Origin of the sequence: Bacteroides sp. 14(A), from assembly GCF_000526555.1 — a bacterium.
Taxonomy (GTDB): Bacteria; Bacteroidota; Bacteroidia; order Bacteroidales; family Bacteroidaceae; genus Bacteroides; species Bacteroides cellulosilyticus.
Map to the genome: position 1 here is coordinate 2,018,503 of NZ_JAGH01000001.1, position 52,361 is coordinate 2,070,863.

General features: G+C 38.0%; 81 protein-coding genes, 2 tRNA genes and 2 pseudogenes (2 of these 85 only partly in view). 65 read left to right on the plus strand and 20 right to left on the minus strand.

The genetic code is table 11. From position 1 onward, the window contains the following. The 3 genes from infC to rplT form a co-directional block, all read left to right on the plus strand. Positions 1-120: the end of a translation initiation factor IF-3 gene (gene infC / locus K429_RS0107530; RefSeq protein ID WP_025726527.1), read on the plus strand. Its footprint begins 477 nt before the window's first position; only the last 120 of its 597 coding nucleotides appear in the window; its start codon lies beyond the left edge, outside the window; it ends in the stop codon at positions 118-120. Between the two features lie 69 nt (positions 121-189). Beyond that, a complete protein-coding gene (gene rpmI, locus K429_RS0107535; protein WP_007214084.1) occupies positions 190-387 on the plus strand; it encodes a 50S ribosomal protein L35 in 198 nt (65 codons plus the stop codon). Positions 388-483: 96 nt separating this feature from the next. Further along, the gene (rplT, locus tag K429_RS0107540; RefSeq protein ID WP_007214085.1) at positions 484-834 is read left to right on the plus strand and encodes a 50S ribosomal protein L20; all 351 of its coding nucleotides are present in this window, start codon (positions 484-486) and stop codon (positions 832-834) included. A 497-nt stretch (positions 835-1,331) separates the two neighbouring features. On the opposite strand, the gene K429_RS0107545 is transcribed toward rplT, so the two are convergent. From K429_RS0107545 to K429_RS0107585, 10 genes and pseudogenes are all read right to left on the minus strand, one after another. After that, complete coding sequence (locus K429_RS0107545) at positions 1,332-2,639, minus strand: phenylacetate--CoA ligase family protein (protein ID WP_007217791.1); 1,308 nt, start codon at positions 2,637-2,639, stop codon at positions 1,332-1,334. Positions 2,640-2,661: 22 nt separating this feature from the next. Continuing rightward, positions 2,662-3,243, minus strand: coding sequence for an indolepyruvate oxidoreductase subunit beta (locus tag K429_RS0107550; RefSeq protein WP_007217792.1), 582 nt, complete (start codon positions 3,241-3,243; stop codon positions 2,662-2,664). Positions 3,244-3,247: 4 nt separating this feature from the next. Next, complete coding sequence (locus K429_RS0107555; protein WP_007217793.1) at positions 3,248-4,840, minus strand: thiamine pyrophosphate-dependent enzyme; 1,593 nt, start codon at positions 4,838-4,840, stop codon at positions 3,248-3,250. A 98-nt stretch (positions 4,841-4,938) separates the two neighbouring features. Further along, positions 4,939-5,976 carry an endolytic transglycosylase MltG gene (gene mltG, locus K429_RS0107560; protein WP_007214277.1) on the minus strand — a complete coding sequence of 346 codons (1,038 nt, stop codon included), beginning with the start codon at positions 5,974-5,976 and terminating at the stop codon, positions 4,939-4,941. 258 nt (positions 5,977-6,234) lie between these two features. Beyond that, on the minus strand, positions 6,235-6,396 hold the full coding sequence (locus tag K429_RS30625; RefSeq protein WP_197031229.1) for a hypothetical protein: 162 nt from the start codon (positions 6,394-6,396) through the stop codon (positions 6,235-6,237). A 42-nt stretch (positions 6,397-6,438) separates the two neighbouring features. Continuing rightward, a complete protein-coding gene (locus K429_RS0107570) occupies positions 6,439-7,155 on the minus strand; it encodes a hypothetical protein (RefSeq protein WP_025726529.1) in 717 nt (238 codons plus the stop codon). 504 nt (positions 7,156-7,659) lie between these two features. After that, a pseudogene (locus K429_RS30235) lies at positions 7,660-7,905 on the minus strand (DNA translocase FtsK); the annotation flags it as partial. A 387-nt stretch (positions 7,906-8,292) separates the two neighbouring features. Continuing rightward, a pseudogene (locus K429_RS31150) lies at positions 8,293-8,448 on the minus strand (DUF4236 domain-containing protein); the annotation flags it as partial. Positions 8,449-8,464: 16 nt separating this feature from the next. Next, positions 8,465-9,208, minus strand: a complete 744-nt coding sequence (locus K429_RS0107580) for a hypothetical protein (RefSeq protein ID WP_155923378.1) — start codon at positions 9,206-9,208, stop codon at positions 8,465-8,467. Positions 9,209-9,485: 277 nt separating this feature from the next. Beyond that, positions 9,486-10,025: a hypothetical protein gene (locus K429_RS0107585; protein ID WP_025726532.1), complete on the minus strand. Its 540-nt coding sequence runs from the start codon at positions 10,023-10,025 to the stop codon at positions 9,486-9,488. 181 nt (positions 10,026-10,206) lie between these two features. On the opposite strand from K429_RS0107585, the gene K429_RS0107590 reads away from it, so the two are divergent. From K429_RS0107590 to K429_RS0107705, 22 genes are all read left to right on the plus strand, one after another. Next, a complete protein-coding gene (locus K429_RS0107590; protein ID WP_025726533.1) occupies positions 10,207-10,539 on the plus strand; it encodes an SH3 beta-barrel fold-containing protein in 333 nt (110 codons plus the stop codon). A gap of 1 nt (position 10,540) precedes the next feature. Then, entirely contained in the window at positions 10,541-10,750 is a 210-nt protein-coding gene (locus tag K429_RS0107595; RefSeq protein ID WP_025726534.1) for a hypothetical protein, read from the plus strand. Between the two features lie 499 nt (positions 10,751-11,249). Then, a complete protein-coding gene (locus K429_RS0107605; RefSeq protein ID WP_025726535.1) occupies positions 11,250-11,447 on the plus strand; it encodes a hypothetical protein in 198 nt (65 codons plus the stop codon). Between the two features lie 259 nt (positions 11,448-11,706). After that, positions 11,707-11,788 (plus strand) — tRNA-OTHER (locus K429_RS0107610). A 27-nt stretch (positions 11,789-11,815) separates the two neighbouring features. Next, entirely contained in the window at positions 11,816-12,040 is a 225-nt protein-coding gene (locus K429_RS0107615) for a hypothetical protein (protein ID WP_025726536.1), read from the plus strand. An 18-nt stretch (positions 12,041-12,058) separates the two neighbouring features. Then, positions 12,059-12,421, plus strand: a complete 363-nt coding sequence (locus K429_RS0107620) for a response regulator transcription factor (RefSeq protein WP_025726537.1) — start codon at positions 12,059-12,061, stop codon at positions 12,419-12,421. After that, complete coding sequence (locus K429_RS0107625; protein ID WP_025726538.1) at positions 12,418-12,645, plus strand: hypothetical protein; 228 nt, start codon at positions 12,418-12,420, stop codon at positions 12,643-12,645. Before K429_RS0107620 ends, K429_RS0107625 begins: the two co-directional genes overlap by 4 nt. Positions 12,646-12,667: 22 nt before the next feature. Continuing rightward, a complete protein-coding gene (locus K429_RS0107630) occupies positions 12,668-13,600 on the plus strand; it encodes an ATP-binding protein (protein WP_025726539.1) in 933 nt (310 codons plus the stop codon). After that, the gene (locus K429_RS0107635; RefSeq protein WP_025726540.1) at positions 13,590-14,414 is read left to right on the plus strand and encodes a hypothetical protein; all 825 of its coding nucleotides are present in this window, start codon (positions 13,590-13,592) and stop codon (positions 14,412-14,414) included. Before K429_RS0107630 ends, K429_RS0107635 begins: the two co-directional genes overlap by 11 nt. After that, on the plus strand, positions 14,414-14,863 hold the full coding sequence (locus K429_RS0107640) for a DUF3127 domain-containing protein (RefSeq protein ID WP_025726541.1): 450 nt from the start codon (positions 14,414-14,416) through the stop codon (positions 14,861-14,863). The genes K429_RS0107635 and K429_RS0107640 overlap by 1 nt, the downstream gene beginning before the upstream one ends. 3 nt (positions 14,864-14,866) lie before the next feature. Then, complete coding sequence (locus K429_RS0107645) at positions 14,867-15,304, plus strand: hypothetical protein (protein WP_025726542.1); 438 nt, start codon at positions 14,867-14,869, stop codon at positions 15,302-15,304. Positions 15,305-15,306: 2 nt separating this feature from the next. Then, complete coding sequence (locus K429_RS0107650; protein ID WP_025726543.1) at positions 15,307-16,179, plus strand: hypothetical protein; 873 nt, start codon at positions 15,307-15,309, stop codon at positions 16,177-16,179. Positions 16,180-16,713: 534 nt separating this feature from the next. After that, entirely contained in the window at positions 16,714-16,959 is a 246-nt protein-coding gene (locus tag K429_RS0107655; RefSeq protein WP_025726544.1) for a hypothetical protein, read from the plus strand. Between the two features lies 1 nt (position 16,960). Continuing rightward, a complete protein-coding gene (locus tag K429_RS0107660) occupies positions 16,961-17,440 on the plus strand; it encodes a recombination protein NinG (protein ID WP_025726545.1) in 480 nt (159 codons plus the stop codon). Continuing rightward, positions 17,437-18,609 carry a DEAD/DEAH box helicase gene (locus K429_RS0107665; protein WP_025726546.1) on the plus strand — a complete coding sequence of 391 codons (1,173 nt, stop codon included), beginning with the start codon at positions 17,437-17,439 and terminating at the stop codon, positions 18,607-18,609. Before K429_RS0107660 ends, K429_RS0107665 begins: the two co-directional genes overlap by 4 nt. A 115-nt stretch (positions 18,610-18,724) precedes the next feature. Further along, positions 18,725-19,546: a DUF6291 domain-containing protein gene (locus K429_RS30850; protein WP_025726547.1), complete on the plus strand. Its 822-nt coding sequence runs from the start codon at positions 18,725-18,727 to the stop codon at positions 19,544-19,546. After that, a complete protein-coding gene (locus tag K429_RS0107675; RefSeq protein WP_025726548.1) occupies positions 19,534-20,115 on the plus strand; it encodes a hypothetical protein in 582 nt (193 codons plus the stop codon). Before K429_RS30850 ends, K429_RS0107675 begins: the two co-directional genes overlap by 13 nt. Further along, entirely contained in the window at positions 20,112-20,312 is a 201-nt protein-coding gene (locus tag K429_RS0107680) for a hypothetical protein (RefSeq protein ID WP_025726549.1), read from the plus strand. The genes K429_RS0107675 and K429_RS0107680 overlap by 4 nt, the downstream gene beginning before the upstream one ends. Before the next feature lie 16 nt (positions 20,313-20,328). Beyond that, positions 20,329-20,517, plus strand: a complete 189-nt coding sequence (locus K429_RS0107685) for a hypothetical protein (RefSeq protein ID WP_025726550.1) — start codon at positions 20,329-20,331, stop codon at positions 20,515-20,517. A 16-nt stretch (positions 20,518-20,533) separates the two neighbouring features. Continuing rightward, entirely contained in the window at positions 20,534-20,935 is a 402-nt protein-coding gene (locus K429_RS0107690) for a hypothetical protein (protein ID WP_025726551.1), read from the plus strand. 2 nt (positions 20,936-20,937) lie between these two features. Next, positions 20,938-21,471 (plus strand): ASCH domain-containing protein, encoded by a 534-nt coding sequence (locus K429_RS0107695; RefSeq protein WP_025726552.1) that lies wholly within the window; start codon positions 20,938-20,940, stop codon positions 21,469-21,471. A 729-nt stretch (positions 21,472-22,200) separates the two neighbouring features. Next, entirely contained in the window at positions 22,201-22,638 is a 438-nt protein-coding gene (locus K429_RS0107705; RefSeq protein WP_025726554.1) for a hypothetical protein, read from the plus strand. A 318-nt stretch (positions 22,639-22,956) separates the two neighbouring features. On the opposite strand, the gene K429_RS0107715 is transcribed toward K429_RS0107705, so the two are convergent. From K429_RS0107715 to K429_RS0107725, 3 genes are read right to left on the minus strand one after another with little or no spacing between them, the layout of a single operon-like run. Beyond that, entirely contained in the window at positions 22,957-23,259 is a 303-nt protein-coding gene (locus tag K429_RS0107715) for a helix-turn-helix domain-containing protein (RefSeq protein ID WP_025726556.1), read from the minus strand. Further along, the gene (locus tag K429_RS0107720; RefSeq protein ID WP_025726557.1) at positions 23,243-23,578 is read right to left on the minus strand and encodes a type II toxin-antitoxin system RelE/ParE family toxin; all 336 of its coding nucleotides are present in this window, start codon (positions 23,576-23,578) and stop codon (positions 23,243-23,245) included. The genes K429_RS0107715 and K429_RS0107720 overlap by 17 nt, the downstream gene beginning before the upstream one ends. Positions 23,579-23,615: 37 nt before the next feature. Beyond that, complete coding sequence (locus K429_RS0107725; protein ID WP_025726558.1) at positions 23,616-23,915, minus strand: helix-turn-helix domain-containing protein; 300 nt, start codon at positions 23,913-23,915, stop codon at positions 23,616-23,618. 165 nt (positions 23,916-24,080) lie between these two features. Between K429_RS0107725 and K429_RS0107730 the strand changes: the two genes are divergently transcribed. From K429_RS0107730 to K429_RS30630, 29 genes are all read left to right on the plus strand, one after another. Further along, complete coding sequence (locus K429_RS0107730) at positions 24,081-24,263, plus strand: hypothetical protein (RefSeq protein WP_025726559.1); 183 nt, start codon at positions 24,081-24,083, stop codon at positions 24,261-24,263. A gap of 10 nt (positions 24,264-24,273) precedes the next feature. Next, on the plus strand, positions 24,274-24,522 hold the full coding sequence (locus K429_RS0107735) for a hypothetical protein (protein ID WP_025726560.1): 249 nt from the start codon (positions 24,274-24,276) through the stop codon (positions 24,520-24,522). 45 nt (positions 24,523-24,567) lie between these two features. Beyond that, a complete protein-coding gene (locus K429_RS30250; protein ID WP_155923379.1) occupies positions 24,568-24,738 on the plus strand; it encodes a hypothetical protein in 171 nt (56 codons plus the stop codon). Positions 24,739-25,024: 286 nt separating this feature from the next. Beyond that, positions 25,025-25,222: a hypothetical protein gene (locus tag K429_RS0107745; RefSeq protein ID WP_025726561.1), complete on the plus strand. Its 198-nt coding sequence runs from the start codon at positions 25,025-25,027 to the stop codon at positions 25,220-25,222. A gap of 12 nt (positions 25,223-25,234) precedes the next feature. Continuing rightward, on the plus strand, positions 25,235-25,423 hold the full coding sequence (locus K429_RS30255) for a hypothetical protein (RefSeq protein ID WP_155923380.1): 189 nt from the start codon (positions 25,235-25,237) through the stop codon (positions 25,421-25,423). A gap of 23 nt (positions 25,424-25,446) precedes the next feature. Then, positions 25,447-25,653, plus strand: a complete 207-nt coding sequence (locus K429_RS29795) for a DUF3873 family protein (RefSeq protein ID WP_081750843.1) — start codon at positions 25,447-25,449, stop codon at positions 25,651-25,653. A 77-nt stretch (positions 25,654-25,730) separates the two neighbouring features. After that, positions 25,731-25,804 (plus strand) — tRNA-Val (locus K429_RS0107750). A gap of 33 nt (positions 25,805-25,837) precedes the next feature. Then, entirely contained in the window at positions 25,838-26,227 is a 390-nt protein-coding gene (locus K429_RS0107755; RefSeq protein WP_025726562.1) for an ASCH domain-containing protein, read from the plus strand. 199 nt (positions 26,228-26,426) lie between these two features. Then, positions 26,427-27,101 carry a phosphoadenosine phosphosulfate reductase family protein gene (locus tag K429_RS0107760; protein ID WP_025726563.1) on the plus strand — a complete coding sequence of 225 codons (675 nt, stop codon included), beginning with the start codon at positions 26,427-26,429 and terminating at the stop codon, positions 27,099-27,101. A 39-nt stretch (positions 27,102-27,140) separates the two neighbouring features. After that, on the plus strand, positions 27,141-27,350 hold the full coding sequence (locus K429_RS0107765; RefSeq protein ID WP_025726564.1) for a hypothetical protein: 210 nt from the start codon (positions 27,141-27,143) through the stop codon (positions 27,348-27,350). Between the two features lies 1 nt (position 27,351). Next, on the plus strand, positions 27,352-28,092 hold the full coding sequence (locus K429_RS0107770; protein ID WP_025726565.1) for a ParB N-terminal domain-containing protein: 741 nt from the start codon (positions 27,352-27,354) through the stop codon (positions 28,090-28,092). A 1-nt stretch (position 28,093) separates the two neighbouring features. Further along, positions 28,094-28,609, plus strand: a complete 516-nt coding sequence (locus K429_RS0107775; protein ID WP_025726566.1) for a hypothetical protein — start codon at positions 28,094-28,096, stop codon at positions 28,607-28,609. After that, positions 28,606-29,883 carry a PBSX family phage terminase large subunit gene (locus K429_RS0107780; RefSeq protein WP_025726567.1) on the plus strand — a complete coding sequence of 426 codons (1,278 nt, stop codon included), beginning with the start codon at positions 28,606-28,608 and terminating at the stop codon, positions 29,881-29,883. Before K429_RS0107775 ends, K429_RS0107780 begins: the two co-directional genes overlap by 4 nt. An 11-nt stretch (positions 29,884-29,894) precedes the next feature. Beyond that, positions 29,895-31,280 carry a phage portal protein gene (locus tag K429_RS0107785; RefSeq protein ID WP_025726568.1) on the plus strand — a complete coding sequence of 462 codons (1,386 nt, stop codon included), beginning with the start codon at positions 29,895-29,897 and terminating at the stop codon, positions 31,278-31,280. A gap of 182 nt (positions 31,281-31,462) precedes the next feature. Further along, on the plus strand, positions 31,463-31,723 hold the full coding sequence (locus tag K429_RS0107790; protein ID WP_025726569.1) for a type II toxin-antitoxin system HicA family toxin: 261 nt from the start codon (positions 31,463-31,465) through the stop codon (positions 31,721-31,723). Positions 31,724-31,734: 11 nt separating this feature from the next. After that, positions 31,735-32,076: a type II toxin-antitoxin system HicB family antitoxin gene (locus K429_RS0107795; RefSeq protein WP_025726570.1), complete on the plus strand. Its 342-nt coding sequence runs from the start codon at positions 31,735-31,737 to the stop codon at positions 32,074-32,076. Beyond that, positions 32,076-32,486 carry a hypothetical protein gene (locus K429_RS0107800; RefSeq protein WP_025726571.1) on the plus strand — a complete coding sequence of 137 codons (411 nt, stop codon included), beginning with the start codon at positions 32,076-32,078 and terminating at the stop codon, positions 32,484-32,486. The genes K429_RS0107795 and K429_RS0107800 overlap by 1 nt, the downstream gene beginning before the upstream one ends. 299 nt (positions 32,487-32,785) lie before the next feature. After that, positions 32,786-33,481: a hypothetical protein gene (locus K429_RS0107805; RefSeq protein ID WP_155923381.1), complete on the plus strand. Its 696-nt coding sequence runs from the start codon at positions 32,786-32,788 to the stop codon at positions 33,479-33,481. Positions 33,482-33,495: 14 nt separating this feature from the next. Beyond that, positions 33,496-33,897, plus strand: a complete 402-nt coding sequence (locus K429_RS0107810; RefSeq protein ID WP_025726573.1) for a hypothetical protein — start codon at positions 33,496-33,498, stop codon at positions 33,895-33,897. A 3-nt stretch (positions 33,898-33,900) separates the two neighbouring features. Next, positions 33,901-34,989 carry a major capsid protein gene (locus K429_RS0107815; RefSeq protein WP_081750844.1) on the plus strand — a complete coding sequence of 363 codons (1,089 nt, stop codon included), beginning with the start codon at positions 33,901-33,903 and terminating at the stop codon, positions 34,987-34,989. Next, positions 34,986-35,324, plus strand: a complete 339-nt coding sequence (locus K429_RS0107820) for a hypothetical protein (RefSeq protein WP_025726575.1) — start codon at positions 34,986-34,988, stop codon at positions 35,322-35,324. The genes K429_RS0107815 and K429_RS0107820 overlap by 4 nt, the downstream gene beginning before the upstream one ends. Before the next feature lie 57 nt (positions 35,325-35,381). Then, positions 35,382-35,741 (plus strand): hypothetical protein, encoded by a 360-nt coding sequence (locus K429_RS0107825; protein WP_025726576.1) that lies wholly within the window; start codon positions 35,382-35,384, stop codon positions 35,739-35,741. Between the two features lies 1 nt (position 35,742). After that, positions 35,743-36,081, plus strand: a complete 339-nt coding sequence (locus K429_RS0107830) for a DUF6706 family protein (RefSeq protein WP_025726577.1) — start codon at positions 35,743-35,745, stop codon at positions 36,079-36,081. 2 nt (positions 36,082-36,083) lie between these two features. Next, a complete protein-coding gene (locus K429_RS0107835) occupies positions 36,084-36,407 on the plus strand; it encodes a hypothetical protein (protein ID WP_025726578.1) in 324 nt (107 codons plus the stop codon). Beyond that, positions 36,398-36,694, plus strand: a complete 297-nt coding sequence (locus K429_RS0107840; protein WP_025726579.1) for a hypothetical protein — start codon at positions 36,398-36,400, stop codon at positions 36,692-36,694. The genes K429_RS0107835 and K429_RS0107840 overlap by 10 nt, the downstream gene beginning before the upstream one ends. Beyond that, positions 36,691-37,083 carry a hypothetical protein gene (locus tag K429_RS0107845; protein ID WP_025726580.1) on the plus strand — a complete coding sequence of 131 codons (393 nt, stop codon included), beginning with the start codon at positions 36,691-36,693 and terminating at the stop codon, positions 37,081-37,083. Before K429_RS0107840 ends, K429_RS0107845 begins: the two co-directional genes overlap by 4 nt. A 7-nt stretch (positions 37,084-37,090) precedes the next feature. Then, positions 37,091-37,633, plus strand: a complete 543-nt coding sequence (locus K429_RS0107850; protein ID WP_025726581.1) for a hypothetical protein — start codon at positions 37,091-37,093, stop codon at positions 37,631-37,633. A 71-nt stretch (positions 37,634-37,704) separates the two neighbouring features. Next, positions 37,705-38,085 carry a hypothetical protein gene (locus K429_RS0107855; protein ID WP_025726582.1) on the plus strand — a complete coding sequence of 127 codons (381 nt, stop codon included), beginning with the start codon at positions 37,705-37,707 and terminating at the stop codon, positions 38,083-38,085. Positions 38,086-38,123: 38 nt separating this feature from the next. Further along, the gene (locus K429_RS30630; protein ID WP_197031230.1) at positions 38,124-38,273 is read left to right on the plus strand and encodes a hypothetical protein; all 150 of its coding nucleotides are present in this window, start codon (positions 38,124-38,126) and stop codon (positions 38,271-38,273) included. Between the two features lie 279 nt (positions 38,274-38,552). Here the strand turns inward: K429_RS30630 and K429_RS0107865 are convergent, their stop codons facing one another. From K429_RS0107865 to K429_RS0107895, 6 genes are all read right to left on the minus strand, one after another. Continuing rightward, positions 38,553-39,416 carry a DUF4238 domain-containing protein gene (locus K429_RS0107865; protein ID WP_025726583.1) on the minus strand — a complete coding sequence of 288 codons (864 nt, stop codon included), beginning with the start codon at positions 39,414-39,416 and terminating at the stop codon, positions 38,553-38,555. Positions 39,417-39,486: 70 nt separating this feature from the next. Further along, positions 39,487-40,860, minus strand: coding sequence for a P-loop NTPase fold protein (locus tag K429_RS28530; RefSeq protein ID WP_025726584.1), 1,374 nt, complete (start codon positions 40,858-40,860; stop codon positions 39,487-39,489). 48 nt (positions 40,861-40,908) lie between these two features. Then, positions 40,909-41,157 carry a hypothetical protein gene (locus tag K429_RS0107875; protein ID WP_155923382.1) on the minus strand — a complete coding sequence of 83 codons (249 nt, stop codon included), beginning with the start codon at positions 41,155-41,157 and terminating at the stop codon, positions 40,909-40,911. Positions 41,158-41,167: 10 nt separating this feature from the next. Further along, entirely contained in the window at positions 41,168-41,440 is a 273-nt protein-coding gene (locus K429_RS0107880) for a helix-turn-helix domain-containing protein (RefSeq protein WP_025726586.1), read from the minus strand. Positions 41,441-42,006: 566 nt separating this feature from the next. Continuing rightward, positions 42,007-42,666 (minus strand): DUF4145 domain-containing protein, encoded by a 660-nt coding sequence (locus tag K429_RS0107890; RefSeq protein ID WP_025726588.1) that lies wholly within the window; start codon positions 42,664-42,666, stop codon positions 42,007-42,009. 19 nt (positions 42,667-42,685) lie between these two features. Next, on the minus strand, positions 42,686-42,964 hold the full coding sequence (locus K429_RS0107895; protein WP_025726589.1) for a helix-turn-helix domain-containing protein: 279 nt from the start codon (positions 42,962-42,964) through the stop codon (positions 42,686-42,688). A 189-nt stretch (positions 42,965-43,153) separates the two neighbouring features. Here K429_RS0107895 and K429_RS0107900 point away from each other — a divergent pair, with 189 nt between their 5' ends. The 4 genes from K429_RS0107900 to K429_RS0107915 all read left to right on the plus strand — a co-directional run bounded on the left by K429_RS0107900 (position 43,154) and on the right by K429_RS0107915 (position 44,877). Beyond that, a complete protein-coding gene (locus K429_RS0107900; protein WP_025726590.1) occupies positions 43,154-43,480 on the plus strand; it encodes an SH3 beta-barrel fold-containing protein in 327 nt (108 codons plus the stop codon). A gap of 57 nt (positions 43,481-43,537) precedes the next feature. Then, entirely contained in the window at positions 43,538-44,323 is a 786-nt protein-coding gene (locus K429_RS0107905) for a phage antirepressor KilAC domain-containing protein (RefSeq protein WP_025726591.1), read from the plus strand. Between the two features lie 107 nt (positions 44,324-44,430). Beyond that, the gene (locus tag K429_RS0107910) at positions 44,431-44,622 is read left to right on the plus strand and encodes a hypothetical protein (protein WP_025726592.1); all 192 of its coding nucleotides are present in this window, start codon (positions 44,431-44,433) and stop codon (positions 44,620-44,622) included. Between the two features lie 6 nt (positions 44,623-44,628). After that, positions 44,629-44,877, plus strand: coding sequence for a hypothetical protein (locus tag K429_RS0107915; protein ID WP_025726593.1), 249 nt, complete (start codon positions 44,629-44,631; stop codon positions 44,875-44,877). A gap of 90 nt (positions 44,878-44,967) precedes the next feature. Here the strand turns inward: K429_RS0107915 and K429_RS0107920 are convergent, their stop codons facing one another. Beyond that, positions 44,968-45,357: a hypothetical protein gene (locus tag K429_RS0107920; RefSeq protein ID WP_033160766.1), complete on the minus strand. Its 390-nt coding sequence runs from the start codon at positions 45,355-45,357 to the stop codon at positions 44,968-44,970. 405 nt (positions 45,358-45,762) lie between these two features. Here K429_RS0107920 and K429_RS0107925 point away from each other — a divergent pair, with 405 nt between their 5' ends. The 7 genes from K429_RS0107925 to K429_RS30645 all read left to right on the plus strand — a co-directional run. After that, complete coding sequence (locus K429_RS0107925; RefSeq protein ID WP_025726595.1) at positions 45,763-46,236, plus strand: hypothetical protein; 474 nt, start codon at positions 45,763-45,765, stop codon at positions 46,234-46,236. 3 nt (positions 46,237-46,239) lie between these two features. Further along, complete coding sequence (locus tag K429_RS30855; protein WP_025726596.1) at positions 46,240-48,486, plus strand: hypothetical protein; 2,247 nt, start codon at positions 46,240-46,242, stop codon at positions 48,484-48,486. Continuing rightward, positions 48,458-48,685, plus strand: a complete 228-nt coding sequence (locus K429_RS30860) for a hypothetical protein (protein WP_231501824.1) — start codon at positions 48,458-48,460, stop codon at positions 48,683-48,685. The genes K429_RS30855 and K429_RS30860 overlap by 29 nt, the downstream gene beginning before the upstream one ends. A gap of 128 nt (positions 48,686-48,813) precedes the next feature. Then, positions 48,814-49,221, plus strand: coding sequence for a hypothetical protein (locus K429_RS0107940; protein WP_025726598.1), 408 nt, complete (start codon positions 48,814-48,816; stop codon positions 49,219-49,221). A 52-nt stretch (positions 49,222-49,273) separates the two neighbouring features. Then, on the plus strand, positions 49,274-49,555 hold the full coding sequence (locus tag K429_RS30635; protein ID WP_197031231.1) for a hypothetical protein: 282 nt from the start codon (positions 49,274-49,276) through the stop codon (positions 49,553-49,555). Positions 49,556-49,713: 158 nt separating this feature from the next. Next, entirely contained in the window at positions 49,714-50,028 is a 315-nt protein-coding gene (locus tag K429_RS30640; protein ID WP_197031232.1) for a hypothetical protein, read from the plus strand. Between the two features lie 1,850 nt (positions 50,029-51,878). After that, a protein-coding gene (locus K429_RS30645) for a hypothetical protein (RefSeq protein WP_197031233.1) crosses the window boundary here: on the plus strand, positions 51,879-52,361 show its 5' portion. The gene runs 60 nt beyond the window's last position; only the first 483 of its 543 coding nucleotides appear in the window; its start codon is at positions 51,879-51,881; its stop codon lies beyond the right edge, outside the window.

Here is a 52,361-nt window from a genome sequence, read left to right on the forward strand (position 1 = left end):
TTGGAAGGGAAAAGAATGACCATTCAGCTTTCTCCAAAAAAGAAAGAGGCACCAAAGAAGCCTGCAGCACCGAAATCCGCAGAAGGATCGAAAACGGCTCCGGCTGAAATAGAAGAATAAAAAAGAAATGAGTAACGCCACAGGTATAGTGCGTTGCCATATAATTTAAATAATTTAAAAATAAGTAAGATGCCAAAGATGAAGACTAACTCCGGTTCTAAAAAGAGATTTACTCTTACCGGAACAGGTAAAATCAAAAGAAAGCACGCTTTTCACAGTCATATCTTGACTAAGAAAACTAAGAAGCAAAAAAGAAACTTGTGCCATTCAACTACAGTTGACGTGACAAACGTAAGCCAAGTTAAGGAACTCTTAGCAATGAAGTAAAAAGCGTACAAAGTATTTTAAAGTATTAACCGAATGCATTAGCTTTAAGTCCGTTGCGTGAAGTAATGGCGCTAACATTCAAAAATTAGTAAAACTATGCCAAGATCAGTAAATCACGTTGCTTCAAGAGCAAGAAGAAAGAAAATTTTGAAATTAACCAGAGGCTACTTTGGTGCAAGAAAGAACGTATGGACCGTTGCCAAGAATACTTGGGAGAAAGGTCTGACTTATGCGTTCCGTGACCGTAAGAACAAGAAAAGAAACTTCCGCGCTTTGTGGATTCAGCGTATTAATGCTGCAGCTCGTTTGGAAGGTATGTCTTATTCTAAGCTGATGGGTGCTTTGCACAAAGCAGGAATCGAAATCAACCGTAAAGTTTTGGCTGATTTAGCGATGAACCATCCGGAAGCTTTCAAGGCTATCGTAGCTAAAGCAAAAGCTGCTTAAGTTTATTTAGCAAATAATTGACAAAGTGCTGATTACGAATGAGTAATCGGCACTTTTTGCTTATAGTGGGGGAGATATTATATAAAATGTCTTGTTTGAAGGAAACAAAATCATGTTTTTCCTTGTTTCTTTGACGGAAACTTACTACATTTGTTGTAGAAAATATAGCCGCATTGATTGGATCGGGAAACTCATCAAACTATTATGAAATACCGAGACAAGCTTCGCTTCTCAATGGCGGGCCACGCCCTTCGGGGTAACCTTTGAGTCAGTGGATTACAAAGAGGACGAGCGCTCAAACCATGTCATTCGGAGTTTCATCACATCATCGGTGCGGCTTTTTTATAAAGGGGAACGGTAATCTTGGTTGATTACCGTTCCTTTTTTCTTTTAATGCCACTTCGTCATCTTTGGAGTTATTACATAAAAACATCCCATGAATTTATTTCGCTTCATGGGATGTTTTTTTATGTAGAGAGAGTGATCTCTTGAAAGAATTAGTGATTTTGACGTAGGTCTTTTACTCTGACTGCTTTTCCTTCGCTTTGTGGCAAGGAGCCTTTTTTCACTAGTTTCAGTTTGGGAGTCACTAATATCTCGTCTTTCAATTGACGTGTGATCTCTTTGCGTATCTTTTCCAATTCAATGTAATTATCAGTAGAGAGATCGCTGAGTTCTACTTCCACAATCATTTCATCCTGGTTGTTTACTGTTTCCAGTGTGATTAGATAATTGCTGCCTAATTGTGGGAATTGTACCAATATCTTTTCTACTTGCATTGGGAAGATGTTAACTCCCTTAATGATGAACATATCATCGCTACGTCCTTTAATACGGTCAATACGTAGGTGGGTGCGTCCACATGGACATTCTCCGGGAAGAATACGGGTGAGATCTCGGGTGCGATACCGTAGAAGCGGCATCATCTCGCGGTCGAGAGTGGTCAATACTAACTCACCAATTTCTCCATCTGGAACAGGTTCTCCTGTTTCAGGATCAATAATTTCAACCAGATAGCAATCCTCCCAGAAGTGCATGCCGTTTTGTTCCTGACATTCAAAAGCAACTCCAGGGCCGTTCATTTCCGTCATACCAAAGCTGTTATAAGCTTTAACACCTAACATACGTTCGATCTTTTTCCGTTGTTCATCTGTATGAGGCTCAGCACCAATGACAAGTGTTTTTAAGCTGGTGCTTGTCGGATCTATACCTTCTTCTTGAATGACTTCTGCCAGGCGAATAGCATAGCTGGGAATAGCATGAAGCGCAGTTGTTTTGAAATCAGTAATGAATTTAATCTGTCGCTTACTGTTTCCGGCAGCAGCAGGAACTGTCAGTGCTCCCAAACGTTCTGCTCCATATTGGAAACCTAATCCTCCGGTGAACATACCATATCCGGAACTATTCTGGAAAACATCCGTTTTGCGTATGCCTACCATATAGAGACAGCGTGCTACCAGGTTTGCCCAAGAGTCCAGATCGTGTTGAGAATGAACAATCAGAGTCGGAGTACCGGTTGTTCCACTTGAAGAATGAATACGTACCCCATCTTCCTGCATATTACCTGAAACTAGACCAAAAGGGTAGGTGGCACGCATATCGGCTTTAGTAGTAAATGGGATTTTTCGAATATCTTCAAGGTTTTGAATGCTATCAGCTGTGATATTATGTTCTTGGAACACTTTTTTGTAATACGGTGAATTAGCTGCAATATTTATCGTCTTTTTAAGCCGCTGAAGTTGCAATTCCTGCAACTTCTCACGGCTCATGGTCTCTATGTCTTCTTCCCAGTATTTGTTATTCATGGTAGTTTGTTTTGGAGGGTCTTTACATTAATTTTTCGGCAATTTCTTTTCCGGCAGCCAGTGCTTTGAGGTTCATCTCTACAATAGCCTCGCCTTTGCGTTCGAAGATTTCGCGGATGCTGGTTTGTATTTTCTCATAGTCAATTCCTAGAAAGGGAATGGTAGCCCCAAGCAAAACAATATTTGCTACGCGAATAGAACCAATTTCTTTAGCTACCTTATCCACATTCAGAACGATTTTATGGGGCAATTTATCCAACTCTGCCCGCACATCAGCTTCTGCCGGATAGTTGGGGATATTAACGAACGGAGTTTCGTTAGTTACCAGCCAGCCTTCAGAACTTAAATAGGGGAGATAGCGTAATCCTTCCATGGGCTCAAGTGAGATGATCAAATCGCATTTGCCTGAAGGAATAAGATCAGAGGCAATAGGTTGATCACTGATACGTAAATTGGATTGTACGTCACCGCCACGTTGGCTCATGCCATGTACTTCCGCTTGTTTCATATATAATCCGTCTTTAAGGGCGGCTTTACCAATTACTGTGGCGATAGAGAGGATGCCTTGTCCACCAACGCCGGAAAGTATGATATCTTTTTTCATGGTTTTACTTGTTTCGTTTTTTACGTGCTAAAGTTTGAATGCATTCTCTGCGTGGTATAATAACAGATACACCACGATATTCGATTTCTTCACGGATAATCTGTTTCATTTCTTCATAATTCTTTTTAAGGGGAACTACTACGCGAATGTGTTCAGGAGCTACGCCGATACCAGCGCAGATTGCTTCGATACGTCCTGTGCCGGCGGAATCCTGACCGCCTGTCATAGCGGTAGTTTCATTGTCTGAGATGACAATGGTAACATTAGCATTTTCATTGACACAGTCTAGAAGTCCTGTCATGCCGGAATGGGTAAAAGTTGAGTCTCCGATGACTGCCACTGCGGGGTGAAGACCGCCATCAGAGGCGCCTTTTGCCATTGTAATGGATGCCCCCATGTCTACACATGAATTGATGGCATTGAATGGCGCATTGGCTCCTAAAGTATAACAACCGATATCACTGAATACCTTATGAGTTGGATATTCTTCTTTTAGTACTTGCGTCAGTACAGTATACATATCACGATGTCCACAACCTTCGCAAAGTGCAGGTGGACGCATTTCTACAAGAGAAGGCACTCCAAACTCTGATTTGTTTTCTTTTCCTACGGTGCGCGCTACCTTGTCCGGATTTAATTCACCGTCCTGTGGCAATGTGCCATCCAGACGTCCTTTTACTTTAACGCCAATGCCGAGATAACCTTTCAACTGTTTCTCAACGAAAGGTTGTCCATCTTCCAATACCAGAATCTCATCGCAGGCTTCTACCAGCTGTAGAAGTTGTTTCTTGGGCAATGGATATTGCCCAATCTTTAATACAGGATATTCACAGCCGTCAGGATAGTTTTCCATCAGATAGTTGTAGCCGATACCGCAAGCTATGATACCCATTTTTTTGTTAGGACCATCTATATACTTATTATATGGAGAACTTTCAGAGGCTTCTATGAATTCAGCCTGACGTTCCAACAAAACTTTGTAACGTTTGCGTGCATTACCTGGTAATAGGATAAATTGGCGTGGGTCTTCACTGAAAGATATTTCATTCTGGACTTGTTGAGCCTTTTGCTCTACACCTGAACGAGAGTGGGCGAGACGGGTGACCATACGCAATAATATTGGTTCACCGATTTTTTCAGAGAATGCAAAGCCGTTATAAACCATGTCGTACGCTTCTTGCTGATTACTTGGTTCGTACATGGGAATAAGTGAGAAATCACCGTAAAAGCGGCTGTCTTGTTCATTTTGTGAAGAGTGCATGCTGGGATCATCCGCTGCTATTACGATTAATCCACCTTTTACACCGGTAACGGCTGAATTGATAAAACAGTCGGCAGCTACATTCATACCTACATGTTTCATACAGACTAATGCTCGTTTACCAACAAATGACATACCCAAAGCGGCTTCCATTGCGGTCTTTTCGTTAGAAGACCAACGACTGTGAATATTTTGTTCAGCCGTAATGGGTGCCATTTGGATGTATTCTGTTATTTCCGTGGAAGGAGTGCCGGGATAGGCGTAAACGCCTGAGAGTCCGGCATCTAATGCAGCTTGTGCAATGGCTTCATCGCCAAGTAAGAGTTGCTTGCTCATATCTGATTGTTTTAATGTTAGTCATGGATTATTAATAAGAAAATAATCTGCGTTTTTCACTCGCAAATATAGCCTTTTGCTTTTATTTTATTACGATTTTACTTGAAAATCTTTCTTTCGTTTAAAGCATTCCAATATTTTCTAGCATTTTTCATATGATCAGTGTAATTGGAAGCAAAATTATGGGTACCTGAAAAGTCCTCTTTGGCACACATATAAATATAATTGTGCTTTGCATAATTCAGCACAGCATCAATGCCGATGGTTGAAGGAATACGTATCGGTCCCGGTGGTAATCCGGCATTTAGATAAGTATTGTAGGGTGACTTTACATTCAGGTGCTCATTCGTAATTCTTCTTAGAGCGAAATCTTGAAGTGCGAATTTTATGGTGGGATCGGCCTGTAAGGGCATACCCTTATTTAAACGATTTATGTAGAGACCTGCAACCATGGGCTTTTCTTCATTGTTATTTGTTTCTTCTTCTACAATAGAGGCGAGCGTCGATACTTCTTCCGGGGTCATGCCTATGCTTGTGGCCTTGGCTAGTCGTTCCTGATTCCAGAATTTCTCATGTTCTTTCTTCATACGGTCAAAGAAATCCTGTACGCTCATATTCCAATATACTTGATAAGTTTCGGGAATGAACAGGCTGGCCATTGTTTCCTTTGTATATCCCATTTTCTTTTGAAATAGCGAGTCGTTCATTATTGCTGCAATTTCAGTAGAATCAATCATAAGTTGTTTACCTACGCTGCGAGCAAGTCTATCTAAAGTACGTACATTGCTAATGGTCAGATTTATAGGTTCTTGATATCCTCTATATAAACGACTAAAGACGTGGTAAACACTCTCTTCTGGACGGATGGCATAGCATCCGGTGTGGATGTTTGAATTGTAGTCACGCCATTTAGCCATCCAGAGAAAGCCTGAAAAACTTTTCGGATGTCCCTGTTTTTTTACCTTGTTATATATGGAATCCGGTGTATCGTCTTTGTCGATATAAATATAAGCTGTTTTGGAGGGATGAAACTGTGGATAGAATAAATAATAATAGAATGTTCCGGCACAAGCTGCACCAATAAGGAACAGGGCTGTCAATCCTCCTATGAGAATTCTTTTTGTCTTCTTTTTCATCGGTTTCTACAGTTTTCTTTAGTCAGGCAAAGGTAAGAAGAATCTATGAAATAAAAAAAGAGATGCATAAGCATCTCCTTTCCTTTGAGCCGCTAGCCAGACTTGAACTGGCGACCTACGCGTTACGAAGTCTCTAATAGATTCCTACGTATATTGCTGATATTCATGTAAGTTCCTATAATTGTCTGAATTCTTTAAAACACAATCTGCTATACAATTGCCAGTTTGGCAGCAGAATTGAACTGTTAATAATTGGTTTTAGGTCATCGGTTTTATCCCCTTATTGATTTTGGGGATCGTATTCCGTTTCCTCTCTTCTTTTTCATCCTCATCTTTGAGGTATTTGTCTCTTATCCCTCTGATGTCATTTGTCATTCCCCATACTTTGAAGAAGAGGATGATTTGCAGTACTCCGAACATTAGAAGTACGATGGTTAGAAAGCCAATCGTAATATTTATGCTTTACCATGGATAACATTGTTCCATTATTACTGCATCTTTTGCGAACCAAACATAGACCTTGGAAACTTGCTCTTCTACTCTAACAGTCATTATATTAGGATGTGAATACCAATAAACATTGTTCGAATGACTTGTTTGTTTATATCTTTGAGAAAGTCCTTCTTTTACCCTGTTTATTCCATAAGAAGACTTTGTAAGTTCTTGTTTTATTGCGATTAATTTGTCATTGGTGTCGAATTGGTAGCAAACTTTTGATTTTGTATTAAAAAAATAATCTTCTCCAGTATACCCACCAACTGTTCCGCTATGTTGATATTGTGACATTTGTTTCTTTACTTCCGAACGAGATGTTCCTAATGTTAAAATTGGCTCTTCTGCATAAGATAAAGTAGGCTTTACTTTTACGTTACATGTATCTTTTACGTTTTTATATTCTGCTATAACTAAGGCATTTCCTGCATAATGGGGGACAATTTTAATTTTATCATTATTGTTTGAAACATCTAATATAAACTCATCAGAAGAATATATATTGCATTTTGATGGGGCAATACCCATTAGCTCAATAAGTAAGTCTTCCTCATACGTTGCTGTAATTTCTTTTTTATCGAAATGGAAATCAATTTGTTCTCCCTCGTCGGAATTATTATTGTCATCATCGCTACTGCATCCTATTATCATCAATGCAGCCGTCATTAAAAATAAAATCTTCTTCATAATATTAAATATTTAGTTTGTTCTTTAATTCGTTGTTGATTTGGATTTTTCTAATAGCCTTTTAGCCTTTTCTAATCTTGTAATATACTCCATTACGTCATATTGAACGAAAGCCCATTTCCCGTCTTCATATCTAATGCTTTCATTGGTTTCAAGTGCTTGCATCACTTGATTGTATAATGATGAATCTTCTTCAATTATTCTTCCAGCCCTACGTTCATTTTCTTTCATAAATACGCCTATGGCTATCTTAATGATTCTGACTTCATTATCATAATCTTTCTTTTTCCGATAAAGAATCATTAGTCTATCATATGGATGTGTTGCTGGAAGTTGTGGTATGATAGCTTTTTCATATACAGCTATAGCTTCATTTATCATACCTTCCTTTTCTAAATCTATGCCCAATTTAATTAATCTTGAATTTTCATTCTGCGCTTCTTGTTGAGATATTTCTTTAAGTTCTTCTTCCTGCTTTTGTTTAAGTATCTCAAAACGAGATTTTTCCAAATGGTTTAGTCTATATTCGAGTTCACCTTCGTCTTTACATAAAACCTCTCTCGCTTTAATTCCACTTGTTTCTCCTACAATACCAGCACATTCCAGTTGGTCCATAATACGCCCTGCTCTATTATAGCCTATAGCGAATTTACGTTGAATCAATGAAGTGGAACCTTGTTGGTGGATAACAACTAATCGAGCCGCATCTTCAAATAGTGGATCAAGTCTTGTCATGTCAACCTTTTCTACGGAGGGGTACTCTATTTTTTCTTTTTCTTCCTCCGTTATAAATTCCTCTTCTTTTTTTACATCTACTTTTTCTACTGTGTCTATAATAGTTCTGTTTATAGATGTTTCTGCATCTTTGGTATTATTATCGTTGTCAACCTCATTATTTCTTTGAACTGTTTTCTTTTTCTCAACCGACGATAAATGCAAAGCAAACCCTATTATTATAAGAAGTATAGATAGAGAGAAATGTATGCCATAGATTGGCAATATGACTGCAAGGGTATAGCATATAAACGAGAAAAGACATCCAGTATAATTTTTAATTTCATATCCAGAATCTACATTATTTGATTGCGTTCTATGATTAGATATATTATTGCCACTAACTTTTGTCCTTGAATAGATACCTGTGCCGGGTATTCCTGTTGTAACGTACGTTCCTCGCTTTCCGAAATTTACTTTTGCTCCTCGTGGACCGACCGACCAACTTGTACCGGATTTACTAATATTCATGTGTACTCCGGGAAGAATCTTTATCCTTTTTCTAAAATATAGTCCCATAGTATTTAGATTTTATTTACAATAATATATCACTTACAATATGCTGTTTAACTATCCACAAGCTACGCACTTGAGTTATTTCTATGTCGAAGTCGTCATATTCAGATTCATTTAGAGAATGAGCAATCCAAAACTTTCGTGATAACTCTTGGTCTTTATATCGGCGTAGTATTTTGATATGTCCGTGATAATCCCCAGTAAATTTATCTTGTACAACTATTCCGAATACATTGCCAAATGGGATTTGAGTGGCTGCATCCACACTGAAACCATATTTCTTAAGAGCTACCCAACATCCGGAAGGATATGCAGGAGACATGGAGTTTCCCGCTATCTGTGCAATTGCTTCGCAATCCTTGCAGTCTGGCAGATACCAGTACCGTTTTATACTTTCTATTCCATTGATAAGTTTTATTTGTCCGGCGGCAAATTTGAAATCAACTTCAGGGAGTAGTTTTATTCCCTTTTCCAAAGCTAACTTTAACTCACTTTCGTTGTCTATAATTTGGGCTGATGATGAGCTTTCGGTAGAAGTTAACATATCTCCATTTCCGCCAACTAACCATCCTTTGTCTACATTGGGGAAAGTGGATATAATCTTATCTATGACAGCATCTCCTATCCCGTCTTTACGGCCGAACCAGTTTGATACTGTATTAGGTTTTTCTCCAACTGCGTTTGCGAATTTTTTGTTACTTCCTCTTTCGTTTCCGAAATAATAGGATTTAATTTTGAATATTCTATCTCCAATGTTACTCATGTTCACAAATATTGTGTATATTTGTGTCAAAATCAAGTTGCGGATGATTTCGACTGAATTGTTTAACTGTTCCTGTTAAGGGACTATATAGGCGACTTAACTTCAAACCGCAACTTTGGAGTCGGTCGCTTTTACTTTTGTCGATATGGTTGTAATTAATCCTCTTATATTTGAATCAGTGAGAAACCAGTTAAGGGAGTCATTACGCACTTTAACCAATTTTACTACTAAAAATATCTTTGAAGAATCAAACAGACTTATTGATAATGCAAAAGAATCATACTTCGAGATATTGGAGGAAGAGAAGCGCATTATCAGAAAAAGTACCAATCCTTCCAAATCTAATCTTTAGTTTCCCCTTGAATGTATTATCAAACAGTTTGCTTCCATATCGTGCTTCAAGTTCTTTTAACTGATTAATGATATAATCTATATCTTCCTTATTTTTAGTCTTTTCTGTGGTATCGAGCATCATGTGAATGGATTGTCTTATATCTGCTATATTGTTTAATTCCACAGCCATGTGTAGTAGGCGTATCTCGATATACATCATAGTTTTCGCTGTATGAATTACATGATGGTCGCTTATATACTGCAATTTTTTTTCTATTTCATTTTTAAGGTCATTTTTTAGCCCGAAAATATTATATCCAACCATTACAGCTAATGCGCCTACAACAAAAGAAAGAAAAGCAATCATAGAATCGAATAAAGTCCATGTCACAGGCTCGTATTTGCATAGCCATAGTAATATCGCAACAACACTCAAGGCAAGTGCTGTCCATGCTATCCAATTTCTATTTTCTTTCTTTTTCATATTATAATAAGGTATAAGCTGTTTTAATGGTTAAACAATGTAAATATACACAGTAATTGTGAATGATATATTGTATATTCACAGATGTTGTGTATATTTGCGTCATCAAACATTCAATGATACAAAGAAACGAAGAAAGTTTGAGTAACGCAATAGTATAAACATATTAAATCACACGGTTATGAGCACGAATTTTAGAAATCAGATGAAAGAAGTCATGTCACTTGCATGGTCTTTCGTGAAGAGAAACGGTTTTTCAATGAGTGAAGCACTGAAAGTTGCTTGGGCAAACTTAAAGCTGAAAGCTCAAATGAAAAGTAAGATTGTGAAGTTCTACTTTCAAAAAGTAGATGGTTCTGTACGTGAAGCCTATGGCACACTGAATGAAAAGCTGATGCCAACTATTACAGGTACTGATAAGAGAGCGAAGAATGACACTGTTCAAACTTACTATGATACCGAACGCCAAGAGTTCAGATGCTACAAAAAAGCCAACCTTTTAAAGATTGCATGATATGAGACAGTATAGGGTATGTGACAGCATAGATGCTTATGAGTTTGAAAAGTCTTTAGATAAGGCTTGTACTGAGCTTGATAGAGTAGACGGTATGTCAGAGGCAGAAGCTTGCACATACTGTAATACTGATACCAAAGAAGAAGCCTTGCAGAGTATTCAAGAAGAGATTGATTACATAGAGTTTCAACTTGACAGAATGGCGGTATGATAGAAATGATGATAACATTGGCAAGCCTGTACGCTGGGTATAAACTGTTCAGAAAGTCAGGTGATAAATTTTTCTATGAGGATTGATTGCACGATTATGCAACGCACGACAGTCCGTGTAGACGTAGAGAATATTCTACATGGGCACTATTGATTAGTTCTTTGACATTGTGGAACACTGCTATATCTTCTTCTTCACCCACGATATAGCTGAAATAATGCAAGATATAAAGGGCTTGTATGTCAGCATGTGACATTGATACATGACAGTTAGCTTTTGACTGGAATAAAAGATGAGTTAACTTACGACTCAGCAAATGTAAGGGCGCTACTTTGGGCGCGAAAACAATGGATAAGTAAAACCACAGCAAAACCGTCCATTAAGCAGTAAGCATACGGGGTGGGCGTCCGTACTGGTATTGATATAAAAGCCCGTCAGTTCTCGATTACTGGTACAACTGTCTAAAAGGTTGGCGGGCGCAAACTAATACTTATTGTTTATGAAAGAAATCGAGTACATGAAATTCTTGGAAGATACGGTGAAAGAACTTTCACGTGAATTGAAAGCTACTACTGATTGTTTGGCGGCTTTGTCTATAAGACGTACAAGAGAAATGGATAGTTTAATGCTGCGTATTGATGATGCAGTTCACCAAAGTAAATGCACACTTGCTAAAGTAAAGGAGAAGTTGCCGTGAAAGTGATTATGTTTTCTTTTTCATTGGTCATATTATTATGTATGACAGTGATACTATGTAATGCTGTTATCAAAGATAGTCCCATGTATATGTCCGGTGTTATACTGACATCTATAATGTTTGTTTTATCTATTATACTTACTGTTTTGACGTTTTCGGAGTTGAAAGAGGATTATTGACATAACTGTTTTTGTCGTGTTTTATTTTGTGTTTGTACTGGGGTGTGTCGTTCGTGAGAATAGCGCGCCTTTATTATTTTGGATGGTTAGCTTATCGGTTAGAGCTTCGTGTTGAGCAATCAATTCAAACGAGTGAGAGGGGTTCGATTCCTCTACCATCCACGAATCATTAATTTAAAATTAAATCTTATGGCAAAAGAATCAGAAGAAAGAAAAAAAGTCAAAGAGAAGCTGATAAAGAAAAATGATAAGCTACCTTTCTCTTTATCTCTTTATGTGAAAGTGTCCCGTATGGTTCAAGATTTGAATCGTTTGGCGAGAGCCAATCGGCTTGTAGAACCGGAAGATGTACTTTATTCTATTCAACAAGAAGGAGCTCCTAAAGGGAAGTTCTATGTAGTAAGGAACTACTAATTATCAACTCACACGATTATGGATAGAGTATTTACAGAGCTCACACCTGAATGCGAGATTACAGCACGAATGTACGCACAAGGGTATGAAAAGAAAGAAATTGCAAATCTCAAATGTCGAGCAGTTAGTACAATAAACAACCAATTGCAGAGGGCTTTTGATGTTTTGCAGGTGAGGAATGGTCGGGAATTGGCAACCATGCTTTATGAACGGATAGCTGGTGTGAAGTTCACAATGGATTTTTCACCTATCATTCGTACATCCGTTGCCTGTGGTTTATTATGTGTCTTTTCTTTGTCGCTTTATCACGAACAGAGCGATATGAGAAGGGCACGAAGGACGAAAATTGAAATATTTGAAAGAGCAAGGAGGTCAGAATGAATGCAGAAACTAAATTAAGTACCCTTTATCGAATCGGAAATAGGATACCTCTGAATAAGTCGCAAGCAGCGGGATTTGTAGGTGGCCGGTATAGGCTTGAAAAATTAATTAGAGAAAATAAAATTCGGGCGACAAAAACGGGACCGACTAAGATGTCTCCTTATGATGTGAATGCCTGCGATGTGTTTCTCTATGCTATTGATTCTAAAGAACAAAGAATATAATTAACCCTTTAAATTTACAATTATGAGCCTTATTAAAAAAAGTAATGAATTAGTAATCCCTACCACCGTAAAGATGATGATTTACGGCCAAGCCGGTATGGGAAAGAGTACGGTAGCATTGAGTGCCCCGAAACCGTTGTTGTTGGACTTTGATAATGGTGTTAAGCGTATGAACATGGCGCACCTGGAAAACATCGATACTGTACAAGTTACCTCTTGGAGTGATGTCCAACAGGTTTTGCAAGAAGATTTGTCAGCCTATCAGACAATCGTAGTAGATACTATCGGTAAGATGATGGATTTTATCATTACTTATAAATGTGGAACTCGCCAGCCGTCTATCAGGGATTGGAGTGGTATCAATGCTGAATTTTCATGGATGACGAGAACATTGTCAGGTTTGAATAAGCATATCATTTTTGTAGCCCATCGTGATACAAGAAAAGAAGGTGATGATACGGTGTTCATTCCTGCTTTACGTGAGAAATCTTATAATTCCATCGTTACAGAATTGGATTTACTCGGTTATCTCGAAATGAAGAGCGAGAGAGGCATACAGAGACGTACTATAACCTTTGATCCGACTTCAAGAAATGACGGTAAAAACACCTGTAATCTGCCATCAGTAATGGAAGTGCCTATTATTCTTGACAGAAATGGCAATCCGACCGCAAAGAACGACTTTATCACCACTAAGATAATCAATTCTTATTTAAGTATGCTGGCGGCTAAGAAGGAAGCGCAGGAAAAGTATGATAAGGTGATAGAGGAAATCAAAGAAAGTATCGAGTTTATAACTGATGCCAAGTCTGCTAATGAATTCGCCTCTCATATTAATGAGTTTGAACATGTTGGTAGTTCTCTGATGAAAGCGAGAAGCTTGTTTGCCGCCAAAGTAAACTCTTTGGGGTTAGTATTTGATAAAGAGACAAAAACTTATTCAGATGCAGCCTAGATATCGCTTTTACGCCACGATTCTTGATGCCTTTTGGGGATATCTGAATAGTGATGTGATTTGGGATAAATATTGGGGGTGGTCAGAAAACCCACCCCATACTCCCGAAGAATTTCACGAACAACAGTTTCAAGAACTGATAGACCGGATTAATCGCAAGCCATTCGATAGCGAAGCGGCAGACAAGGGAACAGCCTTTAATGAGGTTATTGACTGTATGATTGAAAATCGGAAATCCGAAACTGTGCAGGTTGAAAAGGTATATAAGGTAATACGCGAAGGAGCTTGTGACGAAACAGGTAAACCTTTGTATTACGATGAGGTTCAAACCAACGAGGTTATAGGTTTGAAAGCTACCTATAATAATCGTATTTTTACTTTCCCAATCTCACTTTGTCGAGAGTTTGCCAATTACTACAAAGGCGCATTAACCCAACAAAGAGTAGAAGCGATTCTTCCAACCGCATACGGCAATGTTTTGGTTTATGGGGTAATTGACGAACTGATGCCAGCCAGCGTCCACGACATCAAAACAACCGGAAGCTATACCGTAGGGAAATTCAAAGACCATCATCAGCACCTTGTTTATCCTTTCGCACTTATGCAGAACGGTTCAGATGTACGAACGTTTGAGTACAACATCGTAGAGTTCAATAAAGGCGGTTATGTGGTAGATACCTATACAGAAACTTATGTGTTCAATCCGGAACGTGATATACCGATTCTTACCAACCATTGTGAAGAGTTTATCCGGTTTTTGGAAGAGAACAGAGAATTAATCACCGATAAAAAGATTTTTGGAGGAGAAAATTAATGGCAAACCAAATAACCGGACGGATAATCGAAATCGGTCAAACCGTTCAAATTCCATCGAAAAGTGGTGGTTCCCCGTTTACCAAACGGGAATTTATCTTAGATGCTACCACTTACGACCCTTATACAGGTGAGCGTAGCGAATATGAGAACATTCTTCCGCTGGAGTTTTCAGGTGATAAGTGTGCAGAACTTGATCGTTATAAAAATGGTGATGTTGTTACTGTATCATTTGTCTTACAGGGGCGTTCATGGACGAATCAGGATGGAGAATTTAAACGTATGGCGTCTATTCGATGCTATAAAATAGAAGGACGTAGCGGTGTATCGCAATCCTCACAGACTGCATCGGTACAACAGCCGGCACCACAGCCGACTTATCAACAACCGCAAAATTTTCCTCCACCAGTTGATGCAAATGGTAATGCAAAGGACGATTTACCTTTTTAGCGTATGTTGTTCGACTTGAAAAATGAATATCAGATACCCAAATTTAAGGAGTATGTGAACAAGCTGTTTAGTGAGCGTGCGGTAGTGGAAGTGAAAAAGAAACTTCCCAACCGTACGCTCGCCCAAAACTCTTACCTGCATCTACTTTTAGGGTATTTCGGTAGTGAATACGGTTGCAGTCTGGACGAAGTTAAAGTTGATTTTTATAAGAGGACTTGCAATCGTGATTTGTTTGAACGCAAGACAGTCAACAAAAAAGGGAATGAAGTAACCTACTTGCGCAGTTCTGCCGAACTGACAACGGGTGAAATGACACTTTCGATTGACCGTTTTCGTAATTGGAGCGCAACGCAGGCGGGTATTTATTTGCCCGCTGCTAATGAACATCAGATGCTGATATATGCACAGCAGGAAATACAAAGAAATCAAGAATTTATTTAGTCATGATAGAAACAAGAAAAACAGAAATCCGGTATGTGACGTCTGACCCGAAGAAGATGCTTAACATGTACCTTGCAAAACGTGTCCTCAAAACATGGGAGGAATCTTTCATTGATGAAGATACCGGTGAAACAGTCAACATAGAACGGCATGAAGTCCTCTTTGAGCGTGGCACGCTGATAGACCAAGACTTATTAGCAAAAATCCGTTTCAGTATGGAAGCTGATGGTATCAAGGAAGTGGAAGTTAGCAACCAGAATCGTTTGGCGTTCGAGAATGAGAACAAGTTTTTATATCCATACATCGCACAAGCACAGATAAGCGACAAGAAGTATAAGTTCTTGTTGTATGCCACTGGGCTGGAGAATGCTTGCCTTATTTTGAAAGACTACATCGAACTCAATTACCAGTTCGGGTTCACCCTGACGATGGCAAAGGAATTCGATTCCTGCGTGATTCTTACCGACAACTTGAAAGAACGCAAGGTAGACGATGCTTCGCTTGCCTATCTCAAAAATGAAATCACGATGGCAGAATACGTTGACAAGATGGACGATGAGACTGAAGATAGTAACGAAGAATCTAAGCCGAATGAAAAGAAATTCTACCAGATTGAGACGAAAATCACCTTCACGGACGGGGAGAATGAAGACGAAAGGGTTCAGACTTTTGTCGTGAACACCTTCAACGTTGATAGGGCGATGATGCTTATCACTCACTACCTCAAAAATAAAGAGGAGGAATGCGAGAAGCAAGCCAAAGAAAAGGGGCATGAGTTCAATAAAAGAGAAATTCACACGGCTATTGAATCAGCCAAACCGATTCCAGTTGGGCGGTTTATTTCGAAAGAGTTTTCTATGGCTTATTTGGATTGAGTTATTCCTATACAGACGTAGTGAATATTCTGTATAGGAGCAATCTTGTATCAATGAACGCACCACTTTCGGAAATTTGAGATCGTTATGGGAGCGACCGATATATGAAAGAAAGTAGTAGATTGAGAGAGTATGGTAGAAACCCATATAAGTCCAAAGGGTATCAATCGAGGTGGATTACCACAAAATCATGTGGAAGTTGACTGTGTTACATGGCGGTTCATGATGTTGACAGCTCGGAAAGACGGGCAAACATGGCGGAGGTATTCTCAGTGGTAAAGAGAGCCTAAAGAAAGCGTACGAAGTGCTTTAGGTATTACAAGTTGTAATTGCTTGGGTTCGACTCCCAAACTGCCGCACAAACTTGTGTTGGAAAGGGAACATGAAAGTATTCAGTTGCAAATGGATATTTCTGTAATGCGCATACAGATAGTGTTCCCGATGGAATAATGTGAGCCACACATAAATGGCATGGGTTAGTGAATAATGGTTTCGCCCCGGAGAATACGCTTCGGGGCTTTTAATTCAAGAATTATGGAAAAGAAATTTACCGTTGTTGAAATCGTGGAAAATCTTATTGGTAAGATTAATCCTGTTGGTGAAACGAATGAAGACGAAATTCGTTTTGAAAACCTCAAATTGATGTGCGATTTGACAAATAGTCTGATCTCAAAAATAGATAATGTGTCTTATGAGAATAAAGACAGGCAAGAACATTCGATAAAAAGAGCCGCTGAGTATGCAGAAAGGTTTTTAACAGAACAGATAGGAATACAATAATATGCCATACTACATAAAAAGAACTAAGTCCAAGAAGAAAGACAAGCCTTTGCCCTTGTTTGATAAGGCAGGGGTGATAATAAAGAAGAAGCCGGATTTAAAAGCTAAACTCGACAAAGAGTTTTCCCTTTTTATCCGGCTTCGTGATTGTATGCCAAACGGATATTTCCGCTGTATCTCATGCGGGCAGATAAAGCCTTTCGAGCAGGCAGACTGTGGGCACTATTTCAGTCGTACACATTTGGCCACACGTTTCGATGAGAATAATTGCCATGCTGAATGCCGACACTGCAACAGATTCAAAGCGGACCATTTGGAAGGGTATCGGGTGAATCTGATAACTAAAATCGGACAACAGAAATTTGATTTACTAAAAGTGAAAGCTGCCGGTACTTCTAAGATGTCTGATTTCGAGTATGGGCAGCTAATCAAGTATTACAAGGCACTTAATAAGAAGTTACGAAAGGAGAAAGGATTATGAGTTATGTTTTGCGAGATTATCAACAGAAAGCCTCTAATGCAGCCGTTTCTTTCTTCAACAACAAAGCCAAGAAAACGAATGCTATCATGGTCTTGCCTACGGGTTCGGGAAAGAGCCTTATCATAGCGGATATAGCTGCAAGGCTTGACGGACATACCTTAGTGTTCCAGCCGAGTAAAGAAATTTTGGAGCAAAATTTCAAGAAACTGTGCTCATATGGTATTCTTGATTGTAGCATCTATTCGGCTTCTTTCAACTCAAAGGAGATAAGCCGTATCACATTCGCCACCATAGGTAGCGTGAAGAATCATCCCGAATTATTTACCCACTTTAAAAACATAATTGTGGATGAGTGCCATTTGGTAAACCCTAAAGAGGGAATGTACAAGGATTTCTTTGAAGCTGTAAAATGCAAGGTTCTTGGATTAACGGCCACACCTTACCGGCTTTCATCCAGCCGTGACTTCGGTTCTATGTTGAAGTTTATCACCCGTACAAAGCCCCATGTCTTTTCAGAGGTCATTTACCATGTACAGGTATCAACTCTTTTAGATATGGGATATTTGGCGAGGTTGAATTACTACCCTATGAATCCTTCAGGGTGGAACGAACTCAACCTGAAAGTGAACACCACCGGCGCCGACTACACAGATCGGTCCGTCCAGCGAGAATATGAACGGATAGACTTTTACGGTTATCTCGTTCATATTGTTCAAAGGCTGATGAATCCCAAAGCTGGAGGAAAACGAAAAGGCATTTTAGTATTTACTCGATTCTTGAAAGAGGCTGAACGGTTAACGATGTCAATACCTGGTTGCGCTATTGTATCCGGTGAAACTCCAAAAGTCACGCGTGAAATGATTCTCAAGCATTTCAAGACAGGAGAAATACCAGTAGTAGCTAATGTCGGAGTATTGACTACTGGTTTTGACTATCCTGAACTTGATACAGTAGTAATGGCACGCCCTACGATGTCACTTGCTATGTGGTATCAAATTGTAGGTCGGGCTATCCGCCCGCATCCTTCCAAGGAATGTGGCTGGATCGTGGATTTATGTGGTAACATCAAACGTTTCGGAGAGGTGTCGGACTTACGGTTATTTGATAATGGAAATGGTAAATGGGCTGTTTTCTCCAAGGACAGGCAATTAACTAACGTGAGATTTTAATATGAAAAGTATAAAAGAGGTAATCAAGGATATTGAGCATATCCCGAAATGTCCGAGAAGTGGAGAAAATTATAGATAAAGTAAATCCAAGAATAGAGTTTGAAATACTGCCAACATGATGAGCAACGAAAAAAGGTCAAGTTTTGTGTTTTATGAAAGCTGGTTGGAAGCAATCAAGAATTTGTCGAGAGATATTCAGGGAGATGTACTCACAGCCATAATTGAGTATGGCTTATACGGAGAAACAACTGATAATCTAAAGCCGATTACGAAAGCTATGCTGGAAATAATAAAACCTCAAATAGACTCTAATAGAAAAAGGTTTGAAAATGGAAAAAAGGGAGCTGAATATGGACATCTTGGTGGAAGACCTAAAAAAAATAACCCCAAGGAAACCCCAACAAAACCCCTAAATAACCCCAAAGAAACCCCTATAATGTTATATGATAATGTATCTGATAAATCAGATATAGATAAAACATCTACTAACGTAGATGCAAAAGAGGAAGAGAATAAAGATTCTCCAACTGAAGCTAAAAATCCGCCAAAGAGTAAGAGGCGAACGCCTCTAACAAGTAGCAGAGATAAGCCTTTGGTATATCCTTTCACTTCAGAAGCATTTATGGCAGCATGGAATGATTTATGCGCTACTCCAAAATGGAAAAAGAAAATAAATCATGCCCTACAACTATCCTTAGACAAATTAGGAAAGTACGATGAGGAATTTGCTATCAAGCAAATTTATAGAGCCATTGAATCAGGATGGGCCGGTGTCGTGTTTGATAGTACACCGCGTGAATATGAGCAATGGAAGAGAGAAAAGAACGGTATTTGCGTTAAATCTACTACCGATATTGGCTTGGTTCTTAAAGACAATTCCCCTGATAAATACAATTCGCCACAAGAAAGAAAATGGGAGGCAAGATGGAAAAAATAGACTTCAAGAAAACAATCGACAGTCTCAGAGAAACAGGGTTTAACCCTATTCCCAACCTGGTGAATATAGCAATACCAGACGCTAAGAATATTCTTTGGCGCGGGTTGAATTATTTCACCGAAAATGCTGAATGGTTACCAGAATACGAAGAAATAGCCACATGGCTTTCTGGTAACAATGGGCGTGGGCTTCTCTGTCATGGTAACTGTGGACGCGGGAAATCTCTTATCTGTTGGAAAATTATTCCTTTGCTACTGAATCATTACTGCCGAAAGATAGTCTCCTGTTACGATGCGCAGCAAATGAATGCTAATATAGATGCCGTGAAAGCTAAACATATCATCTATATCGACGATATTGGAACGGAGAATCTGAGCGTAAAATTCGGAGAGAGAAGGCTTGCTTTTTGTGAAATAGTTGATGAAGCAGAAAAGCGGGGAAAACTCTTGATATTGACTACTAATTTATCTCTTGAGGAAATCTCTCAAAAATACGGGGAACGGACAATGGACAGATTGGTTGCGATTACAACACGAGTCAAATTTATTGGAGAAAGTCTAAGAAAATGAAAGTAACAATCTACTGGGACACCAAACATCTTGATCCCAAAGACATTCCAAGAATTAAGAAGAAAATCAGAGACAGGTTTAACATTCCCGATTACACCACAGTAAACGGAGAAACTCCCTGTAACATCAAGGATGAGGATATGGAGCTTCTCAGGGAATGTGCTAAGCGTGGATTTCTTCAGATCAGAAATAAATAGTTCTAAAAAGTACAATATGAAAACAATATCAATAGATGTGGATGCGACAAGCGTTCAGATAGAGACAAGTATGGCTGGAAATGGATATGTCAGAGTAACAGCAGAAGTCGATGAAAGAGATTCTACTAAATTACTGGATTCCATATCCAAAGACGATATATCAGATTATATGCGTGGGAATGGTTATATCTGTGAAATTGAATAATTTAAATTAATATAACATGAAACAAATTATAGCAAGATTGGTAGAAACTACCAAACACCAAAGATTTTATGAGTTATCAGAACCGATTTACAAGGGTCGGAGATTTAGAAGTGATGTTGATATTGTAGCAGAACTTCAAGAATGTAAAGAGAAGCGGATGAAGCCTGAGTGTAAACATCTTCTCCGCACAGATGGATGTCATGTCGTATGCATATCAGATGCACGTACCCACATTGAAAGACTTGTATTTGCAGCAGAAAAATTTCCGAGTGGATATGGTCGAACTTCTGTCCAAATTGATGGTTGCCATACAATGATGATACACGGCGGTGATAGTGATAGAATTTATGCCGATGAAGTCTATTTGCGCCACTTAGGTATGATTAATTGTGTACAAATAATATTATATACCAGATAGAAATGAAAGCAATAACAATCAAACAGCCGTGGGCATCTCTCATAGTCCACGGTATCAAGGACATTGAGAACCGGAGTTGGCAAACCAATTTTCGTGGGCGTGTTCTCATTCATGCCGCTGGTTCTCATGGTAGGAAATTTAGCGTTAATTTGACTGATGCACAGACAAGAGCAGCATTTACTACGATAGCCAAAGAAACTATGTTTGGAAATATGCCTTTTGGCTCTATCATCGGCAGCGTAGAAATAGTAGGCTGTGTTATCAATCATCCTTCTATCTGGGCAGAGAAAGGAGTCTATAACTGGATACTAGCTAATCCCATCCTGTTTAATAAGCCCATCGAGAACGTGAAAGGAAAGCTTTCTTTCTGGGAGTATTCAGGTATCAATGAGGTTAAGATTGAATGTCCGGAATGTGGCAGCATAGAGATAGCTATTGAGGACTACACTACGGCTCCATTCCCTACATTCCTGCATAGCTGTAACAAGTGTGGATACGTGATTATGGAAAGTGAATGGGATATAAGCAAGTCTTAAGATATTGTCGACAGATACTGAGAAAGTAACTTATTATTAATACCCGATATTGGAAAGTTACCTTTTCCAATTAGAGAACATACTATCTATCCAGCGCACTACGTATACAATAATAACACCGGCTACAACCATGGCGAAAATACGAGCTAACATAATCAATTGTATTAAAGGTAACTTATTAAATAGTGCACAAAGATAGATAAAAAGACGAATATCTATAGAGACTATTTCTTGAGATTAATTTGTTGAAGTGATACTAAACAAAAAAAGGCTATCTATCCCAGACAGCCAATCTTTTGTTAACCTTAATCTAATACTATGAAAAACACATTGCAAAGGTACGGATTTACAGGAATTATGCAAATTATCAGCCTTTGTTCAGCCATCTTATAACATGGTTTAGCAGGCAAATATATATGTTAACTGTTAACATTGTAAATGTGTAAAATTAACTAATGAGCGATGAAGATAGATAAGAATGTTTGGACTGATGCAAAATGCGCAGCCTTTAGGGTAGAGTTCCTTACCAGTCGTGAGGAACTCTTTTTATATGCGAAAGCTATTTATTCCGCTATTATGTGGAGTAGGGAAGTGAATGAAAAGAATAGGATTATTATGAAAAAGAATAAATCTGTAAAATAAGAAAGGAGAACCAAGCGCACGACCACTCAATCCTCCCTCACACGATTATAGTGCAAATATACTATTTACTTTTAAAATAATTGTGTTATGGTGAAGGAATTTTCAGCGATATCGGAGTTAAAATATATTAGAGAGCAGAAATCAAGATTATCGGAAAGAGAACAAGAGTTAACCAAACCTATTTTGTTAGATCTAAGTATTATTCCTACAATATTCAAATGGTACTGTGAAATTGTGGGGAATTGCGGATTACCTGAGAGAAGAGCCGGTTCCAGCTTCCGGCAGAAATTCATCTTTATAATTCTTTTCCTTTATTCCCCAAGTGCATTAGCAGGTGGAAAGATTGCCAGAGGGGTACGTGATATACTTGCCGGCATATTGGGATTTAAAGCCCCTACAGGAATTTCTAACCTTTACGTTAATGTCACGTTTAACTATAACAATTATAAGGATTATCGTGCGGATATAGATTATCTTTACACAGAAATCGTAAATCGGTTAAAATTCAAAGGGCTAATCAATTGAAGGTGCTACCATAGCACGAAAAAGAAAGCCGGGGTTAGTGCTCCGGCTTTCTTTCTTTACAAGTTTTGAGATAGTCGGCTATCTGTTGCAATCTGTCTGCATCTTCCTGTTTGAAAATGAATTCATCAAAATCACCGTAGATACTCCGATGACCAAATATGTATTTTATGGCTTTCCATATCCGTTTAAATATGTTTCTTTCCGGTTTTAGATGCACGCTGCAATATACTTCCCTGTCTTCTTCATCCGCGAAATATGACATTATCAATTGGTGTTCTACGCTGTTACAAGCGCAGATGAATAGTTCTTGTTTATCCATTATAATATGGGCTTGACGATTTCTATTTTAAGTCCCAGTGCATCAATGATGCGAAAGAATAAACCAACTCCCGGTTCTATAACTCCTTTTTCGATCCTTGATATATAAGTTTTATTAGTACCGACCTTTTCCGCAAGTTCAGATTGTGTCATTTTTTCTTGTTTACGTGCGTCACTAATCATTTGCCCCACACAATAAGCGTATGCCTCTTTGCGAAACTCCTCCCTTTCAGGTGAGCCAACTTTGCCGTATAATTTGTCTAATACGGCATCCATACTTCCAATTTTAGGATTTGCTTGCATAATATTCATTTTTAAGTTTTAAAGCCTTATTAATTTCACTTTCAGGTGTCTTCTGGGTCTTCTTTTGAAAACCGTTAAACAGCATTACGATGTTCCCATCATCAAAGATAAAGAAAGCACGATAAATATTTCCGTTATGGCTTGCTCTTAATTCATATACACCCTCGCGTATGAATTTCACGAAGTTTTTATTCAGCCGCTCTTGCGTCTTGAGCATATCAAGCACATAAGATACTTTTTTCTTTGCTCCATCCTCTAATGACATGAAGAAGTCTATAAAGTAACTCTCATAATATAATATCTCTCTTTCTTTTTTCATGATGCAAATATAACAAAAGTTTACATATATAACAACTTTAATTGGCTTTATCTTTGATTCCAGCTACAATTTGTTCCAGTTCTTCTATGGTACTGGCTTTATAGAAGTCTCCTTTGTGTTGGATGAGGGCGGTTAGTTCACCTTCTCCTGTGACTTCTACTGGTGAAACAAATAGTTGCCATATCGGAACATTCAGCGCATTGGAAATCTTTTCAAGTGTTGGGTATGATGGCGATACTATCATTCGTGAAAGGCTCTCACGTGCGATTCCTAATTTACCTGCAAGGCTTGTTATAGTGAAGCCCTGTTCTTTAATTACTTCTTTGATTCTATTCATAATTAGTTTTTTCTTTTTGCAAAGATACGTTTATTGTGTATGTGTGATATATATATATCACTAAATAATGTTAATTAATATCACTTATTGTTTTGTTGTGTGATGTGTATACCTTACATTTGCATCATCAGAAACGAAGTAATAACAATTAAAAGATATACGATTATGGCAACATCAGTGATTAAACAAAGAACAATAGAGAAGTTCATCATGTCAGAGTTTGTGCAAGGTAACTTAGATACAGAAGAACAAGTAAGCTGTATGCTTCTTCTGATTCAAAAGAAACTAGGTATGTCAGTAGAACAAGCAAGTGACTTTATGAGAAACGCAATTGGTATTAATGCTTAAATATACAATCATGGCAACAAAGAAGATTGATGAAAAGAAAACATTGAAGTATGCAGTAGCATTCTACTTCTGTACATCAGGCAAGATAAACTTTATGTTAGGCAATAAAATGTATCAGCATATAAATACTATATATGACCAAAGAGAAGATGGTAGAGGTTTCAATACTTGTGAGATCGTTTATAATTACAGGGCTCAAAAGTATGAGGTTCTGAATGTAGATACAGAGATAGGCAACAAAGAGATTACGATATTATAAGTTTAATTGGTGGGGCTAATAACCCCACCACAAAGATATAGAGCAATGATTACAGTAGTTTTTTACACATGGTCAGAAGAAGTTAAAGGCAACGGTTTTGCAGAAAGTGAAACACGTCACGAGATAGCAACAGGTAAGACAACCATTGAAGAAGCATTTGAAGTAGCAGTTTCTAATGGTGCTAATCCTCTTGATACAATTCAATACAAATTCTAAGGTTTAACCAGCAGGGCGAAAGCCCTGTGCAATATAGAAGATTATGAACGTAAATGAAGTTATAGTAGGTTTGAGATATAGAGTATCAGGTGATTTATCTAATGGTCGTCATGCAGATGGTACGCCATGTATATCGCACGATGATGTAGTAAGAGTAATAAAGCGAATTACAGATACACACGTGATTTTAGAATGTGGACGTAGTTTTATCATTAATGACAATCTCAAAATAGAGAAGTTCTAAGTTTAATCCGGTAACCTTCGGGCTACCACAATATACACGATTATGAAAGCGGATTTAGTTTTAATTGTCAGTCACGAAGCCCCACTAATGAAACAACTGGGCAAGGTGTTGGGCAAACTATGTACCATGTACGACTTTACCACAATTGACAAGAACGAAAAGTACATCACCATACAGCACGATGAAACTGGTCTTGTAGTGGCTTATACGAGTGAAGAAAGATTGGATGTGAAACTTTAAGAACCAATAACGATGAGTGATTTATTAGAAGAAATCAAAGAAGCGAGAAATAACTTGGATAAACTTGAACGTCAGTATGTCAGAGAAACAGAACCGTGTCACAATACGAAATGTAGCTTTTATCGAGAAACGAGTAGTTTAAATTGCTGTTGGACTACTTTGGTAGAAGATTGTAAAGATTATCCAGGTGAAAAAGGTTGAATGTAAAACTTAGAAGATTACTTATGAACTCAATAAACGTAAACGGTTGCAGCGTATGCCAGCCCGGTAAAGAGAATTACACTACCTACACAACGAAGTTAGGCAGAAAGAGAGTGAGAATGTACCAATACGACTATCGTACAGAAGACGGTGAGTTATTTTCTTGTTGTGCGCCTACCTTAGAGGTGTGCAGAGAAAGACGGGATAAATGGCTGAAAAAGACTTTGTGACTTAAGACAGATTGTCACATATAACAATTGAAGATATTTCGTTATCTTTGGTTGTGGTAGTACTTTTGGGGTACTATCGCGGAATGGAGCAGTTGGTTAGCTTATCGCTTTGACTTGGCGAGGGTCACAGGTTCGAGTCCTGTTTCCGCAACTATGATTATTAACTTTAAAAATTGACACGATTATGAACATTCTTACATTAAGTATCAAACAGAAGTATTTGGATGAAATATTGGCAGGTACTAAGACCCACGAATATCGTGAAATCAGACCTACCAACGCAAAGAAATATATCACCTATCTTTGTGGCGGTAAAGAGTACAAGGCTGATGAAGAACTGCCCGAAGAAGGCGAAATCGAATTGAAGCCCATCAAGTACGATGCCATCAAACTTCTTACAGGTACTTATACAGGCAAACGCCCTTATATCATCGTAGAAGTAAAGAACGCAGAAGCGGCTATTCTCACCGATGAAAACGGCAACGATATTGTTTACGAACATCAAGGTGAAGAATATTTAGCTGCCCAAATGGACTATACTTTAGGCAAGGTATTAGAGAAATATATAGATTGATTGTTTAATTAAAAATGATTTGCTGAGTCAGAAGAAGGATTAATAAAGTAGCCGGACCACGTCGGAATATGAATGGTGCTGGCGCAGGTGGTAGATTAGTTGCCAATCGTAGGGGTACGGCAAGTGCCACGCAGTTAGGGTCACGTAGACAGCGTTATAGTGATCTTCGTATTTCATTTGGATTGTCGGGTGGTTAACCATGAACAAGGTAGAGCTAGCGAACCGGTATATAGACCTCATTCGGGTAAAATCGAATGAGGCTTTACTGTTTTTATCACTCGGTAAAGATTCGCTTGTTCTGCTTGATTTTATCTATCCAAAGTTTGATCGGATTGTTTGTGTATTCATGTATTTCGTTAAGGATTTAGAGCACATAAACCGCTGGATAAACTGGACTAAAGCCAAATATCCAAAGATTGAGTTTGTACAAGTGCCTCATTGGAATCTTACCTACATTCTTAGAGGTGGCATGTACTGCGTACCTAATCCGAAAGTAAAGTTACTGAAACTTGCTGATGTGGTAAAAGCTATGCAGCTTACTCATGGTGTTTATTACACATTCTTGGGTATGAAAAAGGCTGATGGAATGAATAGGCGTTTGATGCTGAAAGGCTATGAGGCAAACAGTTACGAGAATAACGGTATGATTTATCCTTTGGCTGACTGGACACAGAAAGATATTCTCGCTTATATGCGGCAACATAATTTGCCTGAACCGATTAGATATTCGTTGAAAGCAAGTTCAGGAGTTGGCTTCAACCTCGATTGTATGCTTTGGATGGAGAAGAATTACCCACAGGACTTACAGAGAATTTATAGAGTGTTTCCAATGGCTGAAAGAGTGCTTTGGGAGTATTATAATAAACAAAATTGATAGGAGAATAGCTGAGTCAGAAACAGAAGAAGGGGAAAGATGAAAAGTGCTGCCGATATTGGAGTACAAACAAATCGTTTGGCTCGTGCGGCAGAAGGGAATCCTGCAAGACAAGCAAGAATTAATAGTATTGGCGGTGCCATGTATCGTAATTTGAGCAGGTTGAACACTGCAAATAACCGGAGTGTGTTTCAACAGTATTCAAGAGCTGTACGTCAAGGTAGAGGATTGGGCTTAAGTAATGGTTAATATGGAATTATCAAAATATATCAAAAGTGAATCGGTGGAACTTAACCGTTCTACCATCCATTTTGCAGATTATAATCCCCGGAAACTTTCGAATGAATCTCGCAAAACATTAAAGCGTGGTATCAAGAAGTTTGGGTTAGTCGGGGGAATAGTCGTAAACAAGCGTACGGGGCTGACCGTGGTTAGCGGACACCAGCGTTTATCTGTCATGGATGAATTACAGAAGTTTCCCGACAATGACTACCGTATTCGTGTCGATGTCATTGATGTGAATGAAAAGCAGGAAAAGGAGTTGAATATTCTAATGAACAACCCGAATGCACAAGGTATGTGGGATTTTGACGCACTTGCCCGCATAGTTCCTGATATTGACTGGAAAGATGCAGGTCTGACCGATGCAGACTTAAACATGATTGGTGTTGACTACCTTCTACAAACAGAAGAAGAAAACTCCATCGCAGACGCTCTGTCTAACATGATGGAACCAGTAATCGAACAGAAAGAAGCCAATAAGGCCGCTAAGCAGTTGGAACGTGCTGAGAAGGTTGCCCACATGAAAGAAGTCAAGCAACAGGTAAAAGAGAACGCACAGAAAACAGCCGAGGATATGGATGCTTATGTGATATTATCCTTTGATACCTATGAAGCTAAAGCCGCTTTCTGTGAGAGATTCGGTTATGATCCGGATATGAAATTCATAAAAGGAGAAGTGTTTGATGAACAAGTAGAACGGGTAGATTGATATGAGCAATAGTGAATCTCAAAACCAAAAAGGTCGTGGAGGAAGAAAGCCTAAGTTTGACTATACAAGTGAGGACTTTCTTTCTCTTGTAGAGTCGTATGCCAAAAAGGGATTCACTGATAAGGAAATTGCTCATGCCGTTGGGTTATGTCCTCAAACTTTTTGTGAGAAGAAAGGTGAGTACCCCGAATTGAACGAAGTATTATCGCGTGCGCGTTGTGCTATAAACGCTCTTGTACGTGCTAAGTTCCTTGCTATGGCTCTTGGTGGTATTAAGACTAAGAACACCACTATCAGAAAAATTAAGGACAGAGAGGGCAACCTGACGGGCGAGGAAGAAGTTCAAATCGTAGAAGGTGAACTGGCTCCAAATTTACAAGCGCAGTCTGTTTGGTTATATCATTACGATGAAGACTGGAGAAAAGTTGAACGCAAGCAGGATGAAGATGCCGACATCCCAACCGACATAGATCATGGTATTAGTATTGATTCCTGGATTAAAGACAAACTGAAATGATCGAACCCCAAGAAATATATCATCCGTTGTATGAGGATAAGGAGAAATTTATAATTCTTATCACCGGTGGACGTGGTTCGGGAAAGTCTTTCAACGCTTCCACCTTTATAGAGCGTCTGACTTTTGAAATGACCCCGGTAGAGAAGATTGTGCATCAGATTCTCTATACCCGTTACACGATGGTTTCCGCCGGTATGTCTATCATCCCGGAAATGATGGAGAAGATAGACCTTGACGGAACTACAAAATATTTCAAGACCACCAAGACGGATATAGTCAACAAAATGACTAAGAGTCGTATCATGTTTCGGGGTATCAAAACATCTTCGGGGAATCAGACGGCGAAACTGAAATCCATTCAGGGTATAACGACTTTCGTCTGTGATGAAGCGGAAGAGTGGACGAATGAAGAAGAGTTCGACAAAATTATGCTCTCCATTCGTAAGAAGGGCATTCAGAATCGGATCATAATCATAATGAACCCTTGTGACTCTAATCACTTCATCTATAAGAAATACATAGAGAATACTCACAAACTGGTAGAGATTGATGGTGTGCAGGTACAGATTTCCACACACCCGAATGTACTTCATATCCATACTACCTATCTGGATAACTTGGAAAACCTTTCACCTGAGTTTTTGAAAGAAGTCGAGGATATGAAGGTGAGCAACCCCGAAAAGTATGCTCATGTGGTTATTGGTCGTTGGGCTGATGTGGCGGAAGGTGCCGTATTCAAGAAGTGGGGTATTGTGAAAGAGTTCCCATCATGGGCTAAAAAAGTGGCCAATGGTCTTGACTTTGGGTTTACTCATGATCCATCGGCTATTATTCGCTGTGGAATTGTGGATAATGACTTGTATCTTGATGAGGTATGCTATAAAACGGGCATGCTTTCTTCTGACTTGATAAAGGAGCTAAGAAAGCACGATTTGTTTGTATATGCAGAAAGTGCTGACCCTCGTTTAATTCAGGAAATAGCCAATGGTGGTATTGTTATATATCCTGTACAGAAGGGTGCCGGTTCTATTGTTGCAGGTATTGACAAGATAAAGGACTTCGATAATATATTTATTACCAAAAGGTCATATAATCTAATAAAGGAAGCGAGAAATTATGTATGGGCTAAAGATAAAAATGGAAACTATATCAATGAGCCGGAGGACCATGATAATCATGGATGGGATGCTGTTCGGTATTATGTGAATGGAAAGATTTTAGGGAATATTATAGCTCCTCAGAACTATTCTAAGTCAGATTTAGGAATTTATTAAAATATGAGATTATGAACAACTACTTGCAGCAGATAATGACTTACTTCCGCAATCTTGCATTAAATTCGGTAGGTGCAGAACGTGATTTGTATCAACTCATTCAGGATGGCGATATTGATACTGCTATTGATATGATGCAGAACCGTGACGATGAAGTGGATAACGCCATTAAGGAATATAATCCTCAGACGCATGATGTTATGTTCAGGCCGAATAAATACAGGAAAAACTCTAATGATTACATAACAGAGAAGCTTCCACGATCCCGGCAGAGATATATCAATGAGGTGGAGTTGTTTTTTCTTTTGGGAAATCCTATTAGATGGAAGAAAGAAAATGGTTCGGATGATGTTTTCGCTCTATTTAAGGACTTTATAAAGAACAATCGGTTCGATTCCACCATGAGACAAGCTAAAAGGCTTGCCGGCGCTGAAACAGAGTCGGCTAAGATTTATCACTTGTATAGAGATGATAGGACAGGTGAGCGGCAGGTAAGAAGTCGGGTCTTGGCACGTTCCAATGGATATAAACTTCGACCACTGTTTGACCAGTACGGAAATATGACTGCATTTGCTTATGGGTACAAGTTGAAAGAGAGTGGGAGGACAGTCCAACATTGGGATATTCAAACTCCGGATGTACTTTTTTTCTGTCGAAAAGGAAATATAGGGTATGAAGTGGAATCTTATCCGAACCCTACAGGAAAGATTAATGTACTGTATTACAACCAACCTAAAGCGTGGGACGGAGCGGAACCGAGATTAAAGCGTGAAGAGATTTTGGATTCAAAGGTAGGAGATACCAACAATTACTTTGCAGACCCCATAGCAGTTGCTTCCGCTGATGTTATTCAACTGATGGCGGATCCTAATAAACCAGGTAAACTAATCCAGTGTCAGGGAGCTAATTCAAAGTTTGAATATGTCAATCCTCCGCAATCATCGGAGACAAGAGAGGCTGAAAAACAAGATTTGAATGATTCTATTTTGTTTGATACATTCACTCCAGATTTCTCTTTCGATAAGATAAAGGGAATGGGTACTCTCTCTGGAGATGCAATCAAGAATGCCATGATTTTGGGGTATATTAAGAGAGATAATCGAAAGGAATCCTATGAGGAGCTTGTGGACCGTGAGAAGAACTTGATCATTAGTATTCTAAAATATCTCCATCCAGATAAAGTTGCTGAACTGGATAAACTGGAAATTTCTTTTGAATTTTCGGAACCGTTCACTGAGGACAAACAAAAAACGTGGTCAGCTATCGGCAAGTTATATGCTGATGGGATTGTATCATTGGAACAAGCTGTTCAGATGCTGGCATTGACTGATGCGCCAGAAGAGGAGGTTGAAAGAATAAGAAATACTGGACAAGTTTTTGTTGAATCGGAAAAATAGGCTATCTTTTGAGGTGGCTGGTAGAAAAAATACGGGGTTTATAATTTTAGTATAAGAAAAATAGAATATTTTGCGGTGATTCTTCGGAGTTACCGTTTTTTTATCTTTAATTGAATTTTTTCTCTGTATTATTTTGTTTTGTAACTAAGTTTAGTTACATTTGCGGTAAAGAATAAACAGATATGGGTACTAAAGAAAAGTTGATAGACCGTTTTTGCAAACTACCTAAAGACTTCACTTATGAAGAAACTTTGAAGTTGCTTTCTGCCTTTGGATATAGTGAACATAATAAAGGTGCGACATCTGGTTCTCGTGTAAGATTTAAAAATGAACAAACGGGACAGTATATTGATATACATAAGCCGCATCCGGGTAGTATCATGAAAGCATGGATGATGAAAGCGATATATCAGCATTTAAAAAGTAACGGTTTAATTAAATAAAAGAATTGAATATGGACTACTTGGAATACAAAGGATATAAAGGTTCAGTTGAGTACAGCAAAGCTGATAACTGCCTATTTGGAAAGGTGCTTGGAATGAGTAAGGATTTGATTCTTTATGAAGGAAACACCATTGATGAACTTCGTGCTGATTTTGAAGCCGGAATAGAAAGCTATCTTGCAGGTTGTTTGGCTGATGGAGTGGAACCGCGTAAACCATATAGTGGTACATTGAATATCCGTATTTCGCCGGAGATTCATAGTCGGATTGCTTCACTTGCACAAGAAGCAGGAACAACTATTAATGGTTATATAAAACAGGCATTGGAGAATCAACTTAAATTAGCACATTAATGATTGATGCTAGGGAATTGAAGATAGGGAATTATGTTTATCTACAGAGTAGTAAAACTCCCTGTCGCATAACCGAAATAGGATATAGTGAGATTGAATATCCGAGATATGAAGCAAGTGGAAGATCTTCGGAAGCAGTGTTTCGTACTTATGTCGATAATCTTAACCCTATTTTGCTTACAGCACAACTTCTCTTGAATTGTGGCTTTGTATATAATGCGATAGATGATTGTTTCGACAGATTAAATCTCAGGATTAGAATACTTGGAAATTCAATTTGTGCGTTTATTGGATTTGAAGTAGGTTTAGGGAAAGAATGGCATGACGCCAATATAGAAGTAAAATCACTTCATCAACTTCAAAATCTATACTTCGCTCTAACAGGAAAAGAGCTTGAGGTAGATATGTAAAGAATATCGGAGCAGAGTTACAATCTGCTACTTTATAAATTCAGAGCTTTTAAATTCAATGAAGCCGTGTTCCTTTATTGGTTCACGGTTTTTTTATGTCATTTTACGACAATCATTTCATTGTCGTGTATCAACTATCTAATTATTTCCCTTACATCTACTTACTTTTTACTTTTATACCGTATTTGTGACAATCGCTTTGATGTCATGAATAGGAGGCTTAAATATTTACTAATCATTTGTATTGTTGGTATTTTTACTTCCGCAATTTGAATTTTAAATTTAATAATTCATACGGTATGAAAGAAAAGATTTTCCAAAAGCTAAAACAAGAATTTTCCCATCTTGGGTTAGGTGATGTTATTTTACAGGCACATGCTGACAGTCTTGCGTCTATCGGTCTTGTTACTGACGAAAACATCGACACTGTTATTTCTGCACAAAAAGGATTCCTTGAGAACCTTCAGAAGACGAGTGACAAACGTGTCACTGATGCTGTTTTCAAAGCAAAGGCTGATGCTAAAAAAGAGCTTGAGACGGAAGAAGCAAGGAAGAAGGCCGAGGAAGAAACTAAAAAGCTGGAAGAACAGGCTAAACGGGAGAAAGAAAAGGATATGCCGGAATGGTACAAGGTGGAGAAAGCAGCCACTGAAAAAACAATCCTAGAGTTACTTCACACAAATAAGACCTTGTTGGATGGTTTGAATAGTATCAAGAAAGAGAATGAAACTTTCAAGGCTGAAAAAGCTGCTGCCGAACGGAGCAATCTGATCGTATCCAAAGCCAAAGAATTGGGCATACCACAGTGGCGAATTGAAGAAGGCTTCTCTATTGCATCCGATGCAAATGAGGAAGCAATCACTTCACATCTCACTACGGTAGCGAACAATGTCAAGGCACAATTACTACCGGGCAATAAGAATTCATTCCCTCTGTCTGACAATAAGCCTGACAAGGGAGAAGTGGATGCTATTGCCAAATCATTAGTTGGTTAATTAAAAAGAACGAGATGACAAAAGCTAATTTAAACAATGAAAGAGAGCAGGTAGTCTTCGGTGATGATTCAATCGTCATCCAGAAGTATATCTCCGGCATTAAAGGTGGCCGGACGCTTGATGTTACCGGTTTTACAGATAAGGCAATCAAGGCCGGTCATGTAATTATTCGTAAGGACAGTGACAGCACCTATAAGCCTATGCCTGTATCTGATAATGCCTATGCTGCATTACCGGAAGGGCATAGCTATGTAGGGGTGTTGTATCGCAGCATACGGACAGCAAAACCGTTTGCGTCAATTATGACGTGGGGAGAAGTGAACGATGTGGCAAAACCTTATGATATGGCTTCCATTCTGGATGCATTTAAGGTAGCTTGCCCTCATATTGATTTCATTAAAGACGAGGAGGCGTAGTAAATGGAAAAATCACTTTATCTAGAGTATGTTCAAAGATTCTTTCCTCAGTTGGTTCTTTCCATCGTTGAGAGATTGAACGAAAAGAGAGCTAACCAGCTTCCTTACATGTATAAGACGTTGCTTACACCGGATTTTTCAGCCGATGGGCGCTGGTCCAGTATTCTGGCCGAGTATAACCGTGTAGCAGCCGATGTCGTTTCTTTGGATTCTGAACTTCCGTTGAAGACTCGTGATTCAATAGAAACAGCTTCCGGTGAAATACCTAAACTTGGTATGAAACTGTACCTGACAGAAAAGCAGATGAAAGATATTGATGCCATGATTGCCCAGAGCTTACCTCTCAACCAAATCGTGAATAAGATTTTCAATGATCTTCCACGTTGTCTTGAAGGTGTATGGGAGCGTATTGAAGATATGTTCCTCTCTGAACTGTCGACTGGTATTGGTTTGAGTGAACGCAATAATGGAACCGGTGTTCGCCTCGATGTTGGTTATTATACGGCTAACAAATTTGGTGTGTCTGTTTTGTGGGATGATCCGGATACATCAACACCTCTTGACGATATGCAGAAGGTATTTGATAAAGCTCTGGAAGATCAGAATACGGTCACTGATATCTGGTTGGATGATGCAGCTTTGAAAGGACTTTATCAAAGTAAACAAGTCCGTGGTCAGTATGCTTTTGATAACAAGGTTACCGCTCAGGAAGGTGTTGGTGTCCCGACACTGGATTTTGACAAAGCGGCTCAGGTTGTAAAAAACAAATGGGATGTAACCCTCCATCGTGTTGCCCGTAAGATCAAGACGGAAATCAACGGTGTTAAGAAATCTCATTCTCCTTGGCAACAGGGTATGGTGGTATTCACTTGCGATGAAAAGCTTGGTTCTTTGGTATGGACGAATACTGCTGAGACAACACGTCGGGTTGCCGATGTTGAATACCAGGTGGCAGATGAATTCATTCTGTTGTCTAAGTACTCAAAGAACGACCCATTGAGGGAATTTACTTCTTCTCAGGCTATGGTTGTTCCTATCATCAACAATGTTGATAGAATTTATACATTGGATTCTAAAACGGTACAGGCATGAAAGTAAAGGTTACAAGTGTTTTCCGTGACAAATTCACTCATCAACTATATAGTGTTGGTGAAGTTGTTGAAATAGAAGACGAAGCCCGTGTGCGAGACTTGGAAAATCGCAAACTTGCTGAGTGTGTCGAAGAGGTGAAGGCTTTTGGAGAAAAGAAAGAGGTTAAAATCTCCCTTTTTGAAAAAGAGTTTGATAAAAAGGCTTTGGTTAATGCTTTGAAGTCCATTGGTGTACAGGCATCGGGCAACATGAAGGAGGAAACTCTTTTTAGCAAGGTTTCTGAACTTGATGAAGTATCAACTGCCAAACTGAAAGAAACATTAGGTATTGAGTAAAAGGATAGGGTAGTGTTTCTACCCTTCCATTGTTTAATTTTATAAATCAGAAAAGAAATGAAGAATTTTATTTTTACCATGTGTGTTTTTTTGATGATGTCTTTGGTTTCGTTGAGCGTGCAGGCATCAAGTGTGAAATTTCCCAAGTGTGAGTACGTGAATCCATCTGTTGATGTCGGTCTGCCGGACATCCAGTGTGTCACCTTTGAAGTTGATCCAGTGAATTGCTTTGTATTGACCGCACCGCAGCCCGTATTTATGATTGCGGATAGTCCGACTATGCAAAGTACCATGAATGTAGCTATGCAGGGAAAACAAATTATAGTCCCTAAATGTCCGTTCCGGTATGTCTATAAGTCGAAGTATTGCACGCATTATAGTTACACTGCATATAGCAAACTGATTACACCATACTAAGATGACGGTACTTGACTACATAAAACAGAGATTCTCCTACATCGGTGAAATATCCGATGCTGGAGCTTCTGATTTCGCTATTGATTTCGGGTTTGAGACAAAAGGAGAGGTGACGGATGAGGAAAAGAAGACTATTTCGAACTCTATCAGCGAGTTTTTGAATAAGAATATACTTCACCCTACATCTATTGGCGAAAGTGGTTTTTCGACCTCTTGGAGTGCTGATTCGATAAAGAACAGTTCTCTCCTGATGCTTAGAAAATATGGGATCACTCTGAATGATGAAACATCTGCTTTGGTGGGTTTGAGTACGATTAAGGATGCTTCTAATCTTTGGTAACTATGTATTACGCTCCACACATATTACAGATTAAGGTAACTACGCCATTTGAAATGGATGAGTTTGGGCGACCAATTCTTGGTACAGGTGGTGAAAGTTGGCAGGACGTATGCAAGTGTCGTTGTGATGATAACTCTACTAAAGAGTTTAAGTCTGTCAATGGAGAAGTATACCGTCCTAACTATCACGTAGTGTGTGAGAAGAGAATTACTATCAAGGCAGGTGATGAAGTCCGTTGCATGGATGGCGATAATTTGAGAGGGCAAGGCGAGGTTTACACGGTGAAGAGTACGAACTACTTTAACTACTCGGAGTTATGGATGTAGATTTTGATTTTTCAGATGTCGATTCCTTTTTCAATGAAGGAGAATGGGAAATCGAGAAGAAGATAATTGACGTGGGCGATGAAGCCGTGAAATACGCAGAGGAACACGGCAACTATCAAGACCACACGCTCACTTTGAGAATGTCCAATGATTACGATGTAGATAAAGACGGTTTGACGCTGAAAAACGAAGCGGAATACGCTTCATTCGTGGAATCCAAGGGGGTTGATGTTTTGAGTGGTGCCGCTCTATATGCGGAGAAACGATTAAAAGAAGAATTTGAATGATAGTAACTACCGATATAGGAAACATTCTCTATCGAGATTGCAAGGCTTTCGGAATAGAAGTTTACCAAAAGGGAAATATTCCTGATGGTGAAATAACTACCGAGAGAGTAATCATTTGGACAAAAGAACAATCTCAGGAAACATATTGGAAAAAAGGGTTTGTCGAGGTTAATCTATGTGTTCCAGATATCGAGCCAAATATTGCAAATCTTGTTCGATTGGCTGAATTTGAAAGACAAGCCATGAAGATACTAGATGATATGGTAGGTTCCTATGATGGTACGACCTATCGTTATTCCATTGATTCAATCAGTACAGAAGCAGACACAGCTTTGAAGTGTCATTATGTAAATGTGAGAGTATTATTTAAAGTGTTAAATGTAAATTAGAAAAATTATGATTTCAGCAGTAGAAATTGATGAATTGTATTACGCAGAACCTGTTAAAACGGTTACAACTCCGGCTACCGGATTAACAGGCGCGGAAGTTGCTGCTATTCTGAAAAACGCAGCAACGAAGCAGGTCAAGAACGTACACGGTGATACGTATCAGTACGAGGAAGCGGAGGCGAGTGTTACAAGGTACAAAAACGCCTTGACAGGTGAGTACTACCGGGAAACGTCCGAACCGGGTGAGGTGAAAATCAACTTTACCATTGGTGAGTATGACTACAAAACCAAAGAAGACTTGCAAGGTGGAAAAGCCACTGAAAAGAATTGGGAAAGAGGCAAATACAAGCCTATTTATAAATGTATCATTGGAAAAACCAAAGATGGTGTATACGTTGTGTTTCCCAAAGCGGCTATCAATGCTCGTGGATCCAATACTGATAAGGCTGTTGGATTGGCTGTTTCAGCCGTTCCTCTTGCTACAGGAGTAGATGGATTGGCTTCCGAAAAGTGGTTTGACGAATCGGAAGTGGTCATTCCAGAAGGTTAAGGTAAATAAGATTATTTAATGGAAGGGTGGGAGTGGAATTTGCTGCCTTCACCCTTTTTTATTTAAAGAATATGAATCAAGGTGCGAGAATTGTTTCGGATGCCATAATAGGCAATGATTTTAAAGTTGTGGTAGTGAATGGAAAATCGTATATCATTTATCCTCCTACCATTCATAAAATAGCTGGAGCAGCAAGTTATCTGTCGAATGTTGGGAAGATAGAGAACTTAGAGGACATATTCCGATCTATGAAAGACACTCCGAATGCCTCACATGCCCTTTCCTGGTTTATCAATGGGAATGATGAACTGTTTGAGGAATTATCAAGGGGAACATTTGAAGAGAATGTAGAAGCTTTATCCATTGCTTTATCATTGATTTCGATTGAAAATTTTATGAGGCTGTCAGCTTTAGCGAAGAACGTAGTAGGTCTGGCAGCGAAACAGAGGTAGCAGGAAATAACTGTTTACTTGGACAGATTGCATCGTTCATGGATTCGTTACACTTGGGATATGAAGAGGTGGTGTATAAGATTCCATATCGCAATTTGATTATCATGCAGAAAGATAAATTACATGTGGTATATGGGGAGAAGGTGAGTAATACATCTGGAAAGGATATGCTGAAGAGGAAGAAATAAAAGCCGGAGTTAAATTGTATAATTTATTTAATTTTTAGCTGAGTCAGAAAAAGAAAAACTAAATCAGGTTGGGAAATAGCTCGACAAGCGAATCGAATTGCAGAAAGACGTTACGGGAGCGATGCAAGCAACCCCAATAATCTTGTGAATCGGATTCAAGGTCGATATTTGGGAAACTTCAATAGAAGTGGAACAAGTTGGAATAAGCAAGTTTCTCGTAGGACTTATATGGGAAATGCTAATGGGTAAAGAAAAAGCCGGAGGAATCCGGCTTTAATATTATTGATTATGAACTTTTTCAATAAATGAACGTAGATATAATTCGCTCTCACATCCAACTGTTGTGTAGCTAAAGTTTAATGTTTTCAGATTGAGTTCAAGTACTTCTTCAGATTTGGCCTTTTTTATAATTGAATGTGGAATACTATTGTCGAATAATTTTTCAGAATAAAAATGAATAAATATTTTGCTTGAAAGTGGAATTGCAATATATGCTATTTCCTTAATATCAGGATTGAAGTATATATTTATTTTTTCTCTGGAAGTAAATGATGAACAATCAGGTAAAAGGAAATAATCATTAGGATTATTAGGTATAATAATAGCAAAAACAAGGTTCCCTATTTTTTCTATTATTTGTTCTGCAATGTTGGAATATTCTATAACATTTGAGTATTTTGCCTCTTGTTTGAAAGCAAACATCTCTTGAAGTTTCTGTTTCAATTGGGGAGTACATTGATGTATAATGGGTTGAAATGCTTCTAAAATATTGTCATCAACATTTTGTTTATATTGAGGTGTTCGCATATCACCAATAATTCCATATTTGGCAAAAAATAATAGAGCATTATTTACTGATTCAGTTAGTATTTCGTTTGATATAAAATCTTCTATTATTTTAAAATTCTCCGGGAATTTGCTCTCGAAATGACTGTTTAAGTCTTCTTCTAATGTACAATAATCTTTTTTATGATTGATAAAACGTGTGTTAGAATCTTTCTCGCTAAAAAGACTTTTTGTCGTGTTTTTAGAGAAGAAGTTACATTTCATTTTATCATAAAGATATATTAGATTTTCTTCTTTATTAAAGAATTGTTTTATATGTATTTGGGATACATAATGATGATTTCTTGGAATACTCATATTGGCATGGAATTTGAGTTTATTTAGTGACACATGGGGCGTTTGGTATTAATAGTTATTCTCTCTAAATTTATGCAAAATAGTCACAGTAATTACTAAAAGCGCTTCTTAATATATTAGAACAATCTACTGCTTTTATTTTTTCTGTAGTACTATCCTGGTAATCAATATCTATTAGTCCGAAATCTATTGCATTCCCAACATTATAATGAATATCATAAGATGTATAATTATTAGCATGGAAATGGTTTTGGGGATAGTCAGCTAATGCTAAAAAAATACGTAGAAAATTATCTTTATTACTAATTATCAAATCGCTTTCTCTTAATTTGTAAATTGCAGTTTTCATATCATCAAAAGTGCTAAACATACTTCTTATAAAATCGAGTATATTGACGGATAATATATTAGTAGCTAAGCATCTTCTATTCCCAATTTTTAGTACCCGATTATTTTGATAGGTCTTATGGAGGTATTTTAGCAAAGTTCTTATGTTCACAGCCTTGCTCTTTATTAAGGATGAAAGTATTTCTTCACACGATATGCAGGCTAAATTGCATACATCGTTTATTCCGATTTCTTGATTTGATTGAATAGAGGTTAGAATATCAATAATAGATTTTATTATGTTTTTCGTATTGTCAAATTGATAAACCTCTTTACTGTAGAATTTATCAATATATCCATTGAAGTCTACAGCGATGCCATATTTAGAACTATATATATTTCTGATATTATCAATGTCGCAAACAATAATTGTTTTATCAAATCCAAATTTGTGTTCGTTCGTTTCATAAAAGTTGTCATGAGCAGATAATACATTTAGTATTCTAAATATGTGTTCTGGGTCTATTCTGTCTAAATCATCAATTATTAGTACTATTTCCTTTTCGCTATTTTTGAGAGAATTTATCAAATTACGAATTAATTGTGTAATTGCATTATCTTCGAATATTGTTCCAGATTGCTTTGTGTAGTTTTTAAGAAAGCCAATAGCATCTTCCTCTTCATCAATCGAAATGTCTTTTTTATAATCTTCTATTTCTTTTTTGAAATTGATGATTTTTTCAAGAAGATCAGTCCCAAACTTTATTTTTTCACTCATTTTGAGAAGATTGGCAAGTAGTTTATTGGAAGATTCTAATATATACATTTGGGTTGCTAATGAAAAAGAACATTTTTCTTTGTTGAAATTTGCTCCTACACGAATTAACTCAAATAAAATATCTACTTTAATGTATTCGAATATATCTTCATTACTTGAAACAATGTAATTTATTGGAGTTAAATATATAGGTGTATATTTGTCATTGTTTTTAAAATATTTTTTCAAAAAATAGGTTTTCCCGATTCCAAATATACCCGAAAAGACAATGTTGTTATTATTATCTTCAGAAAGAAAAGTATCAAATCGGGATAGCTCTTCCTTTATATCAATATCCATACTCTTATTCCTCCATCTTAAACTTAGTACCACACTTGGGGCAGGTGATTATTTCTTCTTCTTCTTTTTACTATCATTTTCTTCAAACCTTTTTTCTATATACTTTCGGAAAGATTCGTACAATACACTCAACGTTTTGAACTCTTCCTCTTTTTTCCTTTGCGTTTCAATATCATGAAAATTATCCGGATGTGAGTTGTTACGCGCTTTTCGTAGACTTTCAAGGAGTTGAACATCAGTGTAACTCCCTGATACTCCTAATGCTTCTTTTATATTCTCAATTAAATCTTCTTCCATAATCATTGGCTTATAAATTCTCCGCTAACTTCTTTATATCCTCCTTGCTTGAAACTTTGTGAATGGTTCCATCTAATTCGATGTAGCCGTTTATGTTGGTCGGTTCCTCGAATAGTTCAGTTATTCTCACATTAAGAGCACTGGCGATTTTCTCCAATGTATCTTTAGTAGGATTGCCATTGATTGCTTTAGATAAACCCACAGCCGATAACCCTATTCTTTCTGCTAACTCTTTTTGAGTTATTCCTGCTTGCTTGCAGATATCCAATATTCGTAACTTCATAATTATACTTATAGTTTATTTCTTGCAAATATATAAAATTATAGTATTAGTTGTTGTTATTTGAACGAAAATATACTATATGTATATTGGATTAGCTTTTATTAACTATATAATATTTGTTTGTGTTATAGTTGTAGTTATATTTGTATCGTGATAATAAAACTAAATGTTTAACGATAAGCATACATACAATTATGAAACGCTACAACTTATCCCAAATCATGAAAAACGCTCATAGATTCTACAGAAGTAAATCAAGAATGGGCAGAACCTTTGGCGAATGTTTGAAACTCGCTTGGGGTTGGGCTAAAGATGAAGTTAAGTTCAAAGAAGAGCGTGAGGCTAAGGTGAAGGTTGTGGTAGCTAATTATAAGCCCGCAGAACGCACTTCTCATGTCGAGGGTAGACTTACTTGGTCTGACTGCTATAACTCAAATAGTAGGGGTTATTTGGGTAGTCAATATTGCGGTGATTGAAAGCAGAATATTGATATACAAAAATAGCAGTGACTTATTGAATCACTGCTATTTCTGTTTAAAACTTACTATTTTTAGTTCGAATCTCTCTTAGATGGTTGGCTTCCCAGCATTTGACAGCTTTTGATTCAGTACAGCCTTTATTTTAGCAGCTTTTGCAGGTTGTACAAAATAGAAATCAAACATCAATTCTAAAATATCCAATAAGAAATCAGCTTCTTCTGGTTCTACATCAAGTATTTGCCCTGATACTTGGTCTTCCATTCCATGTGCCGCTATATTTCCAAAACCTCTAATTGTTTGTAAGTTATCACTCAAAAAAGAAGGCAGTTTATTTAATGATATTAGTTCATCAATCTCTAACATCAAGTTCTTTTTCTTTATATTCTCCTTTATTCTGATAATATTTTGCAAGCATCTACGGCTTAAGGCTGCACTCGCTTTAGGACTAAATGGAAGTATTAAACAAGCCTCATTATAATCTTCAGCAAATTGCGGCTCCACTTCGGTAGCAGCAGGAGTGCGACCACTATTCAAAGGATAAATTATGTTATCAGATATAATTGTACTGCGTTCACCCATAGTAGTTGCTATTCTATTCACATTTGCTAATTTTAGTATTAGCTTTCTGCACTTATTATTAGGACAATGCATGGAATAGATACTATACTTATTTTTGTCTTCATATTCTCCTAAATAACTTTCAGTAAAACAAGGATTTACCTCCAAAAGACAATGTGGACATTTCATATCTTCAATATTTAAGTTATTATAATTTTCCTGCTAAATCTTTCACATCCTCCGCAGACTTCACCTCATGCACGGTATCGCCGACCTTTACGAAGCCTACTATATCTCCAGTGTTGGATTTCTCAAATAGTTCAGTTACTGGAACTCCCAAAGCATCGGCAATTTTTTCTAATGTACCAATTGTGGGGTTTCCTCCTAACATTTTAGAAAGGCTGGCTTGAGCTACACCTATTTTAGATGCTACTTCCGCAAGTGTAAAGCCTTTCTCTTTACATACTTCTTTAACTCTTAATTCCATATATAATATATTATAAGTTATAATTCAAACGCAAATATACACATTATATATTATAATCTAAATTTAGGCTATAAAAAGATATTGTATTATATTTTATTAACTCTAATATCATTGCTAATTATATAATATAGTCTATACATGCAAATGTAAAAATATAATATATTATATAACACGTAAAATATAAGTAGTATGAGCACAAATTTAAAAAGTCAGATGAAAGAGGTTATGCAAATGGCATGGTCTTTTGTTCGTAAGAACGGTTACAGCATGAGTGAAGCATTAAAATGCGCATGGGTTAATTTGAAGCTGAAAACGGCTTTGAAAGTAAAAGTAGTAGAGTTTTACTTTAAAAAGACTGATGGCACGTTACGCCAAGCGTTTGGCACTTTATTAGAAAGCAGAGTACCGGAAACGAAAGGTACAAAGAAAACGGCTGATAACTGTCAAGTGTACTTTGATACAGAGGTAGGCGACTGGCGTTGCTTCAAGAAGTGCAATCTTGTAAAGATAGCTTAGTATAAACAATGTGAGCAGGTGCTACCAACGCCTGCCCACAATAAAATCAATAACGATATGCAAAATTCAATTATCAATTTCGATTACAAAGGTAATCAAATACCTTTTGAAAGAGGCAAAAATGTCATGGTGAATCTCACTTCAATGGCAAAATCTTATCCAGAGAAGAATTTAACACAGATTATTAACTCTCAAGAAATCAATGACTATTGCAATTCTCTTACCAAACTACAAAATTATAGTTTGGCTGATTTACTGATAGTTAGGCGTGGCGGTGATAATCCGGGCACTTGGGCACATCGCCTTGTCGCTATTCGTGTCGCACAGAAACTAAACTCAGACTTAGCAGTCTGGGTAGACATGAGAATAGAAGAACTTCTCACCACTGGTGTCACCACCGTCTCCAATGACGACGAAGCCATCGCCTATGCTATGCAAGTGCTCAGAAAGAGATTAGAGACCGCCAAAGCGGAGAAAGAACGGTTAGAGGTAGAGAACCACCTACAAAGCGAACAACTGAAACTAGCCGCCCCGAAAGTGAAGTACGTGGATGAAGTATTGCAATCAGCTCAAACTTACACGAGTACACAGGTAGCTAAAGAATTAGGCATGAGAGAAGCGGAACAGCTTCATAAGGCACTTAAATCGAAAGGTATCATGTTTAAGCAGTCCGGGCAATGGATGTTGACAGCAAAGTATAGCGAGAAAGGCTATACCAAACCGCGTACAGTTACTTTTCCACGTTCTGATGGTTCACAAGGAAGCAATACAATTACTGTCTGGACGGAAAGAGGTAGAGCTTTCCTTCATCATTTGTTCGGTAAGCAAAATCAATCAGCATGATCGAAATGACACTGATTATCGGCAGCCTGTACATCGGTTACAGGCTGTTCAGAAGTAACAATGAGAGATTTTTCCATTAAAATATAAACACATAAAATATAACGGTTATGTTAGAGTTAATAGCTGAAAACCAAGAAGTAAGAATTTACCGGTATAATACAGTAGGCGGTTGGATTAACGTATATCAGTTTAAAAATGGTGAATTGGCTTTTGGGGCTGGGAAAGCATCAATACTGAATAGATTTGAGAAGACACATGTCTATGATAGAGTTTGTAAAGTACTAACACATAAAAAATAAACGGTTATGGCAACAGAAATCAACATCGAAGAAGTAAAGAACAACGCTATTCACTCTGAATTATTGAAAGCAATGTGCCTAATAAGCCAAGCTCGAAATATTGTTTCGGATGCAATGGATGAAAAAGAACTAAGGGATGCCGGACAATGGGACTGCTTAGATGATACAGTTTCAAGGCTGAATGAATGTTCTCGTGATGTAAGCTATATTATTGGCATGATTATAACAAGTAGAGTTGCGGTTCTGACGACCTAACACGATTATCAAAAGGCAGTCTCTGCACGACATCAAGGGCTGCCTTTTAACAGAATGTATGTCATTAGGTTGGTATGCGCTATTGTTATTTTAACAAAATATCTTTTGGGCTTTATCGTATGTGGAAAATTTTTCAAAGTCAATAAAAGATGAAATGTTATCGAATTTGGCTCTGTATTCTTGCTCTATAACATTAAAGCGCTTAACATATTCTTCATTTTCAGACTTTAATACATTTGAATATATTTTATAAATATCTGAAATAAACTCTCTTGTTGCTAATTCTTTAGCTTTTTCTATATTCCCCATTGCGAGCTCAAATTTAGCTGGGGAAATCCCATTAGGGTATCCATTTGCTTGAATTGTATTTTTTATTTTAGTCACATCATCTGTCATTATCCATATTTTGAAGAACAGGATAATTTGTAAAACGCCAAAAATAATTATTATCCATCCAATAAAATTTTGCATGTTTTCCATAATCGTATATTTTTAATTAAACAATTTACAAATTTACTTCAAAATCTATTTACTCCAAATTATTTCACGACAATTCTTTTATTGTCGTATATAGTTCGTTCTAAAAAGGTTTTTTAAAACTTGCTTCCTTTACTTTTATACCAATTCTTTCACAGCTCGGTTGTAGTGAAATCTTTGGGTTGGAAATTCTTATAGTAAAGTTGTTGAGTGATTACTTTTGAGGAAATCTGTAACAATCGTCTGGTTGTTTGGCATTGGGGTAAAGAATTAAGAAGAATCGGTAGGAGAGAGGTTTGATTTTGAATGTCTGAAATAGATTTGTGACCTTTTCCTGAATGTCATGGATTCGATGAATGAAAATTCATCATGGATTAATGAGTATAGTAATTTTGAAGATAAAAGCCTATGGAATTTAAAGGAGATATAACAGGACTGAATGAACTTGAAAAGAGGATTGAGCAGTACTACATTGACCGTCTTATACAAGCTGGTGAAGCAGCTGTTCAGAAGGCTGTTGTGGATGGAAACTATCAAAATATTACAGGTGATTTAAGGAGTTCCATCGGATATGTTATTGCATATAACGGGAAAATCATCAAAGAAGGTGGTTTCTATAAGATTCAAGGGCGTGGTAACAATATGCAAAAGGTGGAATTTACCACCAAAGATGGAAAACAGGTTTCATTTTGGGCTAAAGGAAAATTCGGTGATGGTTCCCATGGTTCTAAGGAAGGTTTGGAGTTCGCAAGGTCGAAAGTTAGTTCATCTGGGTATTCTTTCGTTCTGGTTGCTGGGATGGAATATGCAAATCATGTGTCAAGCAAGGGGTTCAATGTCCTTGATTCAGGAGTTTTAATGTTATGGAAATTAATTAAATAAATTATGGCGGGAATAATTGCGGACATGTCTGAGGACATTAAAAAGTTGCAGCAGGTGAAAGCTGAAATAGCTGGTGTTAAAAAGGAATTAAAGAGCATTGATATTAGGGTAAATCTTGATATTAAAGAAAATTTCGAAGCTCGATTAAAATCTCTCATGGAACAATATGACACTTTGGTACAGAAAATTGCTAAAGTGGAAGGTGAAATGATGATTGCAAAACAAAAAGTCTCTGAAGCAATAAACGGAATATCGTCAGATCCGTTAATTTCATTCGATGCGGAACTAATGAAGATGTGTAATAACCTCAATAAGTATTTTGATGAATTATTGGCAAAAGTGGAATCTATGTCTTCTTTATTACAAGTCGGTAAAGCAGGCATTGATGGCTCTACTTCTAATAATGTGCCAATACAACAATTGGAAGACCTTCGCATTAAAAATACCGAATTGACTGAACAACTTCGTGTTCAAAAAGAGGAAATTAGACAGCAGCAAGAAGAATGGAATAAGTTGGCAATGGCAATAAAGACAAACAATGTAAGCGCTATTGAACAATACAAGCAAGCTACAAACTCTTCTTCTGATGCTGTCAAGAGTGCCAAAACGGAGCTGAAAGGTTTGATAAAGGATTTAAACGAAAATATCAAGTATTACGATACATTAGCGGCGCAAATAGCATCTTATAAATCTATACTTGATAGATTATATACAGCACAAGAGAAAGGTATGACACGTGTCCCTATTGGTGATGGGGCAACGGCTCTTATTTCAAGCGAATTAGAAAGATTCAAACCACTACTTGATGGTGTAAGCCAAAAGAGTAAAGAGATAGCATCGCAAATTTCAGAACAGAGAAAGAGACAAGCTGAACTGAATACTGTAATAGAGCAAGGCAATGAGAAACATGCTCGTACTCGCGCTCTTATTTTGGATGCGCGAGAGCAATTGGTGCAGATGCGCTCTGCTGGGCTGCAAGATACAGCTCAATATCAACAAGTAGGGCAAGAAGTCGCAAAAATGCGTACACAAATGGCTCTTGTTAATGCGGAAATGGAGTATCTTTCTAATCCAAATAAGAATCTTTTGGTATTGAAAACCGGACTGCAAGGAATAGCTGGTTCTGCAAGTTTAGTTGTAGGGATAATGGGCTTTTTTAATCAGAAAAGCGAAGAGATGATAATGCTTCAAACCAAGATTCAGTCTTTGTTAGGTATTATTGTAGGATTGGAAACCACTTATAACACGGTTAAGAAAACTGGTATATTAATGCGTGCTGTTGAGGATTTACAGACAAAAGCATTAATTGCCTCACAAGCCTTGGAAGCTAAAGCTAAATCACAACTCATAGCGCTTACATGGTCGGAGGTGGTAGCTCAAAAAGCATTAAATGCAGTGGCAAAAGTGAACCCGTATATTCTACTTGGGACGGCAATTTTAACACTTGTAGGAGGAATGGCTTTGCTTATCAAAGCTAATAAAGAAGGAGCTAAAGCACAGGAAGAAATTAATAGAAAGGTGGAAGCAGCAAAAGCAATGCAAGAATCTTATATGCAATCATTTGCATCAACTGCTTCAACTCAAATGACTACATACCAAAAACTAAAAAAAGAATATGAATTGTTGGGGAGCAGTTTAAAAGATAAGCAAAAATTCATTTTAGAGAATAAGGATTCGTTCCGTCTGCTCGGATTGGCTGTTAATGGTGTATCTGATGCAGAGAATATCTTCATAAATCAATCTGATGCGGTAACAAATGCAATAATGCAGAGGGCAAAAGCTGCAGCTATAGGTAAGATTGCGCAGGAGAAATGGGAGCAATATTTCAAAGAGAGAGAAAATAACATAACATTACAAAGTGGAATATCAGCAATATCTAGCAATATTGAATATGAGAATGGGATACCTATCAGAAAGCTGTCTTTCGATAAAAATAAAGCAGATGAAACAAGGCAACTTTTGGAAAACTCTATAGATGAAGATGCGACAATTAAAGCACTAAAAGATGAAGCTGAAAAATGGAGTGAGCTTCAGATTGGAGTTGAGAAGGAAATCAATGATATCTTAAAGAAGGCGGGAATAGATGTTTATGACAATAATGCATCCAAGCAAGAATCTGCTGCCGAAAAGCTTCGTAAGGAGCAAGAGAAATACAAAGTTCTTCTCGACAAACAAGCGTTAGAGCAACAACGCTCTGCTGAAGACTTACAAATGAAAGTTGATGAAGCCCGTAATAAAAGCAATGGATGAAGGTTCGGCCAAGACCATTGCTGAAATGGAACTCAACTTTGAAAAGGAGATGCAAACTATCGACCGACAGAAAGAGGATGCTTTGCGGAAGAAGATTGAGGATGCCCGTACTGCATGGGATGCTAATCCGGAAAATAAAGGAAAGTTCTTTGATGGAAGTGGGATTACACTATCTAAGGATGAGAATACACCATTTTAATGAATTGTATAAAGGTGGAATAGCCGCTTTTCGAAAAGAACTTAAAAGAGTATCAAGATAAGCAAGATGATGCTTGGAATGAGTATTATATTAAGTATGGAGAATATCAGGAAAAACGCAAAGCTATCATGGATAAATATGATAAGCAGATTGCGGACGCAGAAGAGGGGAGTGTTGAAAAATCCACTTTTATTGCCCAGAGAAAAGAAGATCTTGATAGTCTGGATGATGAATTGATGAAAGATTCAGAATTATGGAGTAAATTTTTCACAGATTTCTCAAATCGTTCTTCATCGTCAATAAGGAGTATAATAGAGGATATTCAAGAACTTGTTGATTACATGAATGGGGTGGAGGGAGCAAAAATACCCGACTTATTTAAGGATAATGAGAAGACTGTGAAAGCAATAAATGATGCTATGTCTGACCCTTCTTCCTTAAACAAGTTTACGTCAAATCTTTCCTCTCAAGTAAACAAATTCAAAAAGATGCTTGATAAGGATAATCCATTCAAGCAGATTCAAGAGGGATTTTAAGAATAATGATTTTGAAAGTACCTCTAAGGGGTTCAGTGGTATAGCATCAGCTGTGAGAGAGTTTGGATGGCGTTCTTGGAGATTTGGGTGTAAAAATCAGACAGTACGGCTGGTAAAGGTTACTTCTGTTTTAAGTAGTACCGCTTCTTATGCGGCAACAGGTGCGTCTGTAGGTGGACCTTGGGGAGCAGTTATTGGTGGAGCAATAGGCATGGCATCAGGATTAATCGGTATCCTTGGTGCTGATTATTCTGCCTATAATAAAATGAAAGAAGAATATGGGGCACTTATTGATGTTTGGGACACGCTTATTAGTAAAAAGCAGAAAATATAATAGATATATCTTATGGCGATGAAGCACGTAAGGCTGGGCAAGAAGTTCTGGACTTATTGAATAAGAAAGCTCAAAGCAATGTTGCACTTGGAGTAGAGAGGCTTAATGCAGGGGCGAGTGCAGGTTCTCACTCCATTGGCGTTCGTCAGAGAAAAGGAATGTCAAGCCAAGGGTGGGATGAACTTCGTAAAGCGGCACAGTCTATTGGATTCGATTACAACTCGGTTGCTGACGGTCGTATGACTGGGCTAATTTTCTCTTACAGCGGAACAATTGGAAACGTCTACAGGAAGAAGCGCCTACGTTTCTGGGCGAAGTTGGACAGTGATGTACAAGGGTATTTGCAAAACATTATTGACTGTTCTGACGAGATAGAGGATATGAAGACAAAAACTTCAGGAAACAATGAACCGGAGTTTCTTTCGATTCTTTCTATGACAGTTTTGTTTTCTACTCTTTCCGATATGAAATAAGAGTAGTAAAGATATGGCTGATGATTTCGGAGAATACTTGAAAGGAATGCCATTTTAGAAAAACCTTGTGGCGAATAAGTACCGTGCTAAAAATCGAAGCCTTATATAATGATTGGGCTGCAAAAATCAGATAGTGATGGAGATGGGTGTTTTTGACCTGACTGTTAAAGAATCGGGCAGAATTGAAAGCCTCCCAAAAAGCGTTAGCTGAGCAAATTATGGCTGAACGTGATGCAATGGCTGATGCTTTTGGATGGAGTTCCGATATTTCTACTTCACAAGATTCTTCTTCCCGGGGATTTCAAACCATGTCTCAAGATACTGGCGAAAGAATTAAACGGTCGGTTTACTGCTTTAGCAGATTGCAGGGGAAGAAATAAAGAATCAATCAATAGCACAAAACTGGCCTACTTTCATCCATCCAAATGAAAAAATGTCATTACTTGACTTGACAAATGAAGATATTCCAAGATTAATGGCTAATGTACCCTGATATTGCAGGACAAACGAGAGAAAGTATCGCAAGTGGCTATCAGTCGCAAGTTAATATTGTATTTCCGGATGAAAAAATAGATGTTTTGACATTGGAAGTCTCTGCTCTTAAGGGGTATTGTTAATGAAATGAGGACTTTACAAGTTGAAGGCAAATCTTGATAGACAGGAGATAAGAGAAAGGGATAACAAGTTGTTTCTAAGAATAGTCCTAGAATGATTTCTGAAATAGTAGAAGTAAAAAAGAATACATCAAAATTATAAGTTATGGCAGATTTACTAAATGAATGAGCTGTTATCAACAACAAGGATGCTTACACAACATGGGGTGTAAGAATGGGAGAGGGGTTTCTTGATGTATTGGGGCAGCCGTCCATGAAAGGACTTTATTGAGAATAAAGCCGACTTGAACATGGAAAACGGGTAATAATCAATAATCCTAAGGTTGATGAGCGGAAATAACTCTTTCGTTCACTATCGAGGGTAATTCTCTCAGTCAGATTATCAAGCAAAAGAAGAAGCTTTCTTTGATGAACTGTATAAAGGTGCGGTTGATATTCAAGTCCCAACCAATAGTAGTCGAGGTTTACCATGCTATTTTATACTGGCAAGAGTGTCACTTATGCTCAGAAGCTAGATAGGACTTTTGGTAAGATTTCAAGGTAAATTTTCGAGGCCGAATCCGGCAAATAGAACTTAATTTGTGACCTTATTTCTAATGTCACAACAGGGAAGCCCTAAAAGTTAGGGCTTCTTTCTTTTATTTTCCGACCTTTGAGGTATGATAGATATCAAAGACATAATCCAGTGCCATTCTTCTTTCAACCCCTCCCAACGAAGGTTGCAAGCGGAAGCTTAACGCTCCAAAAGAGGATTACATACTTTTGAAATTCTCATTTGGAGAATCCCATATACTTCAAGCTCGGAACTTTACGTTGAATGCGACTTTGGACTATTTGAAGTGTGCGATTTGCAGAGTCCTACCTTCAATACCGATTAACGCAGGCTATGATTATGAACTAAGACTTTGATGCTCACTACTGGAAATGGAAAAATAAAATCTTCAAATATACCCCGGAGACATCTGGGCAGGAAGCGTCCTGGAGTCTGACTGCTCCACTCACGTACAAGCAAGTATAGTCCTGAGACTTGAAAGCTCTTGGTTATACTTACAAAGGACAGGATTTTGATTTTTTCCATTGACAGTACGGTCGAGAACAAGTCTCTGTTAATGGACTTATGATAACACCAATATCTTAGATGCTGTTTTGAAATGGCGAAGAAATGGGATTGCGAGTGCTGGATGACAGACAATATTATTCCACTTCGGTAAATGCGAGTTTGGCGACTACGTGAATATGGAAATCGCTAAGAACGTGGGGGAAATGTCACGCTCCGAATTCCCAGTCAACCTATGCACCCGTTATCTATACTTTCGGCTCGACAAGGAACATTCCTGCCAACTACCGTCCGTTGACGAAGCGTGTGGTAAAATGGTGTGGGTGCAAAAAAGATTGATGCTACCCGAAGGAACTCCGTACATAGATGCTTATCCGAAAATGAGTACAGAGGAAGCTATCGAGCAAGTGGTTATCTTCGATGAAGTCTATCCCCGGAGAGTTGGAACTATGTCGGACATCACTACCAAGGAATATACCGAAACCATTGAGAATGCTGATGGAACGACTACCGAAAAGAAGTGGGACGCTTACCGTTTCAAGGACACAGGGATAACTTTCTCCAAAGATTATATCCTCCCCGGTGAGGAATTGACAATCATCTTCCAGTCGGGTAAATTGAACGGTATGGTGTTCGCTGTAACCTTTGATCCCGACGGTAAG

What these genes read in the sequence shown, in the direction of transcription:
- rpmI (WP_007214084.1), top strand. Translation starts at nt 190, where the DNA reads ATGCCAAAGATGAAGACTAACTCCGGTTCTAAAAAGAGATTTACTCTT.
- rplT (WP_007214085.1), top strand. Translation starts at nt 484, where the DNA reads ATGCCAAGATCAGTAAATCACGTTGCTTCAAGAGCAAGAAGAAAGAAA.
- K429_RS0107545 (WP_007217791.1), bottom strand. Translation starts at nt 2,639, where the DNA reads ATGAATAACAAATACTGGGAAGAAGACATAGAGACCATGAGCCGTGAG.
- K429_RS0107550 (WP_007217792.1), bottom strand. Translation starts at nt 3,243, where the DNA reads ATGAAAAAAGATATCATACTTTCCGGCGTTGGTGGACAAGGCATCCTC.
- K429_RS0107555 (WP_007217793.1), bottom strand. Translation starts at nt 4,840, where the DNA reads ATGAGCAAGCAACTCTTACTTGGCGATGAAGCCATTGCACAAGCTGCA.
- mltG (WP_007214277.1), bottom strand. Translation starts at nt 5,976, where the DNA reads ATGAAAAAGAAGACAAAAAGAATTCTCATAGGAGGATTGACAGCCCTG.
- K429_RS30625 (WP_197031229.1), bottom strand. Translation starts at nt 6,396, where the DNA reads ATGTTCGGAGTACTGCAAATCATCCTCTTCTTCAAAGTATGGGGAATG.
- K429_RS0107570 (WP_025726529.1), bottom strand. Translation starts at nt 7,155, where the DNA reads ATGAAGAAGATTTTATTTTTAATGACGGCTGCATTGATGATAATAGGA.
- K429_RS0107580 (WP_155923378.1), bottom strand. Translation starts at nt 9,208, where the DNA reads ATGAGTAACATTGGAGATAGAATATTCAAAATTAAATCCTATTATTTC.
- K429_RS0107585 (WP_025726532.1), bottom strand. Translation starts at nt 10,025, where the DNA reads ATGAAAAAGAAAGAAAATAGAAATTGGATAGCATGGACAGCACTTGCC.
- K429_RS0107590 (WP_025726533.1), top strand. Translation starts at nt 10,207, where the DNA reads ATGAGCACGAATTTTAGAAATCAGATGAAAGAAGTCATGTCACTTGCA.
- K429_RS0107595 (WP_025726534.1), top strand. Translation starts at nt 10,541, where the DNA reads ATGAGACAGTATAGGGTATGTGACAGCATAGATGCTTATGAGTTTGAA.
- K429_RS0107605 (WP_025726535.1), top strand. Translation starts at nt 11,250, where the DNA reads ATGAAAGAAATCGAGTACATGAAATTCTTGGAAGATACGGTGAAAGAA.
- K429_RS0107615 (WP_025726536.1), top strand. Translation starts at nt 11,816, where the DNA reads ATGGCAAAAGAATCAGAAGAAAGAAAAAAAGTCAAAGAGAAGCTGATA.
- K429_RS0107620 (WP_025726537.1), top strand. Translation starts at nt 12,059, where the DNA reads ATGGATAGAGTATTTACAGAGCTCACACCTGAATGCGAGATTACAGCA.
- K429_RS0107625 (WP_025726538.1), top strand. Translation starts at nt 12,418, where the DNA reads ATGAATGCAGAAACTAAATTAAGTACCCTTTATCGAATCGGAAATAGG.
- K429_RS0107630 (WP_025726539.1), top strand. Translation starts at nt 12,668, where the DNA reads ATGAGCCTTATTAAAAAAAGTAATGAATTAGTAATCCCTACCACCGTA.
- K429_RS0107635 (WP_025726540.1), top strand. Translation starts at nt 13,590, where the DNA reads ATGCAGCCTAGATATCGCTTTTACGCCACGATTCTTGATGCCTTTTGG.
- K429_RS0107640 (WP_025726541.1), top strand. Translation starts at nt 14,414, where the DNA reads ATGGCAAACCAAATAACCGGACGGATAATCGAAATCGGTCAAACCGTT.
- K429_RS0107645 (WP_025726542.1), top strand. Translation starts at nt 14,867, where the DNA reads ATGTTGTTCGACTTGAAAAATGAATATCAGATACCCAAATTTAAGGAG.
- K429_RS0107650 (WP_025726543.1), top strand. Translation starts at nt 15,307, where the DNA reads ATGATAGAAACAAGAAAAACAGAAATCCGGTATGTGACGTCTGACCCG.
- K429_RS0107655 (WP_025726544.1), top strand. Translation starts at nt 16,714, where the DNA reads ATGGAAAAGAAATTTACCGTTGTTGAAATCGTGGAAAATCTTATTGGT.
- K429_RS0107660 (WP_025726545.1), top strand. Translation starts at nt 16,961, where the DNA reads ATGCCATACTACATAAAAAGAACTAAGTCCAAGAAGAAAGACAAGCCT.
- K429_RS0107665 (WP_025726546.1), top strand. Translation starts at nt 17,437, where the DNA reads ATGAGTTATGTTTTGCGAGATTATCAACAGAAAGCCTCTAATGCAGCC.
- K429_RS30850 (WP_025726547.1), top strand. Translation starts at nt 18,725, where the DNA reads ATGATGAGCAACGAAAAAAGGTCAAGTTTTGTGTTTTATGAAAGCTGG.
- K429_RS0107675 (WP_025726548.1), top strand. Translation starts at nt 19,534, where the DNA reads ATGGAAAAAATAGACTTCAAGAAAACAATCGACAGTCTCAGAGAAACA.
- K429_RS0107680 (WP_025726549.1), top strand. Translation starts at nt 20,112, where the DNA reads ATGAAAGTAACAATCTACTGGGACACCAAACATCTTGATCCCAAAGAC.
- K429_RS0107685 (WP_025726550.1), top strand. Translation starts at nt 20,329, where the DNA reads ATGAAAACAATATCAATAGATGTGGATGCGACAAGCGTTCAGATAGAG.
- K429_RS0107690 (WP_025726551.1), top strand. Translation starts at nt 20,534, where the DNA reads ATGAAACAAATTATAGCAAGATTGGTAGAAACTACCAAACACCAAAGA.
- K429_RS0107695 (WP_025726552.1), top strand. Translation starts at nt 20,938, where the DNA reads ATGAAAGCAATAACAATCAAACAGCCGTGGGCATCTCTCATAGTCCAC.
- K429_RS0107705 (WP_025726554.1), top strand. Translation starts at nt 22,201, where the DNA reads ATGGTGAAGGAATTTTCAGCGATATCGGAGTTAAAATATATTAGAGAG.
- K429_RS0107715 (WP_025726556.1), bottom strand. Translation starts at nt 23,259, where the DNA reads ATGCAAGCAAATCCTAAAATTGGAAGTATGGATGCCGTATTAGACAAA.
- K429_RS0107720 (WP_025726557.1), bottom strand. Translation starts at nt 23,578, where the DNA reads ATGAAAAAAGAAAGAGAGATATTATATTATGAGAGTTACTTTATAGAC.
- K429_RS0107725 (WP_025726558.1), bottom strand. Translation starts at nt 23,915, where the DNA reads ATGAATAGAATCAAAGAAGTAATTAAAGAACAGGGCTTCACTATAACA.
- K429_RS0107730 (WP_025726559.1), top strand. Translation starts at nt 24,081, where the DNA reads ATGGCAACATCAGTGATTAAACAAAGAACAATAGAGAAGTTCATCATG.
- K429_RS0107735 (WP_025726560.1), top strand. Translation starts at nt 24,274, where the DNA reads ATGGCAACAAAGAAGATTGATGAAAAGAAAACATTGAAGTATGCAGTA.
- K429_RS30250 (WP_155923379.1), top strand. Translation starts at nt 24,568, where the DNA reads ATGATTACAGTAGTTTTTTACACATGGTCAGAAGAAGTTAAAGGCAAC.
- K429_RS0107745 (WP_025726561.1), top strand. Translation starts at nt 25,025, where the DNA reads ATGAAAGCGGATTTAGTTTTAATTGTCAGTCACGAAGCCCCACTAATG.
- K429_RS30255 (WP_155923380.1), top strand. Translation starts at nt 25,235, where the DNA reads ATGAGTGATTTATTAGAAGAAATCAAAGAAGCGAGAAATAACTTGGAT.
- K429_RS29795 (WP_081750843.1), top strand. Translation starts at nt 25,447, where the DNA reads ATGAACTCAATAAACGTAAACGGTTGCAGCGTATGCCAGCCCGGTAAA.
- K429_RS0107755 (WP_025726562.1), top strand. Translation starts at nt 25,838, where the DNA reads ATGAACATTCTTACATTAAGTATCAAACAGAAGTATTTGGATGAAATA.
- K429_RS0107760 (WP_025726563.1), top strand. Translation starts at nt 26,427, where the DNA reads ATGAACAAGGTAGAGCTAGCGAACCGGTATATAGACCTCATTCGGGTA.
- K429_RS0107765 (WP_025726564.1), top strand. Translation starts at nt 27,141, where the DNA reads ATGAAAAGTGCTGCCGATATTGGAGTACAAACAAATCGTTTGGCTCGT.
- K429_RS0107770 (WP_025726565.1), top strand. Translation starts at nt 27,352, where the DNA reads ATGGAATTATCAAAATATATCAAAAGTGAATCGGTGGAACTTAACCGT.
- K429_RS0107775 (WP_025726566.1), top strand. Translation starts at nt 28,094, where the DNA reads ATGAGCAATAGTGAATCTCAAAACCAAAAAGGTCGTGGAGGAAGAAAG.
- K429_RS0107780 (WP_025726567.1), top strand. Translation starts at nt 28,606, where the DNA reads ATGATCGAACCCCAAGAAATATATCATCCGTTGTATGAGGATAAGGAG.
- K429_RS0107785 (WP_025726568.1), top strand. Translation starts at nt 29,895, where the DNA reads ATGAACAACTACTTGCAGCAGATAATGACTTACTTCCGCAATCTTGCA.
- K429_RS0107790 (WP_025726569.1), top strand. Translation starts at nt 31,463, where the DNA reads ATGGGTACTAAAGAAAAGTTGATAGACCGTTTTTGCAAACTACCTAAA.
- K429_RS0107795 (WP_025726570.1), top strand. Translation starts at nt 31,735, where the DNA reads ATGGACTACTTGGAATACAAAGGATATAAAGGTTCAGTTGAGTACAGC.
- K429_RS0107800 (WP_025726571.1), top strand. Translation starts at nt 32,076, where the DNA reads ATGATTGATGCTAGGGAATTGAAGATAGGGAATTATGTTTATCTACAG.
- K429_RS0107805 (WP_155923381.1), top strand. Translation starts at nt 32,786, where the DNA reads ATGAAAGAAAAGATTTTCCAAAAGCTAAAACAAGAATTTTCCCATCTT.
- K429_RS0107810 (WP_025726573.1), top strand. Translation starts at nt 33,496, where the DNA reads ATGACAAAAGCTAATTTAAACAATGAAAGAGAGCAGGTAGTCTTCGGT.
- K429_RS0107815 (WP_081750844.1), top strand. Translation starts at nt 33,901, where the DNA reads ATGGAAAAATCACTTTATCTAGAGTATGTTCAAAGATTCTTTCCTCAG.
- K429_RS0107820 (WP_025726575.1), top strand. Translation starts at nt 34,986, where the DNA reads ATGAAAGTAAAGGTTACAAGTGTTTTCCGTGACAAATTCACTCATCAA.
- K429_RS0107825 (WP_025726576.1), top strand. Translation starts at nt 35,382, where the DNA reads ATGAAGAATTTTATTTTTACCATGTGTGTTTTTTTGATGATGTCTTTG.
- K429_RS0107830 (WP_025726577.1), top strand. Translation starts at nt 35,743, where the DNA reads ATGACGGTACTTGACTACATAAAACAGAGATTCTCCTACATCGGTGAA.
- K429_RS0107835 (WP_025726578.1), top strand. Translation starts at nt 36,084, where the DNA reads ATGTATTACGCTCCACACATATTACAGATTAAGGTAACTACGCCATTT.
- K429_RS0107840 (WP_025726579.1), top strand. Translation starts at nt 36,398, where the DNA reads ATGGATGTAGATTTTGATTTTTCAGATGTCGATTCCTTTTTCAATGAA.
- K429_RS0107845 (WP_025726580.1), top strand. Translation starts at nt 36,691, where the DNA reads ATGATAGTAACTACCGATATAGGAAACATTCTCTATCGAGATTGCAAG.
- K429_RS0107850 (WP_025726581.1), top strand. Translation starts at nt 37,091, where the DNA reads ATGATTTCAGCAGTAGAAATTGATGAATTGTATTACGCAGAACCTGTT.
- K429_RS0107855 (WP_025726582.1), top strand. Translation starts at nt 37,705, where the DNA reads ATGAATCAAGGTGCGAGAATTGTTTCGGATGCCATAATAGGCAATGAT.
- K429_RS30630 (WP_197031230.1), top strand. Translation starts at nt 38,124, where the DNA reads ATGGATTCGTTACACTTGGGATATGAAGAGGTGGTGTATAAGATTCCA.
- K429_RS0107865 (WP_025726583.1), bottom strand. Translation starts at nt 39,416, where the DNA reads ATGAGTATTCCAAGAAATCATCATTATGTATCCCAAATACATATAAAA.
- K429_RS28530 (WP_025726584.1), bottom strand. Translation starts at nt 40,860, where the DNA reads ATGGATATTGATATAAAGGAAGAGCTATCCCGATTTGATACTTTTCTT.
- K429_RS0107875 (WP_155923382.1), bottom strand. Translation starts at nt 41,157, where the DNA reads ATGGAAGAAGATTTAATTGAGAATATAAAAGAAGCATTAGGAGTATCA.
- K429_RS0107880 (WP_025726586.1), bottom strand. Translation starts at nt 41,440, where the DNA reads ATGAAGTTACGAATATTGGATATCTGCAAGCAAGCAGGAATAACTCAA.
- K429_RS0107890 (WP_025726588.1), bottom strand. Translation starts at nt 42,666, where the DNA reads ATGAAATGTCCACATTGTCTTTTGGAGGTAAATCCTTGTTTTACTGAA.
- K429_RS0107895 (WP_025726589.1), bottom strand. Translation starts at nt 42,964, where the DNA reads ATGGAATTAAGAGTTAAAGAAGTATGTAAAGAGAAAGGCTTTACACTT.
- K429_RS0107900 (WP_025726590.1), top strand. Translation starts at nt 43,154, where the DNA reads ATGAGCACAAATTTAAAAAGTCAGATGAAAGAGGTTATGCAAATGGCA.
- K429_RS0107905 (WP_025726591.1), top strand. Translation starts at nt 43,538, where the DNA reads ATGCAAAATTCAATTATCAATTTCGATTACAAAGGTAATCAAATACCT.
- K429_RS0107910 (WP_025726592.1), top strand. Translation starts at nt 44,431, where the DNA reads ATGTTAGAGTTAATAGCTGAAAACCAAGAAGTAAGAATTTACCGGTAT.
- K429_RS0107915 (WP_025726593.1), top strand. Translation starts at nt 44,629, where the DNA reads ATGGCAACAGAAATCAACATCGAAGAAGTAAAGAACAACGCTATTCAC.
- K429_RS0107920 (WP_033160766.1), bottom strand. Translation starts at nt 45,357, where the DNA reads ATGGAAAACATGCAAAATTTTATTGGATGGATAATAATTATTTTTGGC.
- K429_RS0107925 (WP_025726595.1), top strand. Translation starts at nt 45,763, where the DNA reads ATGGAATTTAAAGGAGATATAACAGGACTGAATGAACTTGAAAAGAGG.
- K429_RS30855 (WP_025726596.1), top strand. Translation starts at nt 46,240, where the DNA reads ATGGCGGGAATAATTGCGGACATGTCTGAGGACATTAAAAAGTTGCAG.
- K429_RS30860 (WP_231501824.1), top strand. Translation starts at nt 48,458, where the DNA reads ATGAAGCCCGTAATAAAAGCAATGGATGAAGGTTCGGCCAAGACCATT.
- K429_RS0107940 (WP_025726598.1), top strand. Translation starts at nt 48,814, where the DNA reads ATGGATAAATATGATAAGCAGATTGCGGACGCAGAAGAGGGGAGTGTT.
- K429_RS30640 (WP_197031232.1), top strand. Translation starts at nt 49,714, where the DNA reads ATGTCAAGCCAAGGGTGGGATGAACTTCGTAAAGCGGCACAGTCTATT.